The sequence below is a fragment of the Limnothrix redekei LRLZ20PSL1 genome (assembly GCF_043235035.1).
Classification (GTDB): Bacteria; Cyanobacteriota; Cyanobacteriia; order CACIAM-69d; family CACIAM-69d; genus CACIAM-69d.
Genome location: NZ_JAZAQF010000012.1, coordinates 57,672 through 115,342, shown reverse-complemented (window position 1 = coordinate 115,342; position 57,671 = coordinate 57,672). Strand labels below are relative to the sequence as shown.

The window sequence follows — 57,671 nt, the reverse complement described above, 5'->3', positions numbered from 1 at the left end:
AATGGATTTACGGTGGGAATTGTGGATGATGTGAGCTTCACATCCCTGGACTTTGACCCCAACTTTGCTTTGCCGGGCGATCGCACCTTTGCGGCCATTTTCTATGGCTTGGGGGCCGATGGAACCGTGGGAGCCAACAAAAACACGATCGAAATTATTGGCGACAGCACCGATCAATATGCCCAAGGCTATTTCGTCTATGACTCCAAGAAGTCGGGGGCGATGACCGTTTCCCACCTGCGCTTTGGGGCTGACCCCATTCGGGCCCCTTACCTAATTGAAGGTGCGAATTTCATTGGCTGTCACCAGTGGATGTTCCTGGAACGCTATGAAATTTTGGACAAGGCCCTTGATGGAGCAACGGTGCTGATCAACGCGGCCTATCCGGCGGAGGAACTTTGGGATCATTTGCCGCTAGAAGCCCAAGAAATTATCATTCGGAAGCAACTGAAACTTTGGGCAATTGATGCCTATAAAGTGGCTCGCGAGAGTGGCACGGGCGGTCACATTAATATTCCAATGCAGGTTTGTTTCTTCACTTTGACGGGGGTGCTGCCCCAGGAAGAAGCCCTCAATCAAATTCGGGCGGCAATTCAAAAAACCTACGGCAAAAAGGGCAGCGCCGTGGTGAATATGAATCTGCGGGCGGTAGATAACACCCTGTCGAATTTGCAAGAGGTGCCGATTCGATCGGCCCAATCCACCTTGCACCGGTTGCCCATGGTGTCCGATCGCGCGCCGGATTTTGTGCGCAATGTGCAGGGGGCGATGATGGCTCGGGAGGGCGATCGACTGCCGGTGAGCGCCTTGCCCTGCGATGGCACCTATCCCACGGGCACGTCCCAATGGGAAAAACGCAACATTGCCCAGCAACTGCCTGAATGGGATCCAGCGGTTTGTGTGCAGTGTGGCAAGTGCATCGCCATTTGTCCCCATGCCACCATTCGCGGCAAATCCTACGATCCGTCCGCTTTGGGAGATGCGCCGGCCGGGTTCCGGGTGGCCGACACGCGCGATCCAGACTTCAAGGGCGAAAAATTCACCATCCAAGTGGCTCCGGAAGACTGCACCGGCTGCGGTCTTTGTGTGGAAATTTGCCCCGCGAAGGATCGCAAGCGCCCCTCGCGCAAGGCGCTGAATTGGGTGAACCCCAATGAGGTACGCGACGCAGAACGGACGAATTGGGACTTTTTCTTGGGGCTGCCGAATCCCGATCGCGCCAAATTACATCCCGATCGGCTGCGTCAACAGCAATGGCAAGAGCCGCTCTTTGAATTCTCAGGAGCCTGTGCCGGTTGTGGCGAAACGCCCTACCTGAAGTTGGTGTCCCAATTGTTTGGCGATCGGGCATTGATTGCCAATGCCACCGGTTGCTCCTCGATCTATGGCGGCAACCTACCCACCACCCCTTGGACTAAAAATGCCGACGGCCGCGGCCCCGCCTGGGCGAACAGCCTGTTTGAGGACAACGCGGAATTTGGCCTTGGGTTCCGGCTGTCCGTGAATCAGCAAGCCACCTTCGCTGGCGAGCTACTGAAGCGGTTGGCCGGGGAACTGGGTGACAGCACGGTTCAAGACCTGTTGCAGGCGGAACAGCGCACCGAAGCTGAAATTTGGGAACAGCGCGATCGAGTGGCCAGCCTGAAAACGCGCCTCCCCGAGATCAATCACCCCGATGCTCGGCGGTTGCTGGCCGTGGCAGACTACCTCGTCAAGAAATCCGTCTGGATTGTGGGGGGTGACGGTTGGGCCTATGACATTGGCTTTGGCGGCTTAGATCACGTCCTGGCCAGCGGCCAAAACGTCAATGTGTTGGTTTTGGATACGGAAGTTTACTCCAACACGGGGGGGCAAGCTTCAAAATCAACGCCCCGAGGCGCGGTGGCCAAGTTTGCCGCTGGCGGTAAACCCGCCGCCAAGAAAGATCTCGGGGCGATCGCCATGACCTACGGCAACATCTACGTAGCCAGCGTGGCCATGGGGGCCCGTGATGAACATACCCTGCGGGCTTTTCTAGAGGCAGAAGCCTACGATGGCCCCTCTCTGATTTTGGCCTATAGCCACTGCATCGCCCATGGCATCGACATGAGCAAGGGAACGACTCACCAGAAAGCTGCGGTGGATAGCGGTCGTTGGTTCCTCTATCGCTATAACCCGGATCTGGTGGCCCAGGGCAAAAATCCGCTGCATTTGGATTCGCCCACGCCGAAGATGCCTGTGGCGGCGGCAATGGACATGGAAACCCGCTTCAAGATGTTGAGCAAGACCAACCCGGCCGCCGCGCAACAGTTGGCCCAACAGGCGCAGGCGGACATTAACCACCGCTGGCGGTTCTATCAATACCTGGCGGCCCAGTCGATCGGGCAGCCCCAAGCAGCCGATCGCCCCAGCCCAACGCCGCCAGGGGAAGCTGCGTCTTCCTCGGAACCTAAGCCGGTGTCCTAGGCCCCGTTCCTGAAATCCCCTGACTGAAATCCCCTGAATGAAGCCTTGGATGGGCCGATCGCCCGATCGGCTCACCCCGTCCCAGTTCTCTTCGCCCCTAGCGTCCCCACCTAGCGCCCTAATCTATGGATCTGCACACCACCTATTTGGGTCTCACCCTTCGATCGCCCCTGGTCCCTTCGGCCGCTGCTCCGCTCACCAGTTCCCTCGATCACCTGCGTCGCTTAGAAGATGCCGGAGCGGGGGCGATCGTCTTGCCCTCCCTATTTGAAGAACAACTGGTGCAAGACAGCTTTGAGCTGCACCACCATCTCAGCCATGGGCGCGACAGCTATCCCGAAGCCCTCACCTACTTTCCTGAGCCGGAAGCCTTCCGCCTTGGCCCCGAGCATTATCTCGACCACATTCGCACCGCCAAAGCCGCCCTCAGCATTCCGATCATTGCCAGCCTCAATGGCTATTCCCCCGGGGGTTGGGTGGAATATGCCCGATCGATCCAGGAAGCCGGGGCCGACGCGATCGAACTAAACCTTTACTTTGTCCCCAGCGACCCGGACATTTCCGGCCTGGATATTGAGCAATCGTTCCTCACTACCCTGCGGGCCGTCAAAGCCGAAGTGAGCATTCCCATCGCGGTCAAAATCAGCCCCTACTTCAGCAGCCTGGCCAACATGGCCCAGCGCTTTGACGAAGCCGGAGCCGATGCCTTGGTGCTGTTCAATCGGTTTATGCAGCCCGACATCGACCCGATCGAGCTGGAGGTGCGCCCTGTTCCCTATCTCAGCTCCGCCAATGATTTGCGGTTGCCCCTGCGCTGGATTGCACTGCTCTATGGCCGGTTAGAGACGGATCTGGCGGCCACAGGTGGGGTGCAACATGGGGCCGATGTGGTGAAATTGCTGATGGCTGGGGCCAAGATTACCCAGGTTTGCTCTGTGCTGTTGCGCCATGGTCTGGAGCATTTGCGCGTTCTGGAGCGAGAACTGGTGGCCTGGCTAGAGGCCCAGGAATATAACTCCGTTGAGGAATTGCGAGGGGTGATGAGCCAAGTCCATTGCCCTGACCCCAGCGCCTACGAACGGGCCCAATACCTGAAGACGCTGCAATCTTTCCGGGTGGATGCGGGCCACGGGTTGATTCTCGATCCACCCATTCACAGCGGCTTCTTGCCTTCCTGAGACGGGACAAGCCTGGGGACGGGGATTGGCACACCCGCCCCAGGTACGCCGGGTCTTGGGCCGATCGCCCTGCTAAAGCAACCCAGCCAAGTGCAGCGGCCCACGGCCGCTGATCAACTCCAACGCCAGTGCCAGGAAGCCCAGCATGGCCAAGCGACCATTCCACACTTCCGCCGCCGTGGTCAGTCCCCATTCCCAACGCTCTTGGGGATAAATCTTGGCCTTGTCGGGCGGGTGCAAGGTTTGGGCCAGGGTCATGCCCTTGCCATCTAGGGTTTCGATCGCCAGGTTGGCCAAATCCTCAATGAAACCCGGATGGACGTTCAGGGCGGGCACGCGGTGGAAATTATGAATTCCCGCTTCTTCGGCCACTTCCCGATATTCCATGTCAATTTCTTCAAGGGTTTCGATGTGCTCAGACACGAAACTAATCGGCACTACCACCAGGGTTTTCACCCCTTGGGCGGCCAGTTCCTTGATCGCATCGTCTGTGTAGGGCTGCAACCACTCGATCGGGCCCACCCGGCTTTGATAGGCGAGGGTATGTTGGTTGGGCCGATTCAGGGTGCGAATAATCCGCGCTACGCAGTCTTCAATTTCTTGCTGGTAGGGGTCGCCCGCCTCGGTCACGTAGCTGACGGGCACACCGTGGGCGCTGAAGAAGATGTGGGCGCTGTTGGGATCTTCACAGCGATCGAGTTCCGTGGCAATCAAATCCGCCATGGCCCGGAGATAACCGGGGCGATCGTACCAAGACTGCACCACGCGATGGTCGATCTTTTGCAGGGTTTGATCCTTTTCCATCAGCCGCTCAATCAGTCGGAAACTGGAACCGCTGGTGCTGATTGAAAATTGCGGATAAAGCGGCAAAATTGCCAAGTTATCTACGCCATCCCGCTTGATTTGATCGAGCGCTTCTTCGGTGAAGGGATACCAATAGCGCATTCCGATGTAGATCTTGGCATCGCGGCCCCGTTCCCGCAGCTTTCCTTCCAGGGCGCGGGCCTGGTCTTCAGTGATTTGCCGCAGGGGCGAGCCGCCACCAATTTGCTTGTAGCCCTCTTGGGATTTGGAGGCTCGTAGGGTGGAAATCAACCAGGCCAGGGGCTTTTGCAGAATTGGGCTGGGCAACCGGATAATTTCGGGATCGGAAAATAGGTTAAACAGGAAGGGCCGCACGTCTTCCAGCTTTTCTGGCCCCCCTAGGTTGAGCAATAAGACCCCATCTCGACCCATAACCTTTTGCTTCCCGTTCCGCTGTTGGTGTTTCTTTTCAGATTCTTAACTGATATTAACAATATCTTGAGGTTTGCGCAGACGGGCGATCGCCCCATCATCTGAACCCGGCAAGGGAACCCGGCAAGGGACTTCGCAACTGTCTGCAACACAGAACCCTCAAGGCGTTCAGTCATTGACCCTAATTTGATGAAGGGCCGTCTGACGGACGATTGCTATTGTCAATAATGTTTTAAGGATGCTTTGTGGCTACGATTCTACGGGATTTGAGTTATCGCTACCAGTGGCTGTACGACAACATTTCGCGGGTGGCGGCTCTGGCGGTGGGCGGTGAAGGGCGCTTTCGTCAATTAGCGTTACAAGATTTCGATTGGCAACCGGAAACCCGGGTGCTGGATCTCTGTTGCGGCTGGGGGCAAACAACGGCGCTGTTGGTGGAGCGATCGAACTGCGTGACCGGGTTGGATGCTTCGCCCAAGGCCCTGGCCCGGGCCCGATCGGCCGTGCCCCAAGCTACCTATGTGGAAGCCTTTGCGGAAGCCATGCCCTTTCCGGACGGTAGCTTTGAGGTGGTTCACAGCAGCGCCGCCATGCACGAAATGGAGGCTGAACAGCTCCGCCAAATTTTTCAGGAAGTCCATCGGGTGTTAGTTCCGGGGGGCTGTTTTCTGTTTTCCGATTTCCATGCCCCCACCAACCCGCTGTTTTGGCCAGGGGTGGCCGCGTTCTTCTGGCTGTTTGAAACGGAAACGGCTTGGGAATTTGTGCAAACAGATGTGCCGGGCTTGCTGGAGTCGATCGGGTTTTGTGATGTGTCTCAAGCGTTTTATGCGGGTGGATCGGTGCAAGTGCTGCGGGCTAAGCGTGCTACGAGCTAAGCGTCCCAAGTTTCTCATGCGATTAATTCCCATATGATCAATCCCCACACCGGCTGGCCCAGCGTGGGGACTGATGAGCAATGGGTTTGTTTAGGTCGCCAAACGGTAGCCCGATCGCCGATCAAGCCCTTGAGATGCTGTTTTCTTCGGCTTGTTTAAAAGCCTGAAATTGGAGCTTGAAATGAGAGCCGGAAATTAGAGCCTAAACGGTGAAATCCAACCACGCAGGAAGTAGAACACGCTTTGCAGGTATTCCGTCACCACCTTGGTGCTGACGGTGAGGCCTTCGGAGTTGGGAACCAGATCCGGAATGGAGAAATAGCGCCAGGGGATGGGGGTGATGTCCGGGGCATCGTAGGGCAGGGTGTAAAAGTCTGCCGGTTGCGGCACAACCCGGAAACCAACGGACTCAAACGCCAGGGTCGATCGCCGCATTTCGATCGCGGAGGTGACCAAGGCAATTCGGGCCCCCTGGGGGTTGGAACCAAACTCATCGCGCACATCCAGGGCACTGTTGCGCACGTTCACCACTTCCCGCTTCTGGGCAATTTCGCTGCGGGGAATCACGATCGCGCTGGCCGGCACGCCCATTTCCTGTAACAACACGCTGATATCAGACGATTCCGCCGCCCGGCAGCGCGTGGCCGTGCCGTCTGGGTTGCGACAGTCGCTGTTCACGGGTCGCCAGTAAGCGTTCAGTTCCGGCCGGAAACCCGCGCTCACAATAATTCGATTGGCCCGGCCAGCGCGATACAGTTGCGCCGCCAATGTAATTCGATCGCCGCTTTCGGTTAGCTCAATGCGCTGTTGGCCAATCCCCGCCACACGGGTTGTGCCATTCCCCAGCAGCACGATCGCCTCAACGGATCCGCGATCGCCATAACCCTGCATGGACACAGCTTCGCGCTCCAGTTGCCCCGCCAGCAAAAACCCGATCGCCGGGGTGCTAAACAGCAGCAACACCGAAAAGGCCCAGGCCGCCACCCCATTGGCCGTGAACTTGCCCGGCCCTTCGCGCAGCACCCAGCGCGAGAGCAACAACAGCGACAGACCCAGAGGAGTCAGAAGCAGGGACAGAAGGCTGCCCACCGATTCCGAGGTGCGGCCACCGGGGTTCATAAAAGCGATCGTCAGCAGTGCCGCGATCGTGACAATGCCAAAACCGGTGTAGTAGGCCACCGGGATGAACTTGACCTGAAACAGGAAGTACCAGATCAGCCAGCCGATAAACAGCCAAATTAAGATAAAGGTCAGGGTCTCAAACATTCCAAATCACCCACGTCGGCGATCGACCTACCGGTTAGTTTTAACCGCAAGTTTTAGGGCAATGGTAGAGGAATTTTGCCGCTTTGAAACCAGAAGCCTAACCCCCAGCGCTTTTTGAGCGATCGACTGCTGACCGTAAACGCCCATCACCCATTGCTGACTTTAGAAATTCCTTAACAATTTCCTGGATCCAACGAATTGCCCCGATCGCCCCGTGGCCCCGTCCAGTTGCCGCCTGGTGAGCCGATCAACGACGGGAACAACCCCAGGTTGGGGCCTGCGGCCGGGTCTGCGTCGTTTTGCCTGGGGCTGTTGTCTTCCTCCTGCGTGCCTGTTGCTCAGCATTTCAAACCGGTGAACGGTTCGATCGACCATCACCAATCATGCTTAGCCTGACTTGCTACACCAAATTTCTACACCAAATTTCTGCACTGAAATTTCTACACTGGATTTCCGTACGGACTTCCTGCACTACATTCTCGTACTCAAGCTCATGCAGCAAATGCAGCAATTTAATCAACGAACTTAGCAATCAATGAACTTAATGCACTGATTATGAGCTAAATTGTGAACCCCCTAGGGCTGCATGGTGGTTAAATTTCGATTTGTTCTAGAATTCAATAAATCTTTAAAAGACTCTGCTTAACCTATTCTTGACGCTGCCGAATCGTGGTGTTATACCAAATTCGGCTGGGTTAATTTCCTGATCAATTAAGCGGATGATCTAAGCTAACCATCGAATTGTTGCTTACTCTTCAAAAAACGAATCCTGCGAATTGGATCATTCATGAAGCAAAATCTTTGGGCCATCTTCTGAATGAAAACAACGAGCTATTCTGAGTTTTGATGGAGTGACAACAGCTTGATGGATTCTTCATCTTGGTTGATTTAAAGTCAACCTACGATCAGTCACAATTTGCAACCTGATTGCTCGCCAATTGTTGATGCTTTGTGATTACTCTTGATCAAATCATTCTCCACTGAGAAAAAATATGTCTGGAATTCGCGACGTTGACGGCGACCCCAACGGCACTTGGGCAGACTTGAGCTGGTCTGATCTCAGCAGCGAAGAGCAGTCCCTCTGGGGTGAGTTGGGATGGGATGAGTCGAGCTGGGAAGAAGATACGGATCCCCCAGCCAGTGATGATGAATATTGGGAAGATTTGAGCGCTGGCCAGCAAGCGGCTTTGACGAAGCTCGGCTATACCCAGGCCCTTTGGGACGAGGAATAAAGACTGCCTGAAATTTGCTTCCCCAAAGCTTTTTCACTGACAACGCATGAATATTTTGAAAACAAGGGGTTAATGCTCCTTGTTTTTATTTTATTTTATTTTTTGTTTTATCTCTTAGATCTCTTGCATCAATTTCTTGTTTTACGATTTTGTTTTATCTCTTAGATCTCTTGTGTCAATTTCTTGTTTTACGATTTTGTTTTATTTATTTAGCTCTCTTGCATCGATCACGATCCTTATCCTAAGCGTTAGTAGGGTGGGCACTGCCCACTTCATAATTGCTTCATGGACTCTGTGATATGGCGTACCAATCTTTCTGGGTAAAGGTTGTATTTTTAAATTTCAAATTTATCAAATTGATTTAACTGAATATTAGAATTTTTGGGCCTCTGGGTTGTGCTGTTTGCTTTCAAGGCTGGCTGGGTTTCCCAGGGGCAGGGCCTGTTAAGGTTGGTTAACTGGCCCGATCGGGGAAGCCAATCAGCAAACAGCAGTTCAAGTTTCAATCAATTGCAGTTGCTGGATTGACGCGACGACCCATGGGAAGCACTATTGGGAAAAAACTCGCCTAGCAGGTGACATCCGAAAGACCGGCTCATGGTGACTTTTCCTGAGCAAGGTCTGGCCGATGCTGAATGAGTAGTAATCGAAAACGGTGATTGAAGACAGCAATTGAAGGCTTCAAGACCGCTGCTTTTTGATTTCTCACAGCTCATGACCGATCGAGTTTGTCTATGTCTCCTGTTTCTTTGCGTTGGCGTTTGGGTTTGATTGTGCCCTTGGGATTGGGTCTGTTAATGGGGGCTGTTGGGGAACTGGGGCAGCCGTCGATCGCCCAGGCCAATCCCCGATCGACCCCCAGCCCCACGCGCAACACCCATCATCAGTTGCCCCCCTCCGTGCGATCGCGCATCTTGGCAGTGGCGGCCAGGGATTTGGGTCAAGCGCCTGGGAACCTGACCATTCGCGAAGCCACCCGCGTCACTTGGGCCGACAGTTGCTTGGGGTTGGGTGGGCCAGCGGAACTCTGTGCCCAAATGCAAGTCCCGGGCTGGGCCGTTGAAGTGAGCGAGCGTCAATCCTGGGGGCCGCCCAGTTGGTTTTATCGCGCCGATCAAGCGGGTCAGATCATTCGCCAGGCGGTGGGTTCCCGATCGCTCACGCCAGAAGTGGAACAGCGGTTGCTGCGACAGGCGGAACGATCGCTGAAGTTGCCGCCCCGATCGCTCACGGTCACAGCCCTGAAACGCAGAACCTGGAATGGCTGCATGGGGGTTTATGACGCGCCGCTCACGGCCTGCACCATGATTGCGATCGATGGCTGGCAAGCCATTTTGAACCAGGGCGATCGGGCCTTTGTGTTTCACCTTGATCGCGCGGCCAACCTCGTGCGCTACAACCAAGCCGCCAGCAACGGCACAACCGCCATTGCTCCCATGACCAGCGACCTTCCCACCCTCGGCAATGGAGAGCGATTCCAGATGCACATCACTGGCGGGATTGCCGGTCGCCAGGAACGTTGGACTTTGATGGAAGATGGGCGATTGTTGCGGCGCATCAACAATCAAGCGCCGGAGTTGGTGGGCCAACTGTCTGCCAATCAGCGAACGGAATTGGAACAGGCTCTGGATAACAGCATGTTGTCCAATCTCTCGGGCCTCAGTTACTTGCCCACACCGGGAGCCGCAGACTACCAAACGGTGACCCTGACCGATCGGGGAGTTTCGGTGCAATATGCCGATCTGATGCGCGATCGACTGCCCCAATCCATCCAGCAAGTGACTGGTGCTTGGGAACGGGCGATCGCCAGCTTGCAAGCTCCCTAGCCGATCGCATCGGCCTTGGGTAATTGGCCCTCAAGGCCGACGCAATCGCTGCTCAATTTGCTGCAAAATTTGGGGCTTGGCGCGATCCAACTCCTTCCGCAGATAGGCCTTGCCCACCTGTGGATCCGCTGCGGGCATCTGTGAGCTTTGGTCAGCCCACTGACGCAGCATTTGGCAATTGGCCGCCGTTAAGTGAATTTTGGCCACATACTGGCAACTGTGGGGATCCTCAAGGGCAAAAAACAGCAATCGATAGCAACTTTGCTTGGCCAACTGCCGAGCCAATTCCAAATTGCGGGGCTGTTTCAAATCCAAATAGGACGGTAGCCACTTAGCCCGCCTTGTGCCGTCCCCGATCGACACATAGAGCACCGTCAGCCACAGCACCATCGGATGGGGAGACATCATGCCCATAAACCGGCTGTAGCAACTGCTGCCCTCTTCGCTGGATTGGATGGCGCGAATCATTTGGCGCGGCAACATAATCCAAACCGTTGCCAGCGGGTCGCCACTGGTGGGCAACAGGTGAGGAAACACAATTTCCGCCACTGGCTTGCCCTTGGGCCAAGACTGCAACCGACAGAGCACATCAGGATCCGCATTACTCGATCGACCCCGCGATTCAGATCCGCCCTCACTGCCGAGGGAAGCTCCGGGCAAGGTCGCCCGCTGGAGCGTGCTTTCAATGCGACGACTAATCAGCCGGCCGGGACTGTAGCGGTGTTCCATCGGCTCCAAAGCTTGCAAAATATCGCTAACGGACGCGGGGCGATCGTCCGGCTTTTTCGCCAAGCATTGCAGAATCAGTGACTCCAGCGGCTTGGGCACTTTCAGCCCCGGCCGCGCCTCCGCAAAGGTCATGGGCGGGCTGTCCCGGTGTACCTTATACCAACTGCCAAAGGAATGGGTTTCCGCCCGCAGGGGCATCTTCCCCGAGAGCATTTCAAACATCACCACGCCCAGGCTATAGATATCAGCCCGGCCGTCCAACTCCTTGCCTTCCATCTGCTCCGGTGAAGAGTAGGCCAGGGTTCCCATGAAGTGGCTGGTTTGGGCCGCATCCCCTTGCATGAGTTTGGCGATCCCAAAATCCAAAATCTTGACCGACTCACCCATGTCCGGATCTTGCACCACCAGCAGGTTGCTGGGCTTGATGTCTCGGTGGACGATCGGGCAAAGGCGATCCTCGAGCAAAATGCCCTGGTGAGCCGCCTGAAGTCCCAGGCAAATTTGATGGGCCAAATTGAGAAAGCGCGGCAGGGGCATGGTTTCCCGCTTGACGATCGCCCCCAGGTCTCGGCCCTCGAGATATTCCATCACATAGAACGGAACCTCATCCTCGCTGACCCCGTAGTCCAACACCTGGACAATGTGCTTGCTTTTTTGCCCTAACAGAAAACAGGAGCGGGCTTCCCGTTTGAAGCGATCGCGCATTTTCTGGTTCAGCAAGGTTTGAGACAAAAACTTCACGGCCACGGGCGCATCCAGCAGGATGTGCTTGGCTCGGTAAACGCGACCCATAGCACCGCGCCCGATCAACTCATCGAGTCGATATCGGTCGGCTAGCACTCGGCCAAGATTCGGGTCGCTCATAGCGTCTGCGCTCTTCTGCTGGGCTGATCGCAAAAATTAGAAATCGTCAAATCAAACCAAGAATGCAACGAATCTGGTGAATCCTATCAGTATCCCCGATGCCCAAGTGGCGATGCCCAGGTGGCGATCGTCAATCCTGGGTATGCAGTCTTGGGTACTCAGTCGGCGGGGCCAGACCGTGAGATCAAGCGTTGAAATTCTGCGGATTCGGTTGCACCCAGACTAACTGGTCTATTTCCTCGTCATGATCCTTGCCAAAGGAATTCGATCGAATACCCGAGCGAGCAGATGCCCGAGTGAGCAGATGCTTGATGGAACGAATGCAACAGATCTAACTGATCCAATAGCCATATCTGACCTGGTGAGAGCCGTCAGGAGCTGTTCCCGAAGACCTGTCTAGAAGGCTAGGGCAAGCAAACCAACCAAAATTAAAGCAAAAAGTTGATGAACAATGCGATTGGCTGCGGGAAGACCTTAAGGGCGATCGGCCGCCAGGAGTAGGGAAAAAGTGGAGCGGCGGGGTTGGTTGAGGAGAGCTGGCAGGGCGGGGAAGCTTTGGCCCGGTTCCCCAATCATTGTCGCCTACTCCCAACTGATGGAGCAAAGGGGCCGATCTCGCCCTTGCGCAGAGTTGGGAACCTTGGCGGCTCGGTTTTGTAGTCAAGATGCGAGTGGAGGACGAGTCAATAGCGTAGCGGCCGCAACCATAGCAACCGTAGGAACCGTAGAAACCTTAGAAACCTTAGAAACCTTAGAAACCGTGCCGATCGCCTTGGGCCAAGCCAGAATTGGGGAAATCCAAATTGCAGGTATCCGTGAAGTGTGCGGAATGTGCGGAATTTGTTAATGTGCGGAATTTGTTGAATTGGCGCAATTTGCGGAACTTGTGAAATTCCTATCAATCCCGAGAATTGGTCGAATCCATCGCTAAGTTTGTGTTTAGGTCTGCATCTAGAGTTTGCCCCTAGAGTCTGCATCTAGAGCTTTCGTCGCGAGTCTGCACCTAGGTTTGTGTCCGGTTGGGGGCCCGTCGTCTCCGCATTGGTTTTCCAGTCAAGTTTGATGGTCTTTGAACAAATGGTTGCTTCCTCAACTCCCCAGTTAATCCCGATCGTCTTGGCCGGTGGCAAGGGTGAGCGGTTTTGGCCCCTCAGTCGCCGTCAGTTTCCCAAGCAGTTTCTCTGTTTGGATGGCAGCGGCCGCAGTTTGTTGCAAGCCACGATTGATCGCCTGATTCCGTTGGCGGGGGCGGCGGAGCATGTTTGGGTTGTGACGGGTCAACACCTGGAAGCCACGGCCCGCGAACAGTTGCCGGAATTACCGGCAGCAAATTTTGCGATCGAACCGGAAGGGCGCGACACAGCCCCGGCCCTGGCTTGGGCAACCCTGGAAGCGGCCAAGCAATATGGCGATGAGGCGGTGTTGGGCTTTTTCCCGGCGGATCACTGGATTGGCGACGGGGAAGCGTTTGCCCAAACCCTGGCGGCGGCGGCGACCTTGGCCCGCAAGGAGGGGGCGATCGTCACCTTGGGTATTACGCCAACCCAGCCGGCCACGGGCTATGGTTACATCGAACAGGGCGAGGCCTTGGGGGACTTTGCGGGCCTGCCGGGCTATCGCGTCAGTCGGTTCACGGAAAAGCCCGATCGCGCCCGGGCCGAACAGTTTCTCGCCAGCGGTCGTTATAGCTGGAATAGCGGCATGTTTGTGTTTCAGGCCAAGACGGTGATTGCGGAATTAGAACGGCACGCCCCGAAAATTATTGAACCGCTGCGGGCCGAAGGGGTGGCGGCCTATGGCAAGGTTCCCAAGCTGAGCGTGGACTATGCGCTGATGGAAAAGACCGATCGCGCCTGCATTGTTCCGGCGGCCTTTGCTTGGGATGACCTGGGTGATTGGAATGCGATCGAGCGGCTGTTAAAGGGCGATCGGGCCAATGTGGATTTGGCTCAACATTTGGCTTTGGAGACAACCGGGGCGATCGTCTACAGCAGCGATCCCGAAGAGTTGGTGGTCACCATTGGCCTAGAGGATGTGGTGGTGGTGCGCGATGGGAATGTGACCCTGATTGTGGCGAAGGATCGCACCCAAGATATTAAGGCGGCGGTGAAGGCGGTGCAGGATCACCCCGAATGGCTCGATCGGCTCTAGGGCCTGTCTAGGGCTTGTCGTCCAATCGCCTGAAACCCTGATTCCCCCGTTAAATCATAGAGCTTTGCTTGTGCTCGTTTTCCTATGGCTTTGCCCCCTGTGCCGGCCGCTTGCTGGCTGATTAAATCTGAACCCACAACTTACTCGATCGCCCACCTAGAGCGCGATCGACAGACCATTTGGGATGGCGTGCGGAACTATCAAGCGCGTAACTTTCTGCAAGCGATGCAGCCGGGAGATTGGGCGTTTTTTTATCACTCCAACACGGAGCCGCCGGGAATTGCGGGTCTGGCGCAGGTGGCCGTGGCCAAGGTGGTGGATCCAACCCAGTTTGACCCCAACAGCCCGTATTTTGACCCCAAGGCCAGTCCCGATCGCCCCCGTTGGTTCACGGTGGAAGTGGCCCATCTGCAAACCTTTGATCGGTTCTTACCCTTGGAATTGTTGCGATCGCAATTCACGGCCGATGAGTTGCTGATTTTGCGACGGGGAAACCGCCTTTCCGTTACGCCGGTCGATCGCCCCGTGGCTGAGCGATTGCTAACCTTGGCCAGCTCGCCTCAAACCTCGCCTTAAACCTAAAGAGAGCCAAAAGGGGGCCAAATTGAAAATTGGGTCTCTCAACTCCATCAAACTCCATCAAACTCCATCGAACTCCATCGAACTCCAGCAGACCGGGGGCTGGAGTGCCTTGCTCCGGCTTTGGGAAATTGCGCTTTAACCAAATTTTAAAGATAGGTTAAGCTGAGGCAACTGCCATTTTTGCTACGGTCGAGAGCGCGTCCGCCCCCAACCCCCATGATTAGCCAAGCCATTGCCCGCTACATCGAAGGTACCGACAGTTCCCATAAACCCTGGTTGCTGGTACAGCTTCGCCTTGCCAAATTGGAAGAACAGCGCGATCGCCTTTCGCCAGCGGAATATTCCCAAGCCCTAGCGGACATTCACCAAGACTTGATGAATTTAGGGGAATGGTGGGTCGGTCGCGAACAGGAAATGTTTCGACCTCATGGGCCAGGCGGCAACGAGTAATGACTAGGGCGCAACGAGCTACCACGGAAAATCCCGATCAACCGGAATCGCAATCGATCGACCTGCACGATCCGCAGTACTACTTCAACCGGGAACTGAGTTGGATTCAGTTCAACCGGCGGGTGCTGCACGAGTCTATGGACGATCGCAACCCCCTGTTGGAGCGGTTGAAGTTCTCTGCGATCTTCAGCTCCAACCTGGATGAATTTTTCATGGTGCGCGTGGCTGCCCTCAAAAAGCAGGTGGAGGCGGGTGTGGCCAAGCGGCCTCCCGACGGGCGATCGCCCCAACAGCAACTGGTTGAAATTGCTGAACACCTGCGCCCGATCGTGGCCGACCAACATCAACACTACGCCAAGGTGTTGCGTCCCCTGTTGGCCGAACAGGGCATTTACCTGCTGGATTACGTTGACCTGAACCAAGAGCAGCGGGCCTATCTCCATCAGCTCTTTGAGGCGGAAATTTTCCCGGTACTCACGCCCTTGGCGGTTGATCCGGGTCATCCCTTTCCTCACATCTCCAACCTCAGCCTGAATCTGGCGGTGGTGGTGCAGGATCCGGAAACCCAGGAAGATCACTTTGGGCGGGTGAAGGTTCCCGAAAGCCTGCCCCGCTTTCTGCCCCTGGCGGCCGATAGTCTGGATCCGGCCACCCTTAGTGCCGATTGGGTGGGGCCCAATCCCGGTAAGCCGGTTTGGGTTTGCGTGGCGATCGAGCAGGTGATTGCTCACAATTTAGAAAGCCTGTTTCCGGGCATGAATATCCTGGAATATCAGCCCTTTCGGGTCACCCGCAACGCGGACATCGCCGTGGCGGAAGATGAGGCCGATGACCTGCTGCTGGCGATCGAACAGGAATTGCGAAAACGGCGCTTGGGCGGTTCCGTGGTGCGGCTAGAGGTGCTGGACACCATGCCCACGGAAATTAGTGATCGACTACTCGAAGAGTTGGAAATCACCGCCGAGAGCGTCTATCCTGTCACCGGCCTGCTGGGGCTGCGGGACTTCATGTCCTTTTTGGGTTTGCCCCTGCCTCACTTGAAAGACCCCTCCTGGAACCCAGTGATTCCTAAGCGGGTGCAACGCCTGCCGGAACCTTCGGAAAATGTGCAATCCCCAGAGGAAGAGGAAGTCAGCGACTTTTTCACAGAAATTCGCCGTCAAGACTTGCTGTTGCATCATCCTTATCACTCCTTTTCCGCCACGGTGCAGCGGTTCATTACGGAAGCAGCCCGCGATCCGAATGTGCTGACGATCAAGATGACCCTGTACCGCACCTCTGGCGACTCCCCGATCGTCCATGCCCTGATTGATGCGGCGGAAAACGGCAAACAGGTGGTGGTGTTGGTGGAACTCAAGGCACGGTTTGATGAGGAAAACAACATCAACTGGGCCCGCAAGCTGGAAAGCGCCGGGGTGCATGTGGTTTATGGTTTGGTGGGTCTGAAAACCCACACCAAAATTGTGCTGGTGGTGCGCAAGGAGCCGGAGGGATTGCGTCGCTATGTCCACATTGGAACCGGAAACTACAACCCCAAAACCGCCAAGCTCTACACCGATGTGGGGCTGCTCAGTTGCCGGCCGGAGCTGGGGGCTGACTTGACCGATTTGTTCAATTACCTGACGGGCTATTCTCGCCAACGCTCCTATCGCAAGCTGTTGGTGGCCCCGGTGAATATGCGCGATCGGATGGTGGCCTTGATTCAACGGGAGCGCGACTGGGCCCGCCAAGGTCAACAGGGGCGCGTTGTGGCCAAAATGAATGCCCTGGTTGATCCGGTGGTGATTCGGGCGCTGTATGAGGCCTCCCAAGCGGGGGTGCAGGTGGATTTGATTGTGCGGGGAATTTGTTGTTTGCGGCCGGGTTTGCCGGGCCTGAGCGACCACATCCGCGTGGTCAGCATTGTGGGCCGCTTTTTGGAACATTCCCGCATTTTCTATTTCCACAATGGCGGCCAAGATGAGCTGTATATTGGCAGTGCCGATTGGATGCCCCGCAATTTGACGCGGCGGGTAGAGGCCGTCACCCCGATCGAGGATCCCGACTTGGTGCAAGAATTGCAAGCCATTTTGGGTGTGATGCTGGCTGACACACGCAACGCCTGGGAACTGCAAGCGGATGGAATCTATACCCAACGTCAACCCCTGGGCAAATCGGATCCCCAAGCGTCTCAGGTGGTGTTGATGCAGTTGGCAGAACAAGAAGCGGTGATGAAGGATGACGATTAGTGGTTGCTAGTGGTGGATTGATTGCTAGTGGTGGCAGAGTTGCCTGATGCCCAAAACTCGGCGGCCAGAAATCCTGTAGCCGAAAACCAGCAGCCGATCGCCCCTGAACTGATTCGGCAACGGCTTCGATCGGCCATTTGCGATCGGCCCCAGGACTCGGATTTATACGTGCAGTTCGCCCAAGTGCTGGCCCAACTGCAACGGTGGCCGGCGGCGGCCATGGCCCTGTGGCGGGCGGCGGAGTTGGCTCCTGCTAACTGGCGGCTGTGGCTGCAAGGGGCCCAGGTGGCGGAAGGGCTGGGCGATCGCCCGATGGCGATTCGAGCTTATTTGCGATCGCTCCAAGCGAATGGCAACGGGGCCACCTGCTGTTTTCGGGTGGCGCGGCTGCTGCGGGAATTGGGGCGCGATCGGGAAGCGGCCGACTGTGAGCGCTGGCAACTGCCCCCCGCGATCGTCCAGGAATTTGCGCGGTTGGACTATCCCTTGCATTTGTGTTCCGCCGCCAATTTACCCGCAGAGCAAACCCGCTGGCTGGAGCCGATCGCCCCCTACCCACCCCTCAAAGCTGCCCGTATGTTGGGGCCTGTGCATCCGCACTTGACTCCAGACACCGCCCCCCAACTGCCGCCCTGGCCTCGCCCCGGAGTGGTGGCCATTCCCCAAGGGCGGGCCCAAATTTCCCAGTTGGGGATCTGCATCACCACGGCCGACCATCAAGTCGTTCAGGAACTGTCCTCGGGGATTGCGCCTTTGCAGGCGGTGAGCCAGCCACCGCCCGTTCGGAAACTGTCGGGCACAGCAGCCTTTTTGTCTGTGCGGTTTCGGCCTAACTATTGGCATTGGATGGTGGACTGTTTGCCCCGGTTGGCTTGGTTGGCGGAGGCAGGGTTTGAGCGATCGGCGATCGATTGGTGGGTGTTCGATCGCCTCGACTATCCCTTTCAATTCGCCACCCTGGAGCGCTTGGGCATCAACCCCGATCGCGTCGTTTCGAGCGATCGTCATCCCCACCTTCAAGCCGATCGGCTCTTGGCCTTACCGCCCTTGGGCCGCTGCACTCCCATTTCCGATAACGCCTTCACTCCCCAGACCCGCGACTTTTTGCGACGGGAATTTTTACCGCTGGCAATGGCGATCGACCCGGCCCACTGTCCCGATCGGCTCTACATCACAAGGCGCAACAATGTGCAGCATCGCCGGTTTTTAAACGAAGCGGAAATTTTGCCCCTGTTGACCCAGCGGGGGTTTCAGGCGGTGGATCTTGATGGTCTCAGTCTGGGTCACCAAGCCGCCCTGTTCCAGCGGGCCCGTGTCATTGTGGCTCCCCATGGCGCAGGTTTGACCAATTTGGCCTACGCCGAACCGGGCACAACGGTGATTGAGCTATTTCCACCGCGCTATGTGGCGAATTTCTTTTGGTTAGTGGCCAACTGTAGCCATTTGAACTATTGGGCCCTGTTGGGGCGCGAAACATTGCCACCTTTGCCGATCGGGGATTGGATGGCCCAGGCCCAAGCCTATCGAGATGACTTGGAAATCGATCCTCAGGCCCTGGCCACCATCCTCGATCGGGCAAGTCTATAGAAATCAGCCAACCACTGAACACCCAATCACTGAGCAAACTTAGACCAAAGCCGGAGTGAAATCCCCTGCGGTCAGTTGGTTGGGCGCGAGGTTGGCGATCTTGGCCAGCAGCGTTGTGCCATTACTGAGGTTCAAGAAGCCATTGCTCACCGTCAGATTCAAAGAGTCGAAACCCACACCCAAGGGTAAAACGAGGCGATCGATGCCGACTTCAAAATCGAGAATCGTCTCAGTGCCTTCACCAATCACAAAGCGATCGCTCCCCGCGCCGCCAATTAGGGTGTCTTCGCCCCGATCGCCACTGAGCAGATCATCGCCATCGCTGCCAAACAGCCAGTCAGCCCCCCGACCGCCAAAGAGCAGATCGTTACCGGTTCCGCCGCAGAGGGTATCCGCCTGTTGGTTGCCAAAGAGCGTGTCGTTTCCGTCACCGCCCGCCAGCCAATCGGTTTCTGCGCCACCCCATAGCCAGTCAGAGTCACCTAGCCCCAAGAGTTGGTTGCTTTCGGCATTACCCCACAGGATATCTGCGCGATCGGAACCGGTTTGGGTGCGATCGGGCATCAGCAAGGGCGGTTGACACCCATAACCGCTGTCCCCGATCGGGAAAGAACTGAGGCTGGGGGGAACCTGTCCAGCAACCGGGAAATCATAGATTGCCGGTTCGCCGTTGGTGCGCAGCACAACGCGCCCGTCATAGGTTCCCGGTTGCTCCGTGAGTGCCAAAGTTACTGGGAGGGTGGTGCTGGGCAGAACAACGGGCGGCAGGGGTTCCAAAATGGAAAAGCCCTTGGGGAGTTGAAAATCCAAGAGCTTCAGGGGTTCTGAGCCAATGTTGGTGATGCTGATGACCTGTTGGGGCCGGGCTGCGCTGTCTGTGGTTGCTGAGGGTTGGGTGAGCTGTATGGGGGCGGTGGTGTCGTCAAGGATGATTGGCCCGCCCCGATCGAGAGTCACGATCAGTCGAGGCGGCAGGGGCGGCGGTGGGGCGATCGGGCTGCTGGGGGGAAGTTCTGGGCTGGGGGCGATCGGGGCCGGAGCCACAAAAACTGGAGCAACAGGAGCCGGAGCCAAACCACCGACCGGACTCAAGGGACTGGGGGAACTGGTGGCCCCGTCGTTATCTTCGATCTCGATCGTTTGTACCAGGCTGCTGCCGAGGGTCAAGCCACTGGTCGTTGCTTTCAGGGTAATGGTGGCGGTTTCGGTTCCTTCCACCATCGCGTCATCCATCACCGTGAAGGTGACGGAGCCGGTTGTGTTGCCGCTGGTGATGCTGATTTGGGGTTGGCTGAGCTGATAGTCTTCCGGGGTGATGTTTGCCCCGCTGACTTGGAGTTCAACGGCTTGGTCACTGACAACGGCCTTGGAAGCGGTGGCCGTAACGGTGATGACGGTTCGATCGGTTTCGGTTCCTTTGTTATGGCTGACCGAGAGATTGACGGTGGGGTTGGGTGTGCCGGTGAGGGAGAAGTCATCGATCGCCAAACCATGATCATCCCCCGTATCATTTCGCTCCACCCAACGAAGCCAGAGGGTGTCATTGTGGGCCCAGCTCAAGCCGGACAGTGCGCCTCCAACGCCCGCAACCCGCCCCGCAACATTCCCGTCAACCATGCCAGCCGCTTCAGTGGCAACGGGCGAAGTCCAATTGAACGCGCTTCCTGGCGCTGTCCAGGTTGGAACGGTTGTGAAACTGCTACCAAAGCCATATTCCAACACCATGGTTTGCGCAGTGGCGTTTCCCCCATTTCGCCACTGTTCACCCGTAAAGGAAATTGTGAGGTGATTAATTGTCGTGCCAGTGGTGTTTTTGGCCGCAAACGCGATCCATCCGGCAATGTTTCCGCTGGCAGGACTCCCGAAATATGTACCGCCTGAGCCGATGCCGCCTAAGGCTCGATCGCTCTCTCCAATGATGCCAAAGCTATAGAAATTGCCTGTAGTGGTGTCGCCTTGGCTCGATCGATAAATTGTTAAGGCCTGGCCAGGAGTGGGCTGGCGAAACAAATACCAGCCGGGCAGCGTAGTGTTATTAGTCCAAGCTAGATCACTGTTAGAACCACTCAAATCGAGAGCGTCGAAGTTCTGACTATAGGAACCGCTAAATGAAATAGCCATTGATGCACCCTGGCTTCAAATCTTTTTAATGACGGGTTGTTTAAGTTATGAAGTCGGTAGTAATTTTATCTTGAATAGGATGGTAATTGGTATCACAAAGAACGGACTCTAGGCGAGCCACGATCATCAGTCCTATGAGTAGCCATTACCGTAGCGACCATCAACAGCGCCAAAAACGCAAAAACAAGGAGCGGAGGCCCCTTGTTTTCAACAGTTTTGAAAAACTGGCTTAAAAGGTATGTTTAATTGGGCTGATTTAAGAGTCAGCCACTCAACCAGGCTTGAAATTGAGAAGCCTACACCCGATCGCCCAGCCTTAGCGAGCGATCGAATGTAGGAGCATTCACAACCTCAAATTCAACAGAATCACCTGTCAGAAAAGACCCACAGAATCCGCACTTTAGGCACGGCTCAGGGGCGTTGCCGGCACAAAGCTCGGCACCACCACATCACTGTTCTGTTTGGTCAGTTGGTCATACAACCGGTTGGTGTTCGGGAAGTTGGCCGCTGGCAGCGTCGGGAACCGGCGATAGGGAACCGTATCCTCACCGAAGCACTCCGCATATTCCGGCGTGTTCAGCATGGCCGACACAAAACCCTTCAGACCTTCCGTTGCCAGAATTTGGTTGTACTTGCGGATTTCCACCTGGTTCAGCGGTGCCCGGCCCAAGAAATGCTTCAGACCCAGTTCGATCACCTTCGTGTTCGGATAGGGGGCATAGAATTCCTTGGTGTACAAGCGAGAGCCGCCCAATGACTCGATGAATTCCTTCATCGTGATTTCGCCATTGCCCAGCTTGCTTTCCAGCGCCGTGAACTCAGCCCGCACGATGTAAGGATCCAAGTCGCGCTCAAAGACCTGACGATAGGCCGCCGCGATCGCCGTTTTCAGGGCCACCTTATCGGTCGTGGTCGTCAGCTTGAAGGTCTTGGTTTGCTCGCGACGACGGCTCACCCCTTGGCCAGCGCGGTTGCTCGCATCCCCTTCCGTGCGGATCGAGAGCGGTTGTCCCAGCTCCACAAAGCGCGGTGCTTCCGGTTCCGGCTTGGTCAGCACGCCCTTGAAGCCCAAGTTACCCGGACGAGTCGTGCGCAGGGCTTGGCCGCCCGCCGTCAGATAGCGCTCGTAGGGAACCGTATCTTCCCCAAAGGCTTCCGCATATTCCGCCGTATCGAGAATTGCATCAATCAAGGCATAGAACCCTTGTTTGGCGCAAATGTCGAAGTACTTGTTGGTTTCGTTGCGACCGTAGGTGGGGCGACCCAACAGGCGACGGTGAATATATTCCACCGCCTTCATCACGTACAACGAACTCCAGTAGGTCTTGCGGAACAAATCCGACTTGGCCAACTGACGAATGAATTCCTTGACCGTGATGTTGCCGTTTTCCAGCTTGATTTCCGCCACCGTCAGGCGCTGGCCTTCATACACATCGCGGCCAAACACTTGCAGGTAGGCAGCGCGGATGACGGCTTGGGTGGTGCTTTCCGAGAAGCGAATGCTGGCGGTCTTCACCGACTTGCCAATTCCGGGCAACTGATCCAGCTTGAACACCTTGGGCCCCATCGAGCCAGGAGCCTTGCCCACTGCACCCGGGTTGCTCAGTTGGTTCTCAATCCCGGCACCACGCTTGATCAGAATCCGGCGGGTATCCTTGCCAAAGGGCGCAGGCCGGTTCTTGGGATTGCGGGTTTCTTTCGGGAAGATTGCCCCAAACTGAATTTCCAGCGGATCATTACCAACCCCGTAGGGATGCTGATCGCGCAGGGGTTGCACATAGTCCCCGAAGGTGGTGATGAATTGGGGAACCTTGCGGAAGGGGGCGCTGTAGTTGAACAGGTCGATCTGCGGGCCCCAGTTGCGGCACTCTTGGGCTTCTTGACCCAGACCACGCAGGTAAGGCACGGTTTCTTCGCCAAAGTAATCCGCGTATTCTTGCGAATCGACCAGGGCATCGACCAGGGCCGCCAAGCCGCCACTCGAGACGATCGAGAAGTACTTTTGCACTTCTTCGCGGGACGAAGGACCACGACCCAGAATGTGACGGAAGGCCAATTCCAGGGCACGGCTGTTGATGAACGGCTCAAAGAACTGCTTGCGGTACAGGGGCGACTTGGCCAAGCGGCGGATGAATTCCTTCATGGAAATTTCGCCGTTTTTGACCTTGGATTCCAGGTCAGAAATCCCCAAGGAGTAAGCGCGGGTGATGTCGCGCTCAAACACTTGGCGATAGGCCGCTTTCACCGCATCGTTCTTTTCAGTGGCCGACAGGCCGGGCTTCATCGCGTACTTCACGCGCTTTTCAGCGGCGTTGGCGTAGATTTGCGGCAGGGCCAGACCCTGTTGATCCGCCGAAGGACGCTGACGCACCTTGTTGGAAGGTGTGGGGGCCTTGAACTCCGTTAGCAATACGTCAAAGTATTGCTTGACGATTTCTGTGGCGTTGGCATCATCGCGGAAGTAGGTGAGGGCCGCTTGCTTCATGCCCTCGATCGCCACGATCGTGGCGGCCGTAGAACAGGCGTTTTCGATGATTTCGCGCAGACCACGGGTGTTCACGGCGATGATCGTCGGGTCACCGGCCACGATCGCGTAGGTCACATAGCGCAGAAACCAGCTCATGTCCCGCAAGGACTTTTGCATGTTCCGGGGGCCGTAGCGGGCAACGCTAATGGGCCGGAAGCCAGCGGGAATGGGCGCGGAGGGGGTCAAGAAAAAGTCGCGCAGACCACTGAACAGGCCACCGCCACTGCTCTTGGCTTCCACGTAGGTAACGGTGCCGAAGGTCATGCCCTCTTGCACCGTCTTGGCTACGGGGTTGGTGGTGGTGGCCATCACCGGTTCATCCGTTGGCGGCTTTTCCAAGAAAGCCAGGGGCGAACCACCGGTAAAGATCTTGTTGGCTGCTCGCGAGACGATGATTTCGGCGTTAACCGTCAGGACTTGAGCAATGGCCAGTCGTTGAGCACCGGAGCTAAAGAAAGTTTTAAGTTCGCTGAGTTCCGCTGGGGCTAGGTAGCGATCTTGTTGTTCTGCTTGGGAAATTTTAGATACGGGAACAGTGCTGTAGAGCTGCGGACGGGCAACCGAGCTTCCACCACTTGCTTTAACGCTCATGAGATTCTAATGGTCCTTTTCTAAGTCAGGTGAACGACCGTACCGGGTTCTGTGACATTGGACAGAACCTTTAGCCCTTAGCCTCAGGTTGGCTCGACGCTGGCAACCCTCAACGGCTGTCGGCGAACATGGAAGGGACGATCTCAACTCAATATGGTTGTGAATCCACCCATTAGACTAAAACGATTCTGTGCGTGGGACGGCCTTTGTTAAGAAGTGTGTATGCTTCTCAGGCGGGCGATCGCAGGCATTGGAAGGGCAGGGGGTGCGATAGACTCGATCGCGGTGATCACCCTTGCAAGTCTTCGTTTCAGCCTTTTTTCAGCGATTCCTATATAAGTAATCAACCCACTCAACAATCAACCCAATCAACCCCCTATTCAATTCCGATGGAAGCACAGCGCACCGCCCAAACCCTGGCCGCCGTTCAAAAGCTCTACGATACCTATCCGTTTCCGCCAGAACCCCTGTTGGATGAACCCCCACCGGGCTATAACTGGCGCTGGAATTGGCAAGCGGCACATCAATTTTGCACGGGCAGAAAGGCGGAACGCGCTGATATTCGAATTTTGGATGCGGGTTGCGGTACGGGTGTGGGCACTGAATATTTAATGCACCTGAACCCGGAAGCCAAGATTACGGCGATCGACCTGAGTTCAGAGGCGTTGGGTGTGGCTCGGGAACGGTGTCGGCGGACGGGCGATCGGGTTCGCGGAGGCGATCGCGTGGAATTCCGCCACCTTAGCCTTTACGATGCCCAGGAAATTTCTGGCAAGTTCGACTGGATCAACTGCGTTGGTGTGTTGCACCACCTACCCGATCCGGTGCGAGGTATTCAATCCTTGGCCGCCAAGTTGGCTCCCGGTGGTCTCATGCACATTTTTGTTTACGGGGAATTGGGTCGCTGGGAAATCCAGTTGATGCAGCGAGCGATCCGTCTGCTCCGCGAAAGTCCCATGGGCCCGGCAAACCCTAATCCCTATCGCGACGGGGTTCAGCTTGGGCGGTCTTTGTTTGCTGCCTTGCCTGAAACGAACCGACTGGTGCGGCGAGAACAGGAGCGTTGGTCGATGGAAAACCAGCGGGATGAGTGCTTTGCAGATATGTATGTTCATCCCCAGGAAGTGGACTACAACATCGACACCCTCTTTGAATTGATTGAGGCCTCGGGTCTGGAGTTCCTAGGCTTTTCCAACCCTGATTACTGGCAACTCGATCGCCTCTTGGGCAGCAATCCAGATCTGATGGCGCGAGCCGAGGGCTTGAGCGATCGACAGCGCTATCGCCTGGTGGAATTGCTGGATCCCGAAGGAGCCACCCACTACGAGTTTTGGTTAGGCTGCCCACCGGTCAATCGCCTCACCTGGGAAGACTCCAGCGCCCTGGCCGCAGCCCTGCCGAGCCTGAACCCTTGTCTGGATGGCTGGCCCAGCCGTTGTCTATTTAATCAGGACTATCGGATTGTCAGTTTGGACGATGCCACGTTCCAGTTCCTCAGTGCTGTGGCCGCCAACGAAACCGCTGACCAACCTCAATCGATCGCCCAACTCCTGAGCCAGCAACCGGGCTTCACCCTCGAAAACGTGCGATCGCTACTCGATCAACGCCTGTTGTTGCTGACTCCCCAAAACTAATTCAACCCCTAGTCAACCACCCGTCAAATCCGGGCGCAATCAAAACAGCCCCCCAGCAACCTCGCCCACTTCCCGTGAAAAACGCGCAGCACCTGCGTGGTACAATCGCACCTGGCTTAGGGCCGCCGGGCCAGCATTCAACAGCCAGGAGTTTGCAACCGATGGACTCTCCAACGGTCGAACCAGTCACCGCCATGCCGGAAGTTTCTCCCGAAGCGATCGAGGGCACTTCCGAAAACGGCGCAGCCATGGAGGAATACTACAAACTCCAACGGGAGCTATTAATCGGCTCCTTGGTTGTATCCCTGGTGATTTTTCTGTCTGTTTGGGCCGCCTACAGTCTCAACACCGCCCTAAGCTATTTGCTAGGAGCGCTGGTGGGCATTGTATACCTGCGAATGCTGGCTAAAGATGTCGCCACCTTGGGTAATGGCAAACAGCAACTGAGTAAGACCCGGCTAGCACTTTTTGTAGCCATTTTCCTCATTGGCGCTCGAGTTCAGCAACTTGAACTTTTGCCGATCATCCTTGGTTTTCTGACCTATAAGGCTGCTCTAATTTTCCACACGTTGCGCGCGATCGCAAAGCCCAACCCTTAGGCTAATTGCGAGAACAATCTCGTCAAATGCCTATGCAAAACAGCGTTGCTATGTTCGATCTTTTTTCAAACATTCCGTTCTCTCCGCTAGCAGAACTGGAAGTTGGTCAACACTTCTATTGGCACATTGGCAGCTTCAAGGTACATGGGCAAGTTTTTCTTGCTTCTTGGGTTGTCCTAGGGCTATTGATCGTTACCTGCATCTTGGCAACTCGTAACATTCAACGAGTACCGTCGGGATTGCAAAACTTCATGGAATATGCCCTGGAGTTTATCCGCGACCTTACCAAAACCCAAGTGGGCGAAAAAGAATATCGAGCATGGGTTCCCTTTGTTGGCACCCTGTTCCTATTCATTTTTGTGTCGAATTGGGGTGGTGCACTCATTCCTTGGAAACTCGTTGAGTTACCGTCTGGTGAATTAGCTGCTCCTACCAACGACATCAACACAACGGTTGCCCTGGCACTGACCACATCGGTCGCCTATTTCTATGCAGGATTGAGCCGAAAAGGGTTGGGTTACTTCGCCGATTACGCGCAGCCGACCCCGATCATGGTTCCCTTCAAAATCATTGAAGACTTTACCAAGCCGCTGTCGTTAAGCTTCCGTTTGTTTGGTAATATCCTAGCGGATGAACTTGTGGTGGCTGTACTGGTCTTCCTGGTTCCCTTGTTCGTGCCCATTCCGCTGATGGTTTTGGGGCTGTTCACGAGTGCAATTCAAGCCCTGATTTTTGCGACTCTGGCGGCATCCTACATTGGTGAAGCAATGGAAGATCACCACGGCGAGCATCACGACTAATGACCCTAATTTTGGGGTTATGAAACGGAGTCGTGAAAGCATCAATTGGGGATTGTTTCCCTTCTAATTACAAGACTCTCAACAACAATTCAAGGACGGACTACGACAATGAATCCTACAATTGCTGCTGCTTCGGTTCTGGCTGCTGCTCTGGCTGTGGGTTTGGGTGCAATTGGCCCCGGTATCGGTCAAGGTAATGCGGCTGGTCAAGCTGTGGAAGGGATCGCTCGTCAACCGGAAGCAGAAGGCAAAATCCGTGGCACCTTGCTGTTGAGCTTGGCGTTCATGGAAGCTCTGACGATTTACGGTCTGGTGGTGGCACTGGTGCTGCTGTTCGCTAACCCCTTCGCTTCGTAAATTTGGTTTTCGGCTTTTGCGAACGAGTTCTACCTGAGGCAGCGAAAGGTGCTTGCTTGATGCGAAAGCCTTTTGCTGCCCCAACTCGCGAAAAGGGGCTGTCAACCATCTGCTGGGAGTAAGCGAAATGCTATACGCACTCGTACCAACGCTGTTGGCAGCGGAGGCAGAAGGGGGTCTGTTTGACCTTGATGCCACCCTGCCCCTGATGGCAGCGCAGTTTCTAATTTTGGCTTTGATTTTGAATGCGGTTCTGTACAAGCCTCTGGGACAAGCCATTGACCAGCGGGCCGACTACATCCGCGGCAAGCACCTGGACGCACAAGAGCGCCTGGAGAAGGTGAAGTCGTTGACGGCGGAATATGAACAGGCTTTGGCGGAGGCCCGCCGTAAGTCTCAGTCCATCGTAGCGGATGCCCAAGCGGAGGCGCAAAAACTGGCGGCTCAGACGGTGGCAGATGCACAACGACAGGCCCAATCGGAGCGGGAAGCGGCTCAACAGGAAATTGACAGTCAACGGCAGACGGCTTTGGCTGCGCTGGACGGTCAAGTGGCGGTGCTGAGCCGTCAAATTGTGCAGAAGTTGTTGGGTTTTGAGTTGGGATGAGGTTGTGATGACGAACATGTTTTTGGGTTCGATCGCCCCTCATCTGTTGGCCCATGGATCGTTCGGGATCAATACCGACATCCTGGAAACCAATGTGATCAACCTGGCGATCGTGTTGGGGGTTCTGGTCTACTTTGGTCGTGGCTTTTTGGGCAACCTGCTGGGAACCCGAAGAGCGGCGATCGAGGAGGCAATTACCGAAGCAGAAAAGGCGCAAGCGGACGCTGTGAAAGCCTTGGAAGAGCAACAGCGTAAGCTGGCTCAAGCCCAAGCGGAAGCAGAGCGAATCACTGCTGAAGCAAAGGTTGCGGCTGAGCGGACGAAGGAGGCCATTTTGGCGAAGTCCACTCAGGATGTGCAACGGATGCGCGAGGCCGCTTCCAGTGACTTGGTGGCTGAGCAAGAGCGTGTGATTGCTCAATTGCGTCAGCGGGCTGTGACCGCCGCTTTGGAGCAGGTCAACGACCAACTGCGCTCGCGTTTGAATTCGGATCAACAGCGAGATTTGGTTGATCGGAGCTTGGCCCTGATTCAAGGGGGAGGAAACTAACGATGCAAAGCAGTTCAATGATCGCCAGCATCGCCGAGCCTTACGCACAAGCTTTGATGACCTTGGCTCAAAAGGAAAGCTTGGTGGATCGTTTTGGCGAGGATGTGACCTACCTGCGAGGTTTGCTAGCAACCTCGGAAGAGTTGGGCGCTCTCTTGGCCAATCCGTTTGTCAAGGCGGACGATAAGAAGTCTGTACTCGATCGCCTGGCGGGTGAAACTCTGCACCCGTTGATGGCGAACTTTTTGAAACTCTTGGTCGATCGGAAGCGGATTGCGCTGCTGGATACGATCGCCCAGAAATATCAAGACCTGCTGCGCCAGTTTACGAATACGGCCTTGGCGGAAGTGACTTCTGCGGTGGAACTGACGGAAGAGCAACGCCAAAGCGCCATTGAGCGGGTGAAACAGCTCACCGGGGCCGCCAGCGTGGAACTGGTGACCAAGGTCGATACCGACTTGATCGGCGGCGTGATTATCAAAGTCGGCTCGCAAGTGGTCGATGCCAGCCTGCGTGGTCAATTGCGACGCATGGCGCTGACTTTGGGCGCAATCTAGCTCTGTTTGTGAGCAAATCCCGAGGGCCGCAACCAAGATAGGCACCCCAAACGCTGGAAACAACGTTGAAAACTAGGAGTCGCAGACCGTGATTGCAATCAGACCGGACGAAATCAGCAGCATTATTCAGCAGCAGATTGAGCAGTACGACAAGGATGTCAAGGTGGCCGACGTGGGCACCGTGCTGCAAGTGGGTGACGGGATCGCTCGTATCTATGGCCTGCAAAATGCCATGGCTGGTGAGCTGCTGGAGTTCGAGGACGGTACTGTGGGTATCGCACTGAACCTCGAAGAGAACGATGTGGGTGCCGTGTTGATGGGTGACGGCCTCAACATTCAAGAAGGCAGTACTGTTCGTGCCACCGGTAAGATCGCGGCGATTCCGGTGGGTGACGCGGTTGTGGGCCGGGTTGTGGACGCCCTGGCTCGTCCGATCGATGGTAAGGGTGATATTGCCACGACGGAAACGCGCTTGATCGAATCGATGGCCCCTGGGATTATTGCCCGAAAATCCGTTTGCGAACCGATGCAGACGGGGATTACGGCAATTGACTCGATGATTCCGATCGGGCGTGGCCAACGGGAGTTGATCATCGGTGACCGCCAAACGGGTAAGACCTCGATCGCGATCGACACGATCATCAACCAAAAGTCTGAAGATGTTATTTGCATCTACGTGGCGATCGGGCAAAAGGCCTCCTCTGTGGCCCAGGTGATCGATGTGCTGAAGGAGTCTGGCGCGCTGGACTACACCATCGTCGTGGCCGCCAACGCCAACGCCCCCGCTACCCTGCAATACTTGGCTCCCTACACCGGCGCTGCCATTGCTGAGTACTTCATGTACAAGGGCAAGGCTACCCTGGTGGTTTACGATGACTTGTCCAAGCAGGCCCAGGCTTATCGTCAAATGTCCCTGCTGCTGCGTCGTCCGCCCGGTCGGGAAGCTTACCCCGGCGACGTGTTCTATCTCCACAGCCGTTTGCTGGAGCGCGCCGCTAAACTGAGCGATGAACTGGGTGGTGGCAGCATGACGGCCCTGCCGATCATCGAAACCCAGGCTGGTGACGTGTCGGCCTACATTCCGACCAACGTGATTTCGATTACTGACGGTCAGATCTTCTTGTCTGCTGACCTGTTCAACTCGGGTCTGCGCCCGGCTGTGAACGCTGGTATCTCCGTATCCCGCGTGGGTTCGGCTGCCCAAACCAAGGCCATGAAGAAGGTGGCCGGTAAAGTGAAGCTGGAACTGGCTCAGTACGACGACTTGGCTGCTTTTGCACAGTTCGCTTCCGATCTGGATAAGGCAACCCAAGATCAGTTGGCCCGTGGTCAGCGTCTGCGGGAACTGCTGAAGCAGCCCCAATACGCGCCTCTGGGTGTGGAAGAGCAAGTGGCGGTCATTTACGCCGGAATTAACGGCCATTTGGATGAAATTCCGGTCAACCTGATCACTAAGTTTGTGGCGGGTCTGCGGGACTACCTGAAGAATAACAAGGCTGGCTATGGTGAAGCTGTGCGCGGCACCAAGCAACTGACGGAAGAGGCGGAAACCCTGCTGAAGGAAGCGTTGACTGAGTACAAGCAAACCTTCTTGGTTGCTCAGTAATCATCGCGAATCAAGCGATCGCCTAGGGGCCTCTGCCCCGGGCGATCGCGCCCCTTAGCGACTCAGGCGACTCATAAGGACTCCACAGCTATGGCAAACCTCAAGGCAATTCGCGACCGAATTCAGTCCGTTAAAAACACTAAAAAAATTACTGAAGCCATGCGCTTGGTTGCCGCCGCGAAGGTGCGCCGAGCCCAAGAACAGGTAAACAACACTCGCCCCTTTGCCGATCGCCTGGCCCAAGTGCTCTACGGCCTGCAATCGCGCCTCAAATTTGAAGACGTAGATCTGCCACTCCTGCGGCAACGAAGCATTAAAACTGTAGGTATTCTGGTGGTTTCGGGCGATCGAGGCCTGTGTGGTGGCTACAACGGCAATGTGATCCGTCGGGCCGATCAACGCAGCAAAGAGCTGCTTGCTGAAGGAGTCAACGTCAAAATGATCGTGGTGGGTCGTAAGGCCAACCAATACTTCAGCCGTCGGGGCTATGATATTGCGGCTGCCTATGACGGGCTAGAGCAAATCCCTAGCGCGTCGGAAGCATCGCAAATTGCAGACGAGCTGCTGTCGCTGTTTCTCTCAGAAACGGTCGATCGTGTTGAGCTGGTCTACACCAAATTTGTATCGCTGATTAGCTCCCGTCCCGTAGTCCAAACCCTGTTGCCGCTGGATCCGCAAGGTTTGGAAGCTTCGGATGATGAGATCTTCCGGCTGACAACTCGTGGCGGCCAATTCCAAGTGGAGCGTGAGCGGGTCGATTTGCCCACCGCGCCCTTGCCGCGCGATACCATCTTTGAGCAGGATCCGGTACAGATCCTGAACGCGCTCTTGCCGTTGTACCTGAATAACCAACTCCTGCGGGCCCTGCAAGAGTCTGCCGCCAGCGAACTGGCTGCTCGGATGACTGCCATGAGCAACGCCACCGACAACGCCAAGACCCTGATTGGCACTTTGACCCTGACCTACAACAAGGCACGGCAGGCCGCCATCACCCAAGAAATCCTGGAAGTGTGCGGTGGTGCTGAGGCGCTGCGCTCTTAGGGATTTGCTAGGGACTTGAGAGAAGAACCATGAGCATGACCTATCAGGTTGAAATTCAGCACGAAGGACAAACCCACGTTCTGCAAGTGGCGGACGATACGCCCATTCTGACGGCGGCGGCGGCGGCGGGGTTGACGCTTCCCAGCTCTTGCAATGCGGGGGTTTGCACGACTTGCGCTGCCCGAGTAGTGGAAGGGACGATCGAGCCAGGCGATAGCATGGGTCTGAGTCCGGATCTGCGCGCGAAGGGGTTCGCTCTCCTTTGCACCGCCACGCCCCGTTCTAACCTCAAAATCCAAACCGGCTGCGAGGATGAGGTCTACGAACTGCAATTTGGTCAATTCCAGAAATAAATTCGGCCTTTGGGAAACTTGGCTGTTGGGCGATCGCTCGCTCCAAACCTAAAATCTGCAAAACATCAGGCGCGAAATCTCGACCCTAGATTTTGATTCGCCTGGTGTTTTGTCTTTGGGGCGGTTGAGCGATCGGGACTGAAATCACGGACTTGGGACGGCTCTCAAAGATTAGCTGTCTGAGGAAGGATGTTAAAAACTGTTAATCCAAGCGAGGGTCAACGGGCTTCATGCCTGAGAATAAGTGTTGATTTGCCGGGGAGGACACCGAGTGCGGTCTCAAGACTGTCGCTGGTGGATTTCGAGCTAAGGGTTAAACGACCTGGCTTAGAAAATTTCTCGTTGCTCCCGCTGCCTGAGCAATCGCAGCGATGCTAGTCGTTTCCTCGGTGGAAGCCCCAATCTCCAGTCAAAACTTTTTTCCTTTCGGAGGAGTTTATTCAATGAGTATCGTCACGAAGTCAATCGTGAATGCCGACGCTGAGGCCCGCTATCTCAGCCCCGGCGAACTGGATCGCATCAAGGCTTTCGTGTCCACCGGCGCTCAACGCCTGCGCATTGCCCAAATCCTGACCGATGCCCGTGAGCGCATCGTTAAGCAAGCCGGCGAACAACTGTTCCAAAAGCGCCCCGATGTGGTTTCGCCCGGTGGTAACGCTTACGGCGAAGAAATGACCGCAACCTGCCTGCGCGACCTGGACTACTACCTGCGTCTGGTGACCTACGGCATCGTGGCTGGCGACGTGACCCCGATCGAAGAAATCGGTTTGGTGGGCGTGCGCGAAATGTACCGCTCGCTGGGTACCCCGATCGACGGCGTGGCTGAAGGTGTGCGTGGCATGAAGGCTGCTGCTGCTGGTCTGCTGAGCGGCGAAGACGCAGCTGAAGCTTCGGCTTACTTCGATTACGTGATTGGCGGCTTGAGCTAAGACCTGGGTTCTCCCTCGCTAGCTTGACTTGCTTCGGCTTTAATGAAAGCCATTTCCTTGCAAAACCGACTTATTCAAAAACGATCATGCAAGACGCAATTACCTCCGTCATCAACTCCTCCGACGTTCAGGGCAAGTACCTCGACTCCAGTGCTCTGGATAAGCTGAAGAACTACTTCGCTACCGGCGAACTGCGCGTGCGTGCTGCTAACGCGATCGGCGCTAATGCTGCCACGATCGTGAAGGAAGCCGTTGCCAAGTCTCTGCTGTACTCCGATGTGACCCGTCCCGGCGGCAACATGTACACCACCCGTCGCTATGCTGCTTGCATCCGCGACCTGGACTACTACCTCCGCTATGCCACCTACGCAATGCTGGCCGGCGATCCTTCGATCCTCGATGAGCGCGTGCTCAACGGTCTGAAGGAAACCTACAACTCCTTGGGTGTGCCCATCGGTACCACCGTGCAAGCTATCCAAGCCATGAAGGAAGTAACCGCCGGTTTGGTGGGCGCTGACGCTGGTAAGGAAATGGGCGTGTACTTCGACTACATCTCCTCGGGCTTGAGCTAAACAACAAATGGCTTGGCTGAATTTCGACTCATCGGGTTGATGGTTGTGGTTTCCCCTGTTGGGTTGAAATGAGTGAAGCCACGGGGTCTGGGATAGTTGCTGAACGCTCAAAGTTGCATAGGCTCCGCAATCGCGTTGTCTGGTTAGCTTTGGGGGCAGCACGGCTCAGACCTCGTTGTTTAAGGACTGGGTCTGAATTTTGGTCAGATTTGTCGTTGAAGTCACAAAGGTTTCTCGCCATGCGGATGTTTAAAATTACGGCTTGCGTGCCGAGCCAAACGCGAATTCGGACGCAGCGCGAGCTGCAAAACACCTTCTTCACGAAGCTGGTTTCCTACGACAACTGGTTCAAGGAACAGCAACGTATCCAAAAAATGGGTGGCAAAATCGTGAAGGTCGAGCTGGCTACGGGCCGCCCGGGCACGAATACGGGTTTGCTGTAGATTGGCAAACTGTGAACCGTCTGATCGGCCCTTTCTGCCCTTTTGAGGTCAGATGGATCGATCGAGTCGGTGACCCAACCCTCAGTCATTTTTGGAATTGGCGTTCCGATTCTGAATTCAGCCGATCGCGAGTGACAAGTGAGCCTGCCTACGGGTAGCTGAAACTTGTGGCTCGCGATATTGTTTTGAATAGGTATTTTTGCATCAGCATTGTTTTGAGTCAGTAGCACTGTGCCTCCCTTGGTGGGTTTGCTTCCTGGCCTGTCTCTGCCCTTTGAGGTTGCCTGCAATCCATGGCCCAACGTCGCCCCCTTGTTTGGAGTGATTGGCTCGCACAGTTCCGAACCTCCGTGGGGTGGTCGGCAGTGGGCTGGGCCGATGAAGCCCGCTGGTTGCGTTGGCTGACCTTCTTTTGGCTGTTTGTGGGGTTTCTGATTTTGCTATCTGCCTCCTACGCCAGCGCGGAAGCCACAGAAGGAGACGGTTGGTACTACTGCAAACGGCAATTACTGTGGATCGCAGCGGGCTTGGTGGGATTCCAAACGGCCGTTTCCCTGCCCCTGCGTTACGTGCTGGCGATCGCCCACTGGGGATTGTTGGTCACCTTGATGCTGATGTGGGCGCTGCTGGTTCCTGGTCTTGGGCGATCGGCCAACGGAGCCGTTCGCTGGATTGAAATCGGGATCTTGCCGATTCAACCCTCAGAACTCTTAAAGCCCTTTTTGGTGCTGCAAAGCGCCCGTATTTTGGGGCAGTGGGAACGGTTGACCGATCGCCATCGCTGGTTTTGGCTGGGAACCATTGGTGCCGTGCTGTTGGGAATTTTGCTACAACCCAATCTCAGCACCGCAGCGGTTTGTGGGATGACCGTTTGGCTCCTGGCGCTGACAGCGGGTTTGCCCTATTCCTATCTGCTCAGCGCGGCGGGAGGTGGGCTGATTTTAGGGTTAATTAGCATCAGCCTGCGCACTTACCAGCAGCGGCGAATTGCGTCCTTTCTCAACCCTTGGGATGACCCCCTAGGCATTGGCTATCAATTGGTGCAAAGTCTCCTGGCGATCGGGTCGGGGGGCTGGTGGGGGACGGGGTTTGGCCTCTCGCAACAAAAACTAGCCAGCCTGCCTATCCAGTTCACTGACTTTATCTTTTCGGTGTTTGCGGAGGAGTTTGGCTTTGTCGGTTCCCTGCTATTGCTGACCCTGTTAGTCGTTTATGGTGCATTGGGCCTGCGAGTGGCTGCCAATGCGAGCGATCGCTCCCTGCGACTGGTGGCCGTCGGTGCTGTATTGCTGCTGGTGGGGCAAGCCCTAGTAAACATTGGCGTGGCAACCGGTGTGCTACCAACTACGGGACTGCCGTTTCCCCTCATGAGCTATGGCGGTAGCTCGATCATTGCCAGTCTTTTCCTGGCGGGGTTGCTGATTCGGGTGGCCCGCGAAAGCAACGCGGCCACGGTTGTTCCCCTCGATCGCCGTCGGCCTCGTCGGTCTTAAAGATGCACTGCGATTTTGACTATCCCCGTAAAGGAAAACGGGTGATCGTATCAAAAAATACTCGTGTTCTACCGATAGTTAACAGCCATGACCATGCTGCATGATTGTTGAATGGCGTACAGACCGAAGCCACCAAAAGTTCAGAGCTACTCTGACTTTGGGCGATCGTTGACTTGGTTGTCATTGACTTCACAAAAAAGTGAACTGAATTCAGAAATTCATGAAAAACCTCATGATCTTGAGTAACTGAAAAGCACCTTGAATAGAGACTGTTAACTAATTTTTGACCCAACAATTCTCATTGAATAGGCATGGTTACGATGCAATAGCTCGCTTGAAGCCGATTAAATGCTGCTTAAAGCAACTAAAAGCTAACATGCTTAAACTTCAAGTAATCAATTATCTCAGTCAATTAAACATCAATAAAAAAGTACGATATTCATCAACAATGAGCTAAATAACTTACATGAGATGAACATTCCTAAATGATGATTACCAGATGCTTTTTTGGCGTTTAATCAAAAATTTCCTCCTTCCTCTCTGGACTGCTGTCGATGTTATCTTCTTCTGGGCATCCTGCCAAAGCCGATATCTTAATTGTGGATGATTTGCCAGACAACCTCCGTCTGCTGTCTTCCATGCTGGAGACTCATGGCTATCGTGTTAGAAAGGCAATTAGTGGTCGATTGGCATTAAGTGCTGCTCGATTGGCTGCACCAAATTTAATCCTTTTGGATGCCTGTATGCCAGATTTGGACGGATATGAAGTTTGTCGTTATTTAAAAGATGATCCTCAAACTCGTCATATTCCTGTTATTTTTATTAGCGCTTTAGATCGCCCGACCGATAAGGTTCATGCCTTTGAAGCTGGCGGAGTTGACTATATTACTAAGCCTTTTCAAGTTCAAGAAATTCTGTCGCGAATCGAGAGTCAATTGCGCTTGTATGCCCTTCAGGAAGAATTGCGATCGGCCAATCGTCGCTTGACTGAACAGAATGAACTGCTACACAAACAAATTGTTCAGCGCCAGAAAGTTGAAATTGAAATTCGGCTGTTGCTGGCGGCTTCCCAGGCGATCGGGCGAGCCTCGGATTTTGATGCATCCCTTGAAGCCATTTTGCGGCTGACTTGCCAAACCATTAAGTGGGATTGTGCGGAAGCCTGGGTTCCGAACGCCCACGGGACGGCGCTGGAGTGCAGCCCCAGTTGGTATGCCAGCGACCCATCTTTTCAAGCCTTTCGCCAAGCCAGTTTGCAGCTTCAGTATCGATCGGGAGAAGGAATGCCCGGCCGAGTTTGGGCCCAGCGCCAGGCGGAATGGCTGGAGGATTTGAGCCAACCGGGAATTTTTGCCCGTTCAGAGCTGGCCGCTAGTGTCGGTTTGCGATCGGCCTTTGCGGTTCCCATTTTGGACGGCTCCCAGGTTTTGGCGGTCTTGATGTTCCTGCGGCGACAGGCCTCGACCCTCGATAACAAAATCTTGCATCTGTTGGAGGCGGTGGGGACTCAAGCCGGAGCCTTGATGCAGCGGAAACAGGCAGAACAGGCCCTGCGGGACTTGGCCCGGCGCGAAACCGCGATCGCCCGAATCATCACCCGAATGCGGCAGTCCCTGGATTTGGATGAAATTTTTCTGGATACAACCGATGAGCTACGGCGGGCCCTGCTGTGCCATCGAGTGGTGATTTATCGGTTTAATCCGGACTGGAGCGGTCAATTTTTGGTGGAGTCCGTGGCCGATGGTGTGCAGCCCTTGGTTAGTCCGAGTGGGGTCACCAAAGATGTGGATCACCTCAATCCGGCCCTGTGCCACAAAACTTGGCAACTGACCCAAGGCGGCCCCTTCAACTTGGGAGCCAGTTATGTCAGTGCCAGCGATGTGGAGCAGGCGGATTTGGCGGACACCTGTTTGGAATTGCTCGATCGATTGGCGGCCAAAGCCTTTATTTGTGTACCCATTCATTGCGGCCGAGAACTGTGGGGAGTCCTGGGAGCCTATCAAAATGAACGCCCCCGCACCTGGAGCGAATCAGACATTAAAATTTTGGTGCAAATTGGGGCACAACTGGGGATTGCTGTTCAACAAACTCAATTGGTGCAACGCCTTCAACACCAGTCCACGGAATTGCAACTAGCAAAAGAACTAGCTGATTCTGCCAACCGAGCCAAAAGTCAATTTCTGGCCAACATGAGCCACGAAATTCGGACTCCTTTGAATGCGGCTTTGGGCACGACTGATTTGCTGCTGCAAACGCCCCTAAGCTTGGAACAGCAAGACTTAGCCCGAATCTTAAAAACCAGCGGCGAGCACCTGTTGTCGTTGATTAATGACATTTTGGATTGGGCAAAAATTGAAGCCCGAGAAGTGCAACTGGAGTCCATTCCCTTTGACCTGAATCAATGTATTGAAACCGTCGATCATCTCCTGCGACCCCAAGCCCAGGTCAAGGGATTAATGCTTTTGACGCTGCTGGATAGTAACGTGCCTTGGACGGTGGTGGGCGACCCCACAAGACTGCATCAAATTTGCATTAATTTGGTGGGTAATGCCATTAAATTCACGGATCAAGGACAGGTGGTTTTTCAAATGTCTTTGGAATCCCAATCAAACAAGATGGTGGTAATTCACTGTGAGGTGCGAGATTCGGGGGTGGGGGTCTTGCCGGAGCATCGTCACAAGCTGTTTCAGTCTTTTTCGCAGGTGGACGCTTCCACAACCCGCCGCTATGGGGGCACTGGGTTGGGGCTGGCCATTTGTCGGCAGTTGGTGGAACTGATGGGGGGAGAAATTGGCTATGAGGCCAATGTGGGCGGGGGCAGTACGTTTTGGTTTTCAGTGCCCTTGCAGCGCCAGACGTTGACGGATGAGGCGGAGCAATGGTCTTTTTTGCGCCAAGAACGGTTGCTGTTGGTGGATACGGATCCCCGCCAGCAATTGTTGATTGGTTCTCAGGTGCGGGCTTGGGGTGGGCGTTTGGATCTTGTGTCGGCGGAGCAGGTGTTTGGGGCGATCGAGACGGCCAGCCACAGCGAAACCCCCTACACGATCGCCCTTGTGAATTTGGAAGATTTGGATTTGACTTGGGAACCGTTGCAGCGCCAGATTCAGCAGCAACCGGCCTTGGCCGCTGTGCACTGGATCCTGTTGCTGAAGCCGGAAGCACGATCGCTGGGCCATCAACTGGTGAGTCAGGGGGTGATTAAGCATTACTTGACGATGCCGATTTTGGTTTCGCAACTGCTGGATGCGCTAACGGCGGCGGTGCGTCACGAGTCACCAACTTTGCCTGCGGTGCTGGAGTCGCCCACAGTGGCTGAGCGTGATGGGCGATCGGCAGCGAGATCGCTCCATCCCCTGGTGCGGCCGGTACATTGCAAGATTTTGGTGGTGGAAGACACCCCCCTCAATCAACAAATTGTCTTGCGGCAGCTCAAGAGTTTGGGTTGGGAGAATGTGACCTGTGCTGACAATGGCCAGCAGGCGCTCGATCGACTGCTGCGTGAGCCGTTTGACTTGGTGTTGATGGATTGCTTGATGCCGGTGATGGATGGCTATCAGGCCGTACAACGGTTGCGGGCGGAAGCGGGCCCCAATCGGGATGTGACGGTGATTGCCATGACGGCCAATGCTTTGGCTGGGGCCCGGGAAGAATGCTTGGCAGTGGGCATGAATGACTACATCAGCAAGCCCATTAGCTTGGCGGGCTTGGCGGCGGTGCTCGATCGCTGGGTGATTCCCATGAGTCGCAATTCGCATACGGAAGGCGACTTGCCCCCGACGGAACCGACTCCCAAGCCAATGCTGAGTGCTGGGAATTCCGCTGCTGAGTCAGCGCCGCCGATCGATCGAGAACGGTTGATGGAGATTTCCATGGGCGATCCGGAAGTGGCCCGTGAAATTCTCAGTATTTTTGTGGAGGGCATTCCGGAATATTTGGAAGCCCTCGATCGGGCGATCGAAAGCCAAAACATCAAGGAAGTCTATCGGCGGGCCCACCAAATTAAAGGTGCGGCGGCCAATGCTGGCGTTTTGGAAATGCCGGATTTGGCTTGCCAACTTGAAACCAATGCCCTGGCCGATCGGCTCGATCGGGCTGAAATTTTGTCAGCTCAACTACGGGATGTGATGAATCGCGTTTGTGCCTATACTCAGCAACTTGATCAACTTGATCAAACTCAAGTCACCCCATCCCGACGTTGAACTCTGTAAACCTCGACGTTGGCAACTGAAAACGAACGAAGCGTTAATTCAGCCCCCCGTGGCGAGGGTCGAACTAGTACCGAATGTGCAAAGTAACCGTGGCTTGGATTGTCTGTTCACCGGCCACCACGGGGGTGCTAGCGGCGGAGTCGGCCACGCCTCGCAGCATGGGGCTGGGGATCGGCATCATGGCCCCCTCTACCTGAATGCCCATCACTTCCTGTCGAGTTAGCCCCAAGGTTGCCAAAACCGCATCGGCCTGGGCTTGGGCATCACGGGTTGCTGCTGCCAAGGCCCGATTGCGTGCCGCGTTGTTGGTGGCATCATCGATCGTGAACTGCACCCCATCCACGCGGGTGGCTCCCGCTTTCACGGCCGCATCCATGAGCGCTCCAGATTCGGTGGCGGCAATTTCAAAGCTGACCGTGTTGGTGGCCACAAAGCCCACGGGTTTGCTGTTGTTGTCGTAGTAGGGGCTGAGGTAAACGCCAGTGGTTTGCAGCTTTTGGACATTGCGACCCCGCAGCAACGCCACCACCGCGCTCGATCGCTTGGCCATTTCCGCTTGGGCCGCTTCGGCAGTGGTGGCCCGGGCTTCCACCCCCAGGCTCACGCGGGCAGTGCTGGCGCTGACCAGTTCACTGCCGCGGCCCGTAACGGACAGAATCCGATTGAGCCGCTCTTGGGCTTGGGCGGGCAGAGCAGCGGCGATCGCCACAATCATGCCCAGCCCGATCGCCCCCAAGCGCAAACCAACGGCTGTTTCAAGGCGGGGAGATCTGTGTGAATTCAGCAAGCGCATCATGGCAAGGGTTAGCCATCCCTAGGGATGGGGTTCAATGGGTTCGTCGCCACCAACCCCGATCGCCGTGTCCTGAATCGTCGCGCCTGTGAGGGTTAAGTCCAGCATCGACGCGCCGGTCACGTCCACGTCATTGAGGGTGGCGGCTGTGAGGTTTACCCGATCGAGCCTCGCTTGGGTCAGGATGGCATTGGTTAAGAATGTGCCGGTTAAATTAGCGTCCGTTAGGTCAGCACCGGTCAGATCGGCCCCTTCCAAATTGGCGTTGGTTAAATTAGCCCCCCGCAAATTGGCATGGCGCAAGTCAGCCCCAATCAGGTGTGCGCCTTGCAGGTTTTGCCCCGCCAAGTTGGCCGCCGCCAAATTACAACCACCACAGAGGCCCGTTTCCAAAAGTTCTTTGAGGTCATTGGGAGCCGTGGTTGCAGCGGGTTCCGCCGCCGCCCGCGAACCTACCGCACCGAGGAGCGCCGCTGCCAAGACTAGACCACTAAGCCAACGCAGATGCCGATCGGTCATCACTCCTCCTGCTTGCCCCGGGGAATGGGTTCTGGCAATGGTGGGCCGGGGGCAAGAACCTTTGCTCTGAGCCTAGCGCGATCGCCCTGATCCCTCCGCGATCGGAGACGAATCTTAGGATTTAGCCATGGATAGCAATCTGCGAATTTGGCAAACTGAATTTTGCAAACTTCCAGACGATCGTTTAGGTTTCCGTAGCAGCGGGCGTTGGGGATGAGGCGATCGGGACAGTGGCTTGCAATTGCGCGATCGCCTCCAGCATTTCCCGCTCAAAGGTCACCTGGGCCCGATTGGTGCGGCCACCCACATAGAGCGATCGACCCTCTTGCAACAGCCAAATTTGTGAGTGGGAAAAATAGCTCATCACCACGCCCACCATCAGCAATCCAAAGCCCAAATAGACGATCGGGATGCTCGGATCCGCCTTGATCTGTAGCCCCGTGCTGCCAATCAAATCATCCACGGCCAAGGTGAGGGTGCGATCGCCCAGGGTAATTGGGGTCGATCGGCCCACCCGCGTGGTGGCGATCGGGCGGCCCGTCGCGTCATAGATCAGCACCGCCCCTTGCAAATCTCGCGCCAGCAGCGAAACCCCCTCGCTCAAGTCCGGTTTGGTGGGAACCCAAGTGCCCCAAATTCGGCCCGCGCCCGGCAGATTCAGCTTGCCCATGGGTAGCTGAATTGATGGACTGTTGTTGATGCGTACCTTCACCGCTGCGATGCCCCAGTCGGTTTGGTACATGGTCACCCCTCGGTAGCGCAGGGGTTGATTCACAAAAATAGTTTGTCGATCGCGCTCTTGACCCGCTTGATCCAACACCGACAAATCTGAATAAAACTGGTCGATGTTGCCGTCCGGTAAATATTCAATCCAGAAGCGATTAACCTTCACAGACCAATCTCGGGGCACATTACCCGCCGCCAAAGGGCCGCCGTCAATAATATTGGTGACCTGAAACGTTTGGCCGCTGGGAATCATTTCTTGGGCAATGAAACCAGTGAGCGCACCAATAATGCCGCCCAATAACACAATCAACATCCCCGCATGGACAATAATCGGCCCAATGCGGCCCACAATCCCCTTACGTGCATACAAGCTGCTGCCTTCCGCGAAAACTCGGTAACCTTTGGCTTGCAAGAGAGGCGTGGCCGGGGCGATCGCGCTGCTGGCTTCCCCCAAGTCCAACCGGGCACTGAGGGCCAATTTCTCAAACTGTCTGGGGGCCCGGTAATAACTCCAATGCTGGGCAGCTTTTAGGGCCGGCCATTGGCGCAGGGCGGTGCAGGCGGCCAAGCTCGTGCCAAACAGCACCAGCAGTCCCAAGTACCACCAGGTGCGATAGACGGTGTTCAGCCCCAAGGCCAGCAGCACTTTCCAGCTCAGGAAGCCAAACAGGGCCGGATCCTCTGGATAGTTTGCTTGATAGAACTCCAAGCCCTGGCCCTGCTCAATGACCGTGCCAGTGATGCTGGCCACCGCAATCACCAATAACAGGACGATCGCTAACCGCAGGTCAGCAATGATGCGCACCCCTGCGCGCCACCAGCTCCGCCCGATCGCCCCATTCAGGGGAGTTTGCTGCAATCCGTCATTTGCATCCATGGTTTTTGCCCTGACCTCAGTACTTTGGTCTTCCCTTAATTCGCCCTAGTGTGCCGATCCTGATGATTAGCGCATGATTAGCGCTGTGTTTTTGACCCTAATTCCCTAGCGTCTCATGTGGCTGACAATCCGTTGACTGGCAATTCGTTGGCTATTCACCCTAGCCGATCGGCAACCGACTGAGCAGCGAAAATACGCCGAATCCCACCAATAACGCGCCACTGGTGGGCACAATCCAGCCCGATCGGCTCCGCAGCGCCAACAAACTCTTCAAAGAGGCGGCAAACGTGCCCACCAACACCAACGGCGACACATAGCCGATCGCATAGGCCAACAACAGCCCCCCACCCGCGATCGGGTCGCGAGTGGCCGAAACCCATGCTAACAGTGCCGCCAAAACAGGCGTGCTGCAAGGGGAAGCCGCCAGCCCAAACGTTAGCCCCACCAAATAGGATCGCAGCGATCGGGGAACCCCCGTCGGCACAGGAATCAATTGTCCCAGGGATGGAAACTGAAAGGGCAACACCTCCAGCAGATTCAGCCCCATCACGATCGCCACCCCGCTCACCAGCAACGGCAAGCCCCAACCCACCTGGCCATAAACCCGACCAAACCAGGCCGCCGCCACCCCCATCACGGCCAAGGTGGTGGCCAAGCCCAGGGCAAACCAGAGGGATTGCACCGCCGCCGCCCAGCGCGATCGCCCATCGGCAGGTTCCGACTCGCTTGAGGTGTCATACCCCCCGAGATAGCCCACCGCGATCGGCAGCATCGACAACATACAGGGGGTCAGGCTGGTGAGCAGGCCCGCCCCAAACGTCACCAGTGCACTCCCCAAACTGGGATGAGCCAACTGTGCTTCCACCAACGCTGTGGCCCACTGTGCCAGGTGATATAAACCCGTTTGTACTGATTCCCACACCTGTGATCGCCCTACTTGTTCAGGAACTGGCTGGTTTGCCCTGGCCCAATGGCATGGCCCCATGGCCTACAGGATTAATTTTAGGGGGTGGATGGAAATTGCCGATCGCCCCAATTGCCCACCGCTCGGGTTAATCAACGGCGCTGCTCACTAGTCCAACAACCAATCTATCAATCCCACCGGCTCCCAAATCAACACCACCCAGCTCAGCAGATACAGCCCGATCGGCAAAAACCGGTAGCCCACCGCCCCTCTGGACTCTGTTTTGGCCCAGTAGCGCCAATGGGCAAAAATCGCCACCGCCGTCAGCACAAACCAAGGAATCAGGCTCAGAACGGTAAACCCCAGGGCCAAGCTTGCCGCCTGCAACCAAGCTTGATAAGCTGCGTCGTTGTGACCAAACAGATAAGGGTCATTGATCCAAGGCTGTGGCACTTTTCCTAAAATTCGGGTGGCTTGGAGGCAGGCCCCCGCTCCGGTGATCAGTAAGCTGATTGGGGCGATCGCCAAAATCCAATGAGCCACCGTCATGCCGCGCCGCGCGATCGGGTGCATCATCACGGGCCGCAAATTCAGCCGAGGAAAGGAGCGCATCCACTAAGACCCAAAAAACAAGTAATCAACTAATCAACAGCAACCAATAGCAATTAACCCAAAAACCAAATAGCACCCAATTACAAAAATCAGCAATTAACCAATAACAATTAACCAATAACAATCAAAAAAAATCAGCCAATACCAACCAATAAACAGCAATCAACCAGCAACAACCAACCAACAACAATCAACCAACAAAATAGGCTGGCCGGGTAACCCGACCAGCCAGCAAGCTTAGGAACGCGCAGACAAAGCGGTTGCTACTGAACCACCAATTTCACATTGGCATTTTGCAGCCCAGGACGCTTCACCTCCGCCAGCGTCTTATTCACCGCATATTTTTGGTTGATCGAATTGATCAGCTCCGTTTGGTTGTGCTTCTTCGCCACACCCCACAGATCCGCAATCAGATCGTAGGAGCCGTCAGCATTGCGCGACCAGCCCAGGTCATATTCCCCTTCCAGGATCGCAACCAGATCAGCACGAACCCGTTGGCCGTTATAGCCACGCACATCGGCGCTGGTTTTGGTTTGAATGCCCAGGTCGCACAGGGATTGGCGCAGGATTTCCACATCAGTAATCTTGGTGCGCAGGGTGCTGAAGTGAGACATGAGGGTTTCCTCCTGTGGATGGAAATTGCGTGAACGACAACAACTAGGGGTTCAATGGCAAGCACGAAGTTGGGAGGCTTCGATGCTTGGTTTCAATGCGCTAGCCAACCGGGGTTCCAGATGCTGAACGGGTTGGAACTGGGGGGCTAGCCCTCCTCCCGTTGGGAGACGGGAGAAAGCTTGGGGGTCACCACTCCTGGCGGATGTAGTCCGCGACAGCAGCGGCGGCAGGACGGGCACGCTGGCGGGCCCAGTCGCGCAATGCCGTTACCTGCTCGGTCATGGTTCTCGACAGCGGCAGGGTTGCCTTGATCGCTGCGATGATGTCGAGTTGGGTAAACTCGCGATCTTGGGCAAAGGCTTCGTACATGGCCGCGAAGATGGCCTGTTCGATTTCTGCGCCGGAGAAACCATCGGAAACTTTGGCGAGCTGATCCAAATCAAAGCGGGAGATTTCAGAACGCCGCTTTTCGAGGTGGATTTGGAAGATTTCGCTCCGTTCGTCCTGGGTGGGCAGATCGACGAAGAAGATTTCGTCAAACCGGCCTTTGCGCAGGAACTCGCCGGGGAGCCGATCGACCCGGTTGGCCGTCGCCATCACAAACACCGGGGAAGTTTTTTCCTGCATCCAGGTCAGAAAGGAGCCAAAAATGCGGCTGGAAGTTCCTCCATCGGAGTCGGCGGAACCGGCGGAACCGGCGAAGGCCTTGTCCAGTTCATCAATGAACAGGATGACGGGGGAAATTGACTCGGCGGTTTTGAGCACCATCCGCAGGTTCTTTTCCGATCGCCCCACGGTGGAGCCGTCGTAGATGCGCCCCATATCCAAGCGCAGCAGGGGTAAACCCCACAGCCGGGAAGTGGTTTTGGCAATCAGAGATTTACCGCAACCGGGCACACCCAAAATCAGCATTCCCTTCGGTTGGGGCAAACCGTATTCGCGGGCCCGCTCGGTGAAGGCGTTGGAGCGCTGGGTAAGCCACCGTTTCAGCTCTTCGAGACCGCCGACCGATTCGATCGTCTCGTCTTCGTCCATGTATTCCAAAATGCCGTTGCGACGAATCAACTGCTGCTTTTCGGATAGGACGATTTCGACTTCCGATTCGGTGAGCTTGCCGGTGCTCACATGGGCTTTGCGGTAGACCTTTTCGGCTTCGTCACGGGTGAGACCGAGGGCTGCTTTGAGCAGTTTCTCACGGGCGATCGGGCTGAGAGGGCGCGATCGGGTCTCTTCGAGTTGTTCACCCAACACCTGATCGAGTTCGTTCAGGGTGGGTAGGGGGAAATCCAACACCACGACTTCTTTTTCAAGCTCGATCGGGATTTCCTGAACCGGCGACATCAACACGATCGTTTTTTGCATCCCCTTAAACTGGGCGATCGCGTCTCGCAGCCAGCGCTTCACCCCTGGTGAGTCGATGTAGGGATGGAAGTCTTTGAGGATATAGATCCCGGGGTCGCGTTGGCGCACAATCCACTCGATCGCAGCTTCCGGCGAAACGGTGTTGTGTTGCGTAACCGTGCGGGGTTGGCCATATTCCACCACCCCATGGGTCACTGTCCAAACAAACAGACGGCGGGGTTGCGTTTTGGATTGGGCAAGGCGGGCGATCGCCTGTTCAGCGCGTTCCTCTTCATAGGTTAGGAGGTAAACCAGCGGATATTGCGCTCTGACCAGGACGCTTAGTTGCTCTTGCATAACCCTCGACCCATTCCGCTTGAGTTGGACATGCGATGGACTAGCTCAGAGACTGAAAATTGCTCTCCATCTAGCCCAACGTGATTAGCCAAAGTGATTAGTAAGTATCTAGCGAGTCCTGAGCGAAATCCTTAAGGGGCTAACCCGCAACCGGAACTGAAGCCATTTGGCAGTTGCTTCAGCAAGGTACAAGGTTTTCGCTGTTGGAATCAAGGTTTTCGCTGTTGGAATCATCAGTGTCGCTATCAGGGTCGCTATCAGGAGCTTCCTCCTCGGCGGACTCTGGAGCACCAGCCCGAACCGTCAGGGCCCGTTCGATCGACAGCGTATCTTCGGCAAGAATGCCAGGCTGGCTTCCAAGACCAACCAATTCACCGTCACGCAGGACTGTGGAGGTTTGACAGACAGGGCAGCTATAGACCCGGTGGGTACGCCCGTAGGGTTCGCTGTGCTCGTCAATTACCTCAGGGTGTTCGAGGTAAAAAGCCACGGCCCTTTCGACAATTGCGGACATGGGTTCCGACTCAACTGCCGCCCGGATTTTGAGTTGACGATGCAACTGTTGGGGGAAGTAGAGCGTGACTTTTTGCTTGTCCTGTTTGTCTTGCATATAACTACAAATGAATTACCCGGGTATGAATGTTAAGGTATCGGGGCAACGCTAGTCTGTCAAGACAGAAAGCCGTTTTGCTGTCTTTTTCGCAATCTTTCTTTACAAAAGATGCAGGCTTTTATGGCTCAGCTCATGGCACTAAAACGGGTTAATCGATGATTGGGTGGAGCTTTGAGGGCGATCGGCTGCGATACACTCAGCAAGAGATTAGTAGACAGCGACGCGATCGATCATTGACATCCGATCATTGACATCCATGATTGATATTCGTGATTGACATCTGTGATTGACATTCGTTGCTGTTGGTTGCCCCGCCTATTGACCCGATCGAGGAGTTCGCACCATGCTCGATGAACAAGCCAAAAAGACCATGCTCCGGAAAATTCCCCACGGCATCTATGTTTGCGGTGTGCGGGATGAAGCGGGCGAAGATGTGAACGCCTTTACGGCCAGTTGGGTCATGCAAGGCTCGTTTAAGCCGCCTTTGGTGGTGAACTGCGTGAATCGGGAATCTGGTTCCCACGCCATGATTGAAGCGAGCGGCGTGTTTGCGCTGACGGTGTTGGAAGCGGGCCAAAAGGATTTGGCGGCTCAATTTTTTAAGCCCCGTCGCCGGGTGGGCAACAAGTTTGAAGACATCGAGTTTTATTTGGGCGAGGCTACGGGCTGCCCAATTTTGCCGGACTCACTGGGCTATGTGGAATGCAAGGTGGTTGGCTCGATCGTCCATGGTGATCACACGGTTTTTGTGGGCGAAGTGATTGGTGCAGGCATCCATCGGGAAGGGGAAGCCCTCACCCTGGAAAGCACCGGCTGGAACTACGGCGGTTAGGTGCGGCTTGGTTGACTAATTGGCTGAGACTGGCTAGTTTCGTCGGCCCGTCGCAGTTTGCCCATGGATTGTTGACCCATGGATTTTGCCCATGGATTTTGAAGCGGCTTGGCAGTTCCCGATCGAACCTCCCCCAGCGGACTGGGTGGCGGCGGTGCAATCAATGCTCGATCGCCTGGATGCGGTGCAGGTGGGCAACCCGAAGGCGACGGATCTCAAAGAAAGTCGTTCACCGCAAGGCGATCGGGCCCGGTGGCTGGCCCAAGCGTTGTGGGAACGGGGTTGGCGTGATCCGAGCACCTTGGCCGGGTGGCTCTCGGCGGAGCACTATCAACTCATGGGGCCAGAGGGGTTTGGCTCCGAAATGGCCCGGGCGATCGCGCGGTTGGTGTTGGCCCATGAACGGGGCGATCGGGTGGCCATTTGGGGAGATTTTGATGCGGATGGCGTGACGGCCACGGCGGTGCTGTGGGATGGGTTGGGGCAGTTTTTTCCCCAGGGCGATCGGCTCACTTATTTTGTGCCCGATCGCCTCAAAGAGTCCCACGGGTTATCCCGATCGGGGTTGGCGGCCCTGGCGGCGGCCGGTTGGCAACTGATCGTGACCTGCGACACGGGCAGCACCAACCTGGCGGAGTTGGCGATCGCGCGGGATTTGGGCTTGGAAGTGATTGTGACCGATCACCACAGCTTGCCCGACCAACGGCCGGACTTGGTGGCGTTGGTGAACCCGCGCGCACTCCCGATCGATTCGCCCTTGGCCAGTCTTTCGGGTGTGGCCGTGGCTTACAAATTGGTGGAAGCCCTTTACCAAGCCTTGCCCACGGTTCCCCAACAGCCCCTCGCGGCCCTACTGGATCTGGTGGCGATCGGGCTAATTGCGGATTTGGTGGAACTGCGGGGCGATGCTCGGTACTTGGCCCAAGTGGGATTGCAGCATCTCCAAAAAACCGATCGCCCCGGATTGCAATTGTTGCTGGAGCGATGCAAGAAAACGGGCGATCGCCCCTCTGATATTGCCTTTGGCCTGGGGCCGCGCATCAATGCGGCCAGCCGCATCTATGGCGATGCTCACTTTTGCATTGAACTGCTGACCAGTCGCGATCGCGATCGGTGTCGCCAATTAGCTGACCAAGTGGAAGCGGCCAACAGTCGCCGCAAAGCCCTGCAAAACGATGTGCTGTGGCGGGCCCGATCGCGCCTGGCCGCCGCCGATTGGTCCACCACCGCTGTGATTGTGCTGGCGGAGGCGGGTTGGCCCTTGGGCGTTTTGGGGCTAGTGGCGGGTCAACTGGTGCAGGAATTTAACCGCCCCGTGGTGTTGCTGACCCTGGAAGGCGACATGGCGAAGGGATCCGCCCGATCGCTCCCGGGTCTGGATTTTTATGAAGTCCTGAAGCACCAAACCCATTTGCTCGATCGATTTGGGGGCCATCCCCTGGCGGCGGGGTTGGCTTTGCCGGTGGCCAATCTGGATTTGTTTACCCAAGCCCTGGAACGGGAAGTGCGTCAACGCTGCCCAGCTCGATCGCCCCGGCCCATCACGGCCGATTTGACCGTAACCGTAGCAGACCTGTTGCTCGATCGGGGACGGGCCCTGTTTCAAGCCCTGAAGTGGCTGGAACCTTGCGGCATGGGAAACCCGGCTCCGCGTTTGCTGATTCGGCAAGTGCGGTTCCAAAATTTGCAAGTCCGCCGCCTGTACCTGGGAGCCCAAAAGTTGCGGTATCTCTACACCCGCTTTGAAATTCAAGATGATTCGGCTACCGAACCTTTCCCGGGCATTTGGTGGGACTGTTTGCCGGAAGCCATTCCCAAGGGTTCCTGTGACTTGGTGGCGGAGTTGGATTTCAATGCCCGCGATAAGTGCTATCAATTGCGGCCCTTGGCAGTGCGCCCAGCCGATCGCCCCTTGGTGCGCGATCTCGCTGGTACGATTCCCGTCTGGGATTATCGGCAAGGGTTACCTGCCGCCGAGTTGCCATCGCCCACCGCAATGTTGTGGGTTGATCAATGCCCCACCCGTTGGGAAGACTGGCAGCAAATCGCCCGCCAAGCCCTAGACGATCAACGCCCGATCGCCCTGACCTATCAGCCAATTGTGGAACCCAGCCCCGATCGCACCTGGCAAACCCTTTTGGGGATGGCGAAATATCTCAGCCGCACTGGCCAACCCGTCGATCGAGCAGTCTTATCAGCGCGATTAGCCCTCAGCCCCCAGGCAATTGAACTCGGCCTCAATGCCCTGGCGGCGATCGGCCTGAACCCAATGGAGCAAGATGGCCACCTGAGGTTTCAACCCCAAGCCCTGGATGCGATGGAACCCGAAGCGACCACCCGATCGCGGGCGATCGCCCAATTTTGGGCGATCGTTCAAGAAGAGCGCTTTCACCATCAATATTTCGCCACCATGCCCCCAGCAGCACTTCAGGATCTGGATCCGCGCCTCCAGCCCCACTAGATGATGGGATGTCACGCGATCATGGATCTCCACAAAGATCTCCACAAAACTGGTAATAACTGGAATCTAGAGTCCTTTCAGTAATACCTTTGTTAATCAGTAGCCTTTTTTCACGAATCAATTAAAATTTTCACGAATCAATTAAAAGTCCTCATCCTTAACCCTTCAAGATGGGCTGATCAACGATCATCTTGTAGGTTGGGTTGAGGTACAAAACCCAACAACAGTAAGGTTCATGGTGATCGAGTTGGGTTTCGCAAAGCTTAACCCAACCTACTGAAGAGTCGGGTGCTTTCGTGTTTTGTCAGTCAATCAGCAATCTTGGAGAGAGATTTAGGACTTAGGATTCAGGATTTAGGGTCGTGATTGGTGCAAGAGGTCTAGTAATAACCTGGTTGATCAAGCTGCTCTAATGTCAACTAATCAAATTGAATAAAGTTGTCTTAAAGTCGTTGCCTTTGAACTTGATTTGAAAAATTCTCTGGCTTGTAAAAGCTTGAATAATTAACCAGAGAAGATGTAGTTAAAAGGCAACAACTTTTAGAGTTTGGATGCTGGTGCTAATGACTTGGATGAATCAAGCGTCGGCGCAATTGACAACGAATACTTGCAAATTTTGCAGCGAATTTGGGTTGAAGCTGCGAGCGTAGGTTAGCCATCCACAAAACCGGAGGCAGCGTGATGATTGGTGGAATCCAGTGCAATCATCGGTAGCCAAACGGTGAACATGCTGCCTTGCTGTAACTCGCTATCGAGTTCAATTTTGCCGTGATGCAATTGAACGCATTGGGAAATGATGGCTAAACCCAATCCAGTGCCGGGAATATCAGCCACGTTGGATCCTCGGGCAAATTGTTGAAAAATTCGTTCCCGATCGGTGCTGCAAATGCCGATGCCATGGTCGCGAACCTGTAGGAGTAGGAAGTTACTTTGTTGCGATAGAAAGACCTCGATCGTGCCGCCATTTGGTGAATATTTGACGGCATTGTCCAAGAGGTTATTGGTAATCAGCCGAAATAGGCGAGCATCGGCCCAAATTTGAGAATGATCTAGGCGATCGTGGATCGTGATGTGGCACAGAGCGGGTGCAATTTGTTGGCAACGATCGACCACCTCCCTCAGTAAGGCAGAGACATCTAACCAAGCAGGTTCAAACCGCAATCGGCCGGAATCAGCTTCAATCAAGACCGTGAGATCGTTAAATTCCGAAAGGGTTTTTTCCGCTAAACAACCGATTCGCTTCAGGTAGGCTCGCTGTTGTTCGGCGGGCCAGTGATCCCAAAACCGATCCATGAGTTGGGCATAGGATTGAATGGCTCCGATCGCGCTGCGGGAGTCATGGAGGGCGATTGCGGCCAGTTGGTTGCGATCGATCAATTGTTGTTCCAACGACACCTGACAGCGCCGGGTTTCGCGATCGGCTAAGCATCGACTGCTCACCGCATCGAGCATGGCCCGCCCTTGCTCGGGAGTCCAAGGCAAGTCCACCACACCCCAAATGCCGCCATGGGTGAGGGCTGACACCAACGGCGCGATCGAAGAGGGCAGGGGACGCATCACCACCACCAAAGAGGGCAGCCCCGATTGGCGATACAACCAATCCACTAGTGCCAGCATCGGTTTCACCGTTTCCGGCATCACCAACAGCACCAACAGCTCCACCTTAGCCAGCTCACGCAGGGGTGGATCCGTCTGGGATCGCAATTGAGCTAGAGAGTCGATCGTCCATCGATCGAACAACACATGACCGGACTCTTGAATCAGAGACTCCCAAACCAGACGCTCTGAAGTTTCATTGCCCCCCACCAGCGCCACAATCAGAGACTGTGACTCGGAAGGAACCGATTCGCGGCTAGGGCCTGAAGCGATGGGTGGGCGATTGGGCACACTGGCCGAATTGGAAAAATTCATGAACACATGCTCAAACCTCGTCGTCGGCGATCGATGGCTGGCGATGCAACCCCATCCACCTAAACATCGAAACTTCGCTTCCGTAAATGCCAGATTTTAATTATCAACTTGCTGGCGGGATTCAGACCAGTTAAAGCGCTGCAAAACAGTCGTTAAAATCCTGATCGCAGCACTGGCAGAAACTACCGCACCATTAAACAAAATGACCAATCCGGCTCTGTTTGCTTTGCACGAAGTTGGTTGGGATAGGTCGCAATTTTTCCGTTTTGATCGCCGGCCGGTGATGTCGATCAAAACTGAAAAGTTGATGCTTGTTGCCCCTAAATTTCAATCGTACCGCCCTTAGCTCCCGTGCCACCAGTGGATTGAGCGACAGAAAGACTGGAAATTCTCCTGAAATTCTCCTGAATGCCAAGATCCACCGCTGAGGCTGAATTCCAGGCTGAAAGTCTGGAGCGGGTTGCTGGAATTGACTGGGTATTGACTGGGTATTGACTGGATATGGATTTGGCACAACTGGCACAAGACCAAAGTCGGCCCCACGGTAGAGGCCGACGCAGCCGCCAGCGATTACAGTTTGTCTTTAGAGGACTGGGGCTTGCCAAAGTTGCGTTATGTCGTATCCCAACTCCCCTAACATGCGGCGCAAAAGCGGCAGGCTGAGGCCAATCACATTCATGTGGCAGCCTTCGATTTTCTCCACAAACAGGCCGCCGCGACCTTCGAGGGCAAAACACCCGGCGCATTGCATGGGTTCGCCCGTGGCGATGTAGGCCGCAATTTCGGCATCGGTGGGGGTTGCGAAATGAACACGGGTGGTGGCGGACTGGATCAACTCCCGATCGCTCGCCAAATCAATCAGCACATGACCCGTGTACAGATCACCAACTTTTCCCCGCATTTTTTGCCAGCGCTCCATGGCCTCGGCGGGTGAGTCGGGTTTGCCATAGACTTCCCCATTCACCAACAGTACGGAATCGCAACCCAAAACCACGATCGAGCTGCCCAGTTCATGGGATCCCAAGAGGGACTGCCGCAGGGCCGGTTCCTGCCGCAGCCGATTGACAATCACCCGCGCCTTGCCCTGGGCCAGCACTTGCACCAGTTGTCCTGGATCAAAAACGGTGACGGAATCTTCATCGAAATCGCTGGGACAGACGATCGGGGGAATGCCCGCCATCTGGAGGAGTTTGCGGCGAGCAGGAGAGGCGGAAGCTAACACCAATTGCAAGGGGTTAGGCATAGTCTTGGTCAGTTAGTAATCGAAAGGTTAGGGAATGGGGTTGACGGGGGTGAATCAGGGGTGAATCCACGGATGAGGAAGCGGCGGAAGTTCGGGTGAATGGGTGGCGGTTGGGCTTGGTCAGGATTGCCCAGACCCTATCAAGGAAACAGGGCAACAGCCTTGCCATTGCCCTGTCTGAATGATTGACGCGGTCGCGATCGATCGCTATCCAGTTGACTGCCATTGGTGTTCGATCGCCACTTCGCCACCGATCTCAATTGCCTGAGTGTGGTCGATCGCCCATTGGTTGTCGCTGTCGCTCCGGCTAAGGCCAAGTTGCCTAGTCCACAGAGAACGATCGAACAACCGTTTCAAACATGTCTTTCACCTTGTCCCAACGCCCTTCGGAGGCGGAAATGTTCAAGGTGTAGAGCTGGCCACGGCTAACGGCAACGCTGGCCAGGTTGTGGCGCTCCTGGTTAGGCAGCTTCACGGCATATTCCAGCAAATAGTAGGTTTTGCCATTGGCTTCTCGGGACTCGGCACTCACCAGTTCGGCGGTGCGTCCGGAGCCAGGCGGGGCGATCGCGCTCTTGGAGAGGCGATAACCCACTTCGCTGGGAGTTCCCAAATCGGGCAGGGCTTTGCCGCTGGGAACGGGGTTGATCACAACGCTGACATTTTCGGTTTCTTGAATCAGGTCATGGAAGACCACATCGGGCCCGCCGGCCACTTTGACGGCCACCCACCCGATCGGGTACAGGAATCGATAGCCTTTGGTGGCATCAATGTAGGCCTTCAAGCCGCTGGCTGGAGCGGCGCAGGCTTGCAGCGCCACCACAACCGTCAGCAACAACGCGATCGCGAGGCGTTTCCAAGTGGAGTGGTTCAGGGACGAAAATTGCATGGGTTTCGAGTTCGATCGGGCGTTGCAAAACGGAGCATGAAGGACTGCTGCGTCCTCAATCACGAGGGATGACACGAGGGATTAATTGTTGATGATCGATAGCATCGTTATGATCGCGACAATCACGACGATTCGCATCACTAATCATTTCAGATGTCGTCTAGCGGGTTGGCTAGCGAGCAATCCAACGCGATTTCATCTTAAACCGCCCCGGCCCCGGCCGATCCAGACCCAGCTCGGGAACCGGCGAATCCACATAATGTCGCCCATTCCAATGCCATCCATGCCGATGCTGCCCATTCTTCCAGATTTCTTCTGATCCCCGTTCGGAGGCCTGCTCGATCGCCAACATGACTCGCAAGGGCGTGATCACAGGGCGGCCCCAAAGCTTTGCCGATCGGGTCTATGTCCTACTAGATAACGCCTTGGCCATTTGGGGCGATCAATCCCCGCCCATTCCCCCCGGCCTCTGTTGCTGTTTGTGAACCAAGCGGCTAACCTGACAGCTAAGAATTCTGAAAAAATTGTTCCTCAGGAACAGTTCAGTATCATCGTCAGCACTGAGACTAAGCTAATCCTTCGGTGTCGCTGACTCGTTAGATGACGGTTGGGTCACGCATCTCCCCGTTCTTTTTGAACCTTCCTCAACACTGCCTCCGATGAAGATCCTGAAAGTCCAGACGCTCCGCGGCCCCAATTATTGGAGCATTCGCCGCCATAAGCTTGTCGTTTTGCGTTTGGATTTGGCGGACTTGGCTGATCGCCCCTCCAACGAGATTCCGGGGTTCTACGAAGGACTGGTGGAAGCCCTGCCCAGCTTAATGGAGCATCACTGCTCGCGGGGCAAGCGGGGTGGTTTTCTGGAGCGGGTGCGCGAAGGCACGATGATGGGGCACATCGTGGAGCATGTGGCCCTGGAACTTCAGGAATTGACGCAGATGTCCGTGGGGTTTGGGCGCACGCGGGAAACCTCGGAGCCGGGGGTTTATTTGGTAGCGATTGAGTATGAAAACGAGCGGGCCGGACGGTATGCGGCCCGAGCGGCCGTGCGTCTGTGCCGCAGCATTGTGGACTCGGGCAGCTATCCCCGGGCCGAGCTGGAGCAAGACTTGCAGGATCTGGAGGAAATTCGGGCAGAGGAAGCCCTTGGCCCCAGCACGGAATCCCTGGTGCGCGAGGCAGAGCGACGGGGAATTCCTTGGCGGCAGTTGGCGGCACGCTCCTTGATTCAGTTGGGGTATGGGGTTCGCCAAAAGCGGGTGCAGGCGACCCTGAGCGATCGCACAGGAATTTTGGCGGTGGAGTTGGCCTGCGACAAGGACGGCACCAAGCGAGTTTTGGCCGATGCGGGCGTGCCGGTTCCTCGGGGGACGACGGTTCGATACCTAGACGAGCTACAGGATGCGATCGCGGAGGTCGGTGGCTACCCGATCGCAATTAAACCCCTAGACGGCAACCATGGCCGGGGCATCACCCTGGACATCGAATCTTGGGAAGCAGCAGAAGAGGCCTATGAAATGGCCATGGCCGATTCCAAGTCCCAAACGATTTTGGTGGAGCGGTTTTATAAGGGGAATGATCACCGGGTGTTGGTGGTCAATGGTCAGGTGGTGGCCGTGGCGGAGCGCATACCGGCTCGGGTGATTGGGGATGGGCGATCGACCATTCAGGCGTTGATTGATGAAACCAATCGCGATCCACGTCGGGGCAGTGGCCACGATAATGTGCTCACCAAAATCGCGATCGATCGCCCCTTAGAACAAATGCTGGAACGGCAAAGCCTGACCCTCGATACTGTGCTCGATCGGGGCGAAATTTGCTATTTGCGAGGCACGGCGAACCTGAGTACCGGTGGCATTGCGATCGATCGCACCGATGAAATTCACCCGGAAAACGTTTGGTTAGCCCAACGGGTCGTCAAGATCATTGGCTTGGATATTGCCGGGATTGATATTGTTACGCCCGATATTTCCCGCCCCCTGCGCGAAAACGGGGGTGTGGTGATTGAAGTGAACGCTGCGCCAGGCTTCCGGATGCATGTGCAGCCCAGTGAAGGGATTCCCCGCAACGTGGCGGAACCGGTGCTGGATATGCTGTTTCCGCCGGGGTCACCGGCCCATGTGCCGATCGTGTCGGTGACCGGCACCAACGGCAAAACCACCACGACCCGCCTGATTGCCCATATCTATCGCCAAACGGGACAAGTGGTGGGCTACACGACCACAGACGGCACTTACATCGGGGAATACATGGTGGAGCCCGGGGACAACACCGGCCCCCAAAGTGCCAATCTGATCCTGCAAGACCCGACCGTGGAAGTGGCCATTCTGGAAACAGCTCGGGGGGGCATTTTGCGATCGGGCTTGGCGTTCGATCGCTGCGATGTGGGTGTGGTGTTGAATGTGGCCGCTGACCACCTGGGTCTGGGGGACATCGACACGATCGAGCAAATGGCCCGCGTGAAAGCGGTGGTGGCAGAAGCCGCGGCCCCCGATGGCTATGCGGTGCTCAATGCGGATGATCCCCTGGTGGCGGCCATGGCGGAGCATGTGTTGGCCCAGGTCACCTACTTCTCCATGAACCCGGATAACCCGATCGTGCGGGAACATGCCCGACAGGGAGGCTTGGCCGCTGTTTATGAAAACGGCTACCTGTCGATTCTCAAAGGCGATTGGACCCTGCGGATCGATCGAGCCGAAAACATTCCCCTCACCCTGGGCGGAAAGGCCGCCTTCCAAATTGCCAATGCCCTGGCCGCCAGTTTGGCCGCCTTTGCCCAAGGGGTGCGCATTGAAGCGATTCGTCAGGCCCTGATGACCTTCACATCCAGTGCCAAGCAGACCCCGGGGCGGATGAATCTGTTTGATTTGGGTCGCTACCATGCCCTGGTGGACTACGCTCACAATCCCGCTGGCTATGAAGCGGTGGGCGTGTTTGTCCAAAACTGGCCCGGTACTAAGGTGGGCGTGGTCGGTGGCCCGGGCGATCGCCGTGACGAGGACTTTCAATTGCTGGGCAAGCTGGCGGCCCAAATGTTCGATGAAATTCTGATCAAGGAAGATGACGACAATCGCGGCCGGGCCCGGGGCAGCGCCGCTCGCCAAATCGAAGCGGGCATCACCGTCGCTCGTCAGGAGGGGATTGCGCGGGTTCGCCGGTTTGAAACCATCCTGGATGAAACAACGGCGGTGAATACGGCCCTCGATCGGGCGGTGGATGGCGGGCTAGTGGTGGTTTTCCCGGAAAGTGTCAGCCGCGCCATTGACCTGATTGAGGCCCGCGGCCCTCGGGAGACCACAAAAACAACGTCCACCCCAAAAAACCCGATCGCCGAT

At 55.8% G+C, this 57,671-nt stretch carries 46 protein-coding genes (2 of these 46 cut by a window edge); 30 read left to right on the top strand and 16 right to left on the bottom strand.

Annotated elements, in window-relative coordinates; translation table 11 throughout:
- Both nifJ and VPK24_RS02435 read left to right on the top strand, forming a co-directional pair.
- A protein-coding gene (gene nifJ, locus VPK24_RS02440; protein ID WP_393010397.1) for a pyruvate:ferredoxin (flavodoxin) oxidoreductase crosses the window boundary here: on the top strand, nt 1-2,445 show its 3' portion. The gene continues 1,173 nt to the left of window position 1, outside the view; the window shows 2,445 of its 3,618 coding nt (coding positions 1,174-3,618); its start codon lies beyond the left edge, outside the window; it ends in the stop codon at nt 2,443-2,445.
- Between the two features lie 125 nt (nt 2,446-2,570).
- Nucleotides 2,571-3,623 carry a dihydroorotate dehydrogenase-like protein gene (locus tag VPK24_RS02435; RefSeq protein WP_393010395.1) on the top strand — a complete coding sequence of 351 codons (1,053 nt, stop codon included), beginning with the start codon at nt 2,571-2,573 and terminating at the stop codon, nt 3,621-3,623.
- Nucleotides 3,624-3,695: 72 nt separating this feature from the next.
- On the opposite strand, the gene hemH is transcribed toward VPK24_RS02435, so the two are convergent.
- Nucleotides 3,696-4,859 (bottom strand): ferrochelatase, encoded by a 1,164-nt coding sequence (gene hemH, locus VPK24_RS02430; protein ID WP_393010393.1) that lies wholly within the window; start codon nt 4,857-4,859, stop codon nt 3,696-3,698.
- Nucleotides 4,860-5,104: 245 nt separating this feature from the next.
- Between hemH and VPK24_RS02425 the strand changes: the two genes are divergently transcribed.
- Nucleotides 5,105-5,737 (top strand): class I SAM-dependent methyltransferase, encoded by a 633-nt coding sequence (locus VPK24_RS02425; RefSeq protein ID WP_393010391.1) that lies wholly within the window; start codon nt 5,105-5,107, stop codon nt 5,735-5,737.
- Between the two features lie 195 nt (nt 5,738-5,932).
- On the opposite strand, the gene VPK24_RS02420 is transcribed toward VPK24_RS02425, so the two are convergent.
- Complete coding sequence (locus VPK24_RS02420; RefSeq protein ID WP_393010389.1) at nt 5,933-7,003, bottom strand: YdcF family protein; 1,071 nt, start codon at nt 7,001-7,003, stop codon at nt 5,933-5,935.
- A gap of 992 nt (nt 7,004-7,995) precedes the next feature.
- Here VPK24_RS02420 and VPK24_RS02415 point away from each other — a divergent pair.
- Nucleotides 7,996-8,235 carry a hypothetical protein gene (locus VPK24_RS02415; RefSeq protein ID WP_190355515.1) on the top strand — a complete coding sequence of 80 codons (240 nt, stop codon included), beginning with the start codon at nt 7,996-7,998 and terminating at the stop codon, nt 8,233-8,235.
- 734 nt (nt 8,236-8,969) lie between these two features.
- Nucleotides 8,970-10,061, top strand: a complete 1,092-nt coding sequence (locus VPK24_RS02410; protein ID WP_393010387.1) for a hypothetical protein — start codon at nt 8,970-8,972, stop codon at nt 10,059-10,061.
- A 30-nt stretch (nt 10,062-10,091) separates the two neighbouring features.
- Here the strand turns inward: VPK24_RS02410 and VPK24_RS02405 are convergent, their stop codons facing one another.
- Complete coding sequence (locus VPK24_RS02405; RefSeq protein ID WP_393010385.1) at nt 10,092-11,654, bottom strand: serine/threonine-protein kinase; 1,563 nt, start codon at nt 11,652-11,654, stop codon at nt 10,092-10,094.
- 595 nt (nt 11,655-12,249) lie between these two features.
- On the opposite strand from VPK24_RS02405, the gene VPK24_RS02400 reads away from it, so the two are divergent.
- From VPK24_RS02400 to VPK24_RS02375, 6 genes are all read left to right on the top strand, one after another.
- Complete coding sequence (locus VPK24_RS02400) at nt 12,250-12,501, top strand: hypothetical protein (RefSeq protein WP_393010383.1); 252 nt, start codon at nt 12,250-12,252, stop codon at nt 12,499-12,501.
- Between the two features lie 230 nt (nt 12,502-12,731).
- Nucleotides 12,732-13,805, top strand: a complete 1,074-nt coding sequence (locus VPK24_RS02395; RefSeq protein ID WP_393010381.1) for a mannose-1-phosphate guanylyltransferase — start codon at nt 12,732-12,734, stop codon at nt 13,803-13,805.
- Nucleotides 13,806-13,889: 84 nt separating this feature from the next.
- Entirely contained in the window at nt 13,890-14,381 is a 492-nt protein-coding gene (locus tag VPK24_RS02390) for an EVE domain-containing protein (protein WP_393010379.1), read from the top strand.
- 222 nt (nt 14,382-14,603) lie between these two features.
- Nucleotides 14,604-14,837 carry a hypothetical protein gene (locus VPK24_RS02385; protein ID WP_099535054.1) on the top strand — a complete coding sequence of 78 codons (234 nt, stop codon included), beginning with the start codon at nt 14,604-14,606 and terminating at the stop codon, nt 14,835-14,837.
- Complete coding sequence (gene ppk1 / locus VPK24_RS02380) at nt 14,837-17,065, top strand: polyphosphate kinase 1 (protein ID WP_393010377.1); 2,229 nt, start codon at nt 14,837-14,839, stop codon at nt 17,063-17,065. Before VPK24_RS02385 ends, ppk1 begins: the two co-directional genes overlap by 1 nt.
- A 30-nt stretch (nt 17,066-17,095) precedes the next feature.
- Nucleotides 17,096-18,652, top strand: coding sequence for a glycosyltransferase 61 family protein (locus VPK24_RS02375; protein ID WP_393010375.1), 1,557 nt, complete (start codon nt 17,096-17,098; stop codon nt 18,650-18,652).
- Between the two features lie 39 nt (nt 18,653-18,691).
- On the opposite strand, the gene VPK24_RS02370 is transcribed toward VPK24_RS02375, so the two are convergent.
- Both VPK24_RS02370 and VPK24_RS02365 read right to left on the bottom strand, forming a co-directional pair.
- Nucleotides 18,692-20,773 carry a calcium-binding protein gene (locus tag VPK24_RS02370; RefSeq protein ID WP_393010373.1) on the bottom strand — a complete coding sequence of 694 codons (2,082 nt, stop codon included), beginning with the start codon at nt 20,771-20,773 and terminating at the stop codon, nt 18,692-18,694.
- Between the two features lie 400 nt (nt 20,774-21,173).
- Entirely contained in the window at nt 21,174-23,891 is a 2,718-nt protein-coding gene (locus VPK24_RS02365; RefSeq protein ID WP_099532133.1) for a phycobilisome rod-core linker polypeptide, read from the bottom strand.
- A 389-nt stretch (nt 23,892-24,280) separates the two neighbouring features.
- On the opposite strand from VPK24_RS02365, the gene VPK24_RS02360 reads away from it, so the two are divergent.
- The 15 genes from VPK24_RS02360 to VPK24_RS02290 all read left to right on the top strand — a co-directional run bounded on the left by VPK24_RS02360 (nt 24,281) and on the right by VPK24_RS02290 (nt 39,634).
- Nucleotides 24,281-25,525: a class I SAM-dependent methyltransferase gene (locus VPK24_RS02360; protein WP_393010370.1), complete on the top strand. Its 1,245-nt coding sequence runs from the start codon at nt 24,281-24,283 to the stop codon at nt 25,523-25,525.
- Between the two features lie 161 nt (nt 25,526-25,686).
- Nucleotides 25,687-26,124: an ATP synthase subunit I gene (locus VPK24_RS02355; RefSeq protein ID WP_393010368.1), complete on the top strand. Its 438-nt coding sequence runs from the start codon at nt 25,687-25,689 to the stop codon at nt 26,122-26,124.
- A gap of 32 nt (nt 26,125-26,156) precedes the next feature.
- Complete coding sequence (gene atpB, locus VPK24_RS02350) at nt 26,157-26,924, top strand: F0F1 ATP synthase subunit A (protein ID WP_393010366.1); 768 nt, start codon at nt 26,157-26,159, stop codon at nt 26,922-26,924.
- A 108-nt stretch (nt 26,925-27,032) separates the two neighbouring features.
- Nucleotides 27,033-27,281 (top strand): ATP synthase F0 subunit C, encoded by a 249-nt coding sequence (atpE, locus tag VPK24_RS02345; protein ID WP_099532136.1) that lies wholly within the window; start codon nt 27,033-27,035, stop codon nt 27,279-27,281.
- 127 nt (nt 27,282-27,408) lie between these two features.
- Nucleotides 27,409-27,888, top strand: a complete 480-nt coding sequence (locus VPK24_RS02340; RefSeq protein ID WP_393010364.1) for a F0F1 ATP synthase subunit B' — start codon at nt 27,409-27,411, stop codon at nt 27,886-27,888.
- 7 nt (nt 27,889-27,895) lie between these two features.
- Nucleotides 27,896-28,438, top strand: coding sequence for a F0F1 ATP synthase subunit B (locus VPK24_RS02335; protein WP_393010362.1), 543 nt, complete (start codon nt 27,896-27,898; stop codon nt 28,436-28,438).
- Between the two features lie 2 nt (nt 28,439-28,440).
- Nucleotides 28,441-28,995 (top strand): ATP synthase F1 subunit delta, encoded by a 555-nt coding sequence (gene atpH, locus VPK24_RS02330; RefSeq protein WP_393010360.1) that lies wholly within the window; start codon nt 28,441-28,443, stop codon nt 28,993-28,995.
- Between the two features lie 88 nt (nt 28,996-29,083).
- A complete protein-coding gene (atpA, locus tag VPK24_RS02325) occupies nt 29,084-30,601 on the top strand; it encodes a F0F1 ATP synthase subunit alpha (protein ID WP_393010358.1) in 1,518 nt (505 codons plus the stop codon).
- 90 nt (nt 30,602-30,691) lie between these two features.
- Entirely contained in the window at nt 30,692-31,642 is a 951-nt protein-coding gene (locus VPK24_RS02320; protein WP_393010356.1) for a F0F1 ATP synthase subunit gamma, read from the top strand.
- A gap of 29 nt (nt 31,643-31,671) precedes the next feature.
- A complete protein-coding gene (locus VPK24_RS02315; protein WP_393010354.1) occupies nt 31,672-31,995 on the top strand; it encodes a 2Fe-2S iron-sulfur cluster-binding protein in 324 nt (107 codons plus the stop codon).
- 443 nt (nt 31,996-32,438) lie between these two features.
- Entirely contained in the window at nt 32,439-32,924 is a 486-nt protein-coding gene (gene apcA / locus VPK24_RS02310; protein WP_099532201.1) for an allophycocyanin subunit alpha, read from the top strand.
- Nucleotides 32,925-33,010: 86 nt separating this feature from the next.
- Entirely contained in the window at nt 33,011-33,496 is a 486-nt protein-coding gene (gene apcB / locus VPK24_RS02305) for an allophycocyanin subunit beta (RefSeq protein ID WP_393010352.1), read from the top strand.
- Between the two features lie 239 nt (nt 33,497-33,735).
- Nucleotides 33,736-33,939, top strand: coding sequence for a phycobilisome linker polypeptide (locus VPK24_RS02300; protein ID WP_099532144.1), 204 nt, complete (start codon nt 33,736-33,738; stop codon nt 33,937-33,939).
- A gap of 284 nt (nt 33,940-34,223) precedes the next feature.
- On the top strand, nt 34,224-35,432 hold the full coding sequence (locus VPK24_RS02295; RefSeq protein WP_393010494.1) for an FtsW/RodA/SpoVE family cell cycle protein: 1,209 nt from the start codon (nt 34,224-34,226) through the stop codon (nt 35,430-35,432).
- Nucleotides 35,433-35,986: 554 nt separating this feature from the next.
- Entirely contained in the window at nt 35,987-39,634 is a 3,648-nt protein-coding gene (locus VPK24_RS02290; RefSeq protein WP_393010350.1) for a response regulator, read from the top strand.
- Between the two features lie 73 nt (nt 39,635-39,707).
- Here VPK24_RS02290 and VPK24_RS02285 read toward each other — a convergent pair whose 3' ends face one another.
- The 8 genes from VPK24_RS02285 to VPK24_RS02250 form a co-directional block, all read right to left on the bottom strand.
- Nucleotides 39,708-40,439 carry an SIMPL domain-containing protein gene (locus VPK24_RS02285; RefSeq protein WP_393010348.1) on the bottom strand — a complete coding sequence of 244 codons (732 nt, stop codon included), beginning with the start codon at nt 40,437-40,439 and terminating at the stop codon, nt 39,708-39,710.
- An 18-nt stretch (nt 40,440-40,457) separates the two neighbouring features.
- Nucleotides 40,458-40,955, bottom strand: coding sequence for a pentapeptide repeat-containing protein (locus VPK24_RS02280; RefSeq protein ID WP_393010346.1), 498 nt, complete (start codon nt 40,953-40,955; stop codon nt 40,458-40,460).
- Between the two features lie 184 nt (nt 40,956-41,139).
- The gene (locus tag VPK24_RS02275) at nt 41,140-42,558 is read right to left on the bottom strand and encodes a cytochrome c biogenesis protein (RefSeq protein ID WP_393010344.1); all 1,419 of its coding nucleotides are present in this window, start codon (nt 42,556-42,558) and stop codon (nt 41,140-41,142) included.
- Nucleotides 42,559-42,718: 160 nt separating this feature from the next.
- The gene (locus VPK24_RS02270; RefSeq protein ID WP_393010342.1) at nt 42,719-43,480 is read right to left on the bottom strand and encodes a cytochrome c biogenesis protein CcdA; all 762 of its coding nucleotides are present in this window, start codon (nt 43,478-43,480) and stop codon (nt 42,719-42,721) included.
- A 150-nt stretch (nt 43,481-43,630) separates the two neighbouring features.
- A complete protein-coding gene (locus VPK24_RS02265; protein ID WP_393010340.1) occupies nt 43,631-44,074 on the bottom strand; it encodes a hypothetical protein in 444 nt (147 codons plus the stop codon).
- Nucleotides 44,075-44,337: 263 nt separating this feature from the next.
- A complete protein-coding gene (locus VPK24_RS02260; protein WP_099532151.1) occupies nt 44,338-44,688 on the bottom strand; it encodes a DUF1257 domain-containing protein in 351 nt (116 codons plus the stop codon).
- A 187-nt stretch (nt 44,689-44,875) separates the two neighbouring features.
- Complete coding sequence (ycf46, locus tag VPK24_RS02255) at nt 44,876-46,387, bottom strand: stress-responsive protein Ycf46 (protein WP_099532152.1); 1,512 nt, start codon at nt 46,385-46,387, stop codon at nt 44,876-44,878.
- Nucleotides 46,388-46,565: 178 nt separating this feature from the next.
- The gene (locus tag VPK24_RS02250) at nt 46,566-46,997 is read right to left on the bottom strand and encodes a hypothetical protein (RefSeq protein WP_393010338.1); all 432 of its coding nucleotides are present in this window, start codon (nt 46,995-46,997) and stop codon (nt 46,566-46,568) included.
- Between the two features lie 346 nt (nt 46,998-47,343).
- On the opposite strand from VPK24_RS02250, the gene VPK24_RS02245 reads away from it, so the two are divergent.
- The gene (locus VPK24_RS02245) at nt 47,344-47,832 is read left to right on the top strand and encodes a flavin reductase family protein (protein WP_393010336.1); all 489 of its coding nucleotides are present in this window, start codon (nt 47,344-47,346) and stop codon (nt 47,830-47,832) included.
- A gap of 91 nt (nt 47,833-47,923) precedes the next feature.
- Entirely contained in the window at nt 47,924-50,293 is a 2,370-nt protein-coding gene (recJ, locus tag VPK24_RS02240; RefSeq protein WP_393010334.1) for a single-stranded-DNA-specific exonuclease RecJ, read from the top strand.
- Between the two features lie 651 nt (nt 50,294-50,944).
- On the opposite strand, the gene VPK24_RS02235 is transcribed toward recJ, so the two are convergent.
- The 3 genes from VPK24_RS02235 to psbP form a co-directional block, all read right to left on the bottom strand.
- Nucleotides 50,945-52,204: a sensor histidine kinase gene (locus tag VPK24_RS02235; protein WP_393010332.1), complete on the bottom strand. Its 1,260-nt coding sequence runs from the start codon at nt 52,202-52,204 to the stop codon at nt 50,945-50,947.
- Between the two features lie 583 nt (nt 52,205-52,787).
- On the bottom strand, nt 52,788-53,447 hold the full coding sequence (locus VPK24_RS02230; RefSeq protein ID WP_393010330.1) for a Maf family protein: 660 nt from the start codon (nt 53,445-53,447) through the stop codon (nt 52,788-52,790).
- A 322-nt stretch (nt 53,448-53,769) separates the two neighbouring features.
- Nucleotides 53,770-54,336 (bottom strand): photosystem II reaction center PsbP, encoded by a 567-nt coding sequence (psbP, locus tag VPK24_RS02225; protein WP_393010328.1) that lies wholly within the window; start codon nt 54,334-54,336, stop codon nt 53,770-53,772.
- A 350-nt stretch (nt 54,337-54,686) separates the two neighbouring features.
- Between psbP and VPK24_RS02220 the strand changes: the two genes are divergently transcribed.
- Together VPK24_RS02220 and cphA are read left to right on the top strand one after the other, a co-directional pair.
- The gene (locus tag VPK24_RS02220) at nt 54,687-54,821 is read left to right on the top strand and encodes a hypothetical protein (protein WP_393010326.1); all 135 of its coding nucleotides are present in this window, start codon (nt 54,687-54,689) and stop codon (nt 54,819-54,821) included.
- A 174-nt stretch (nt 54,822-54,995) separates the two neighbouring features.
- On the top strand, nt 54,996-57,671 hold the 5' portion of the coding sequence (gene cphA, locus VPK24_RS02215) for a cyanophycin synthetase (protein ID WP_393010324.1). It continues 48 nt past the right edge of the window; 2,676 of the gene's 2,724 nt are visible here — the first part of the coding sequence; its start codon is at nt 54,996-54,998; its stop codon lies off the right edge, out of view.

Excerpts from the sequence above, each read along its gene's own strand:
- VPK24_RS02435 (WP_393010395.1), top strand. The coding sequence starts at position 2,571 with ATGGATCTGCACACCACCTATTTGGGTCTCACCCTTCGATCGCCCCTG.
- hemH (WP_393010393.1), bottom strand. The coding sequence starts at position 4,859 with ATGGGTCGAGATGGGGTCTTATTGCTCAACCTAGGGGGGCCAGAAAAG.
- VPK24_RS02420 (WP_393010389.1), bottom strand. The coding sequence starts at position 7,003 with ATGTTTGAGACCCTGACCTTTATCTTAATTTGGCTGTTTATCGGCTGG.
- VPK24_RS02415 (WP_190355515.1), top strand. The coding sequence starts at position 7,996 with ATGTCTGGAATTCGCGACGTTGACGGCGACCCCAACGGCACTTGGGCA.
- VPK24_RS02410 (WP_393010387.1), top strand. The coding sequence starts at position 8,970 with ATGTCTCCTGTTTCTTTGCGTTGGCGTTTGGGTTTGATTGTGCCCTTG.
- VPK24_RS02405 (WP_393010385.1), bottom strand. The coding sequence starts at position 11,654 with ATGAGCGACCCGAATCTTGGCCGAGTGCTAGCCGACCGATATCGACTC.
- VPK24_RS02400 (WP_393010383.1), top strand. The coding sequence starts at position 12,250 with ATGGAGCAAAGGGGCCGATCTCGCCCTTGCGCAGAGTTGGGAACCTTG.
- VPK24_RS02395 (WP_393010381.1), top strand. The coding sequence starts at position 12,732 with ATGGTTGCTTCCTCAACTCCCCAGTTAATCCCGATCGTCTTGGCCGGT.
- VPK24_RS02390 (WP_393010379.1), top strand. The coding sequence starts at position 13,890 with ATGGCTTTGCCCCCTGTGCCGGCCGCTTGCTGGCTGATTAAATCTGAA.
- VPK24_RS02385 (WP_099535054.1), top strand. The coding sequence starts at position 14,604 with ATGATTAGCCAAGCCATTGCCCGCTACATCGAAGGTACCGACAGTTCC.
- ppk1 (WP_393010377.1), top strand. The coding sequence starts at position 14,837 with ATGACTAGGGCGCAACGAGCTACCACGGAAAATCCCGATCAACCGGAA.
- VPK24_RS02370 (WP_393010373.1), bottom strand. The coding sequence starts at position 20,773 with ATGGCTATTTCATTTAGCGGTTCCTATAGTCAGAACTTCGACGCTCTC.
- VPK24_RS02365 (WP_099532133.1), bottom strand. The coding sequence starts at position 23,891 with ATGAGCGTTAAAGCAAGTGGTGGAAGCTCGGTTGCCCGTCCGCAGCTC.
- VPK24_RS02360 (WP_393010370.1), top strand. The coding sequence starts at position 24,281 with ATGGAAGCACAGCGCACCGCCCAAACCCTGGCCGCCGTTCAAAAGCTC.
- VPK24_RS02355 (WP_393010368.1), top strand. The coding sequence starts at position 25,687 with ATGGACTCTCCAACGGTCGAACCAGTCACCGCCATGCCGGAAGTTTCT.
- atpB (WP_393010366.1), top strand. The coding sequence starts at position 26,157 with ATGCAAAACAGCGTTGCTATGTTCGATCTTTTTTCAAACATTCCGTTC.
- atpE (WP_099532136.1), top strand. The coding sequence starts at position 27,033 with ATGAATCCTACAATTGCTGCTGCTTCGGTTCTGGCTGCTGCTCTGGCT.
- VPK24_RS02340 (WP_393010364.1), top strand. The coding sequence starts at position 27,409 with ATGCTATACGCACTCGTACCAACGCTGTTGGCAGCGGAGGCAGAAGGG.
- VPK24_RS02335 (WP_393010362.1), top strand. The coding sequence starts at position 27,896 with ATGACGAACATGTTTTTGGGTTCGATCGCCCCTCATCTGTTGGCCCAT.
- atpH (WP_393010360.1), top strand. The coding sequence starts at position 28,441 with ATGCAAAGCAGTTCAATGATCGCCAGCATCGCCGAGCCTTACGCACAA.
- VPK24_RS02320 (WP_393010356.1), top strand. The coding sequence starts at position 30,692 with ATGGCAAACCTCAAGGCAATTCGCGACCGAATTCAGTCCGTTAAAAAC.
- VPK24_RS02315 (WP_393010354.1), top strand. The coding sequence starts at position 31,672 with ATGAGCATGACCTATCAGGTTGAAATTCAGCACGAAGGACAAACCCAC.
- apcA (WP_099532201.1), top strand. The coding sequence starts at position 32,439 with ATGAGTATCGTCACGAAGTCAATCGTGAATGCCGACGCTGAGGCCCGC.
- apcB (WP_393010352.1), top strand. The coding sequence starts at position 33,011 with ATGCAAGACGCAATTACCTCCGTCATCAACTCCTCCGACGTTCAGGGC.
- VPK24_RS02300 (WP_099532144.1), top strand. The coding sequence starts at position 33,736 with ATGCGGATGTTTAAAATTACGGCTTGCGTGCCGAGCCAAACGCGAATT.
- VPK24_RS02290 (WP_393010350.1), top strand. The coding sequence starts at position 35,987 with ATGTTATCTTCTTCTGGGCATCCTGCCAAAGCCGATATCTTAATTGTG.
- VPK24_RS02285 (WP_393010348.1), bottom strand. The coding sequence starts at position 40,439 with ATGATGCGCTTGCTGAATTCACACAGATCTCCCCGCCTTGAAACAGCC.
- VPK24_RS02280 (WP_393010346.1), bottom strand. The coding sequence starts at position 40,955 with ATGACCGATCGGCATCTGCGTTGGCTTAGTGGTCTAGTCTTGGCAGCG.
- VPK24_RS02275 (WP_393010344.1), bottom strand. The coding sequence starts at position 42,558 with ATGGATGCAAATGACGGATTGCAGCAAACTCCCCTGAATGGGGCGATC.
- VPK24_RS02265 (WP_393010340.1), bottom strand. The coding sequence starts at position 44,074 with ATGCGCTCCTTTCCTCGGCTGAATTTGCGGCCCGTGATGATGCACCCG.
- VPK24_RS02260 (WP_099532151.1), bottom strand. The coding sequence starts at position 44,688 with ATGTCTCACTTCAGCACCCTGCGCACCAAGATTACTGATGTGGAAATC.
- ycf46 (WP_099532152.1), bottom strand. The coding sequence starts at position 46,387 with ATGCAAGAGCAACTAAGCGTCCTGGTCAGAGCGCAATATCCGCTGGTT.
- VPK24_RS02250 (WP_393010338.1), bottom strand. The coding sequence starts at position 46,997 with ATGCAAGACAAACAGGACAAGCAAAAAGTCACGCTCTACTTCCCCCAA.
- VPK24_RS02245 (WP_393010336.1), top strand. The coding sequence starts at position 47,344 with ATGCTCGATGAACAAGCCAAAAAGACCATGCTCCGGAAAATTCCCCAC.
- recJ (WP_393010334.1), top strand. The coding sequence starts at position 47,924 with ATGGATTTTGAAGCGGCTTGGCAGTTCCCGATCGAACCTCCCCCAGCG.
- VPK24_RS02235 (WP_393010332.1), bottom strand. The coding sequence starts at position 52,204 with ATGAATTTTTCCAATTCGGCCAGTGTGCCCAATCGCCCACCCATCGCT.
- VPK24_RS02230 (WP_393010330.1), bottom strand. The coding sequence starts at position 53,447 with ATGCCTAACCCCTTGCAATTGGTGTTAGCTTCCGCCTCTCCTGCTCGC.
- psbP (WP_393010328.1), bottom strand. The coding sequence starts at position 54,336 with ATGCAATTTTCGTCCCTGAACCACTCCACTTGGAAACGCCTCGCGATC.
- VPK24_RS02220 (WP_393010326.1), top strand. The coding sequence starts at position 54,687 with ATGACTCGCAAGGGCGTGATCACAGGGCGGCCCCAAAGCTTTGCCGAT.